This is a genomic window from Pyxidicoccus fallax (assembly GCF_012933655.1).
Classification (GTDB): Bacteria; Myxococcota; Myxococcia; order Myxococcales; family Myxococcaceae; genus Myxococcus; species Myxococcus fallax.
The window spans coordinates 1-54,933 of sequence record NZ_JABBJJ010000041.1 but is presented as its reverse complement, the minus strand read 5'-3'; the positions used below and the strand labels follow the sequence as shown (position 1 = coordinate 54,933).

At 70.5% G+C, this 54,933-nt stretch carries 52 protein-coding genes; 32 read left to right on the top strand and 20 right to left on the bottom strand.

Going from position 1 to position 54,933, the window contains the following annotated elements:
* Positions 1–385: 385 nt before the first annotated feature.
* Together rho and HG543_RS11890 are read left to right on the top strand one after the other, a co-directional pair.
* Positions 386–1,996, top strand: a complete 1,611-nt coding sequence (rho, locus tag HG543_RS11895; protein ID WP_211193873.1) for a transcription termination factor Rho — start codon at positions 386–388, stop codon at positions 1,994–1,996.
* 20 nt (positions 1,997–2,016) lie between these two features.
* The gene (locus tag HG543_RS11890) at positions 2,017–2,334 is read left to right on the top strand and encodes a hypothetical protein (RefSeq protein WP_169344838.1); all 318 of its coding nucleotides are present in this window, start codon (positions 2,017–2,019) and stop codon (positions 2,332–2,334) included.
* A gap of 15 nt (positions 2,335–2,349) precedes the next feature.
* On the opposite strand, the gene HG543_RS11885 is transcribed toward HG543_RS11890, so the two are convergent.
* The 5 genes from HG543_RS11885 to HG543_RS11865 all read right to left on the bottom strand — a co-directional run bounded on the left by HG543_RS11885 (position 2,350) and on the right by HG543_RS11865 (position 6,386).
* Positions 2,350–3,558: an AI-2E family transporter gene (locus HG543_RS11885; RefSeq protein WP_169344837.1), complete on the bottom strand. Its 1,209-nt coding sequence runs from the start codon at positions 3,556–3,558 to the stop codon at positions 2,350–2,352.
* A 135-nt stretch (positions 3,559–3,693) separates the two neighbouring features.
* A complete protein-coding gene (locus tag HG543_RS11880; RefSeq protein ID WP_169344836.1) occupies positions 3,694–4,152 on the bottom strand; it encodes a hypothetical protein in 459 nt (152 codons plus the stop codon).
* Positions 4,153–4,167: 15 nt separating this feature from the next.
* Complete coding sequence (locus HG543_RS11875; RefSeq protein ID WP_169344835.1) at positions 4,168–4,971, bottom strand: lipase family alpha/beta hydrolase; 804 nt, start codon at positions 4,969–4,971, stop codon at positions 4,168–4,170.
* Between the two features lie 102 nt (positions 4,972–5,073).
* Positions 5,074–5,613 carry a hypothetical protein gene (locus HG543_RS11870; RefSeq protein WP_211193872.1) on the bottom strand — a complete coding sequence of 180 codons (540 nt, stop codon included), beginning with the start codon at positions 5,611–5,613 and terminating at the stop codon, positions 5,074–5,076.
* Positions 5,614–5,630: 17 nt separating this feature from the next.
* Positions 5,631–6,386 (bottom strand): glutamine amidotransferase, encoded by a 756-nt coding sequence (locus tag HG543_RS11865; RefSeq protein WP_169344834.1) that lies wholly within the window; start codon positions 6,384–6,386, stop codon positions 5,631–5,633.
* Positions 6,387–6,507: 121 nt separating this feature from the next.
* Between HG543_RS11865 and HG543_RS11860 the strand changes: the two genes are divergently transcribed.
* Both HG543_RS11860 and HG543_RS11855 read left to right on the top strand, forming a co-directional pair.
* The gene (locus tag HG543_RS11860; protein ID WP_169344833.1) at positions 6,508–7,971 is read left to right on the top strand and encodes a glutamine synthetase family protein; all 1,464 of its coding nucleotides are present in this window, start codon (positions 6,508–6,510) and stop codon (positions 7,969–7,971) included.
* A gap of 23 nt (positions 7,972–7,994) precedes the next feature.
* A complete protein-coding gene (locus tag HG543_RS11855; RefSeq protein ID WP_169344841.1) occupies positions 7,995–9,179 on the top strand; it encodes an iron-containing alcohol dehydrogenase in 1,185 nt (394 codons plus the stop codon).
* A 48-nt stretch (positions 9,180–9,227) separates the two neighbouring features.
* Here the strand turns inward: HG543_RS11855 and HG543_RS11850 are convergent, their stop codons facing one another.
* A complete protein-coding gene (locus tag HG543_RS11850) occupies positions 9,228–9,839 on the bottom strand; it encodes a hypothetical protein (RefSeq protein ID WP_169344832.1) in 612 nt (203 codons plus the stop codon).
* A gap of 843 nt (positions 9,840–10,682) precedes the next feature.
* On the opposite strand from HG543_RS11850, the gene HG543_RS11845 reads away from it, so the two are divergent.
* Together HG543_RS11845 and HG543_RS11840 are read left to right on the top strand one after the other, a co-directional pair.
* Positions 10,683–11,531, top strand: a complete 849-nt coding sequence (locus tag HG543_RS11845) for a DUF6782 family putative metallopeptidase (protein WP_169344831.1) — start codon at positions 10,683–10,685, stop codon at positions 11,529–11,531.
* A 101-nt stretch (positions 11,532–11,632) separates the two neighbouring features.
* The gene (locus HG543_RS11840; protein WP_169344830.1) at positions 11,633–12,220 is read left to right on the top strand and encodes a hypothetical protein; all 588 of its coding nucleotides are present in this window, start codon (positions 11,633–11,635) and stop codon (positions 12,218–12,220) included.
* 86 nt (positions 12,221–12,306) lie between these two features.
* On the opposite strand, the gene HG543_RS11835 is transcribed toward HG543_RS11840, so the two are convergent.
* The gene (locus tag HG543_RS11835; RefSeq protein ID WP_169344829.1) at positions 12,307–13,500 is read right to left on the bottom strand and encodes a macrolide family glycosyltransferase; all 1,194 of its coding nucleotides are present in this window, start codon (positions 13,498–13,500) and stop codon (positions 12,307–12,309) included.
* A 260-nt stretch (positions 13,501–13,760) separates the two neighbouring features.
* On the opposite strand from HG543_RS11835, the gene HG543_RS11830 reads away from it, so the two are divergent.
* The 3 genes from HG543_RS11830 (at position 13,761) to HG543_RS11820 (ending at position 15,793) form a co-directional block, all read left to right on the top strand.
* Positions 13,761–14,471: an AHH domain-containing protein gene (locus HG543_RS11830; protein ID WP_246356944.1), complete on the top strand. Its 711-nt coding sequence runs from the start codon at positions 13,761–13,763 to the stop codon at positions 14,469–14,471.
* Positions 14,472–14,473: 2 nt separating this feature from the next.
* Positions 14,474–15,055: an imm11 family protein gene (locus tag HG543_RS11825; RefSeq protein ID WP_169344828.1), complete on the top strand. Its 582-nt coding sequence runs from the start codon at positions 14,474–14,476 to the stop codon at positions 15,053–15,055.
* Positions 15,056–15,121: 66 nt separating this feature from the next.
* The gene (locus HG543_RS11820; protein WP_171817828.1) at positions 15,122–15,793 is read left to right on the top strand and encodes a TetR/AcrR family transcriptional regulator; all 672 of its coding nucleotides are present in this window, start codon (positions 15,122–15,124) and stop codon (positions 15,791–15,793) included.
* 25 nt (positions 15,794–15,818) lie between these two features.
* Here HG543_RS11820 and HG543_RS11815 read toward each other — a convergent pair whose 3' ends face one another.
* From HG543_RS11815 to HG543_RS11805, 3 genes are all read right to left on the bottom strand, one after another.
* The gene (locus HG543_RS11815; RefSeq protein WP_169344826.1) at positions 15,819–16,346 is read right to left on the bottom strand and encodes an ankyrin repeat domain-containing protein; all 528 of its coding nucleotides are present in this window, start codon (positions 16,344–16,346) and stop codon (positions 15,819–15,821) included.
* Between the two features lie 92 nt (positions 16,347–16,438).
* A complete protein-coding gene (locus tag HG543_RS11810) occupies positions 16,439–18,469 on the bottom strand; it encodes a methyl-accepting chemotaxis protein (RefSeq protein WP_169344825.1) in 2,031 nt (676 codons plus the stop codon).
* Between the two features lie 231 nt (positions 18,470–18,700).
* Positions 18,701–19,864, bottom strand: a complete 1,164-nt coding sequence (locus tag HG543_RS11805; RefSeq protein ID WP_246356943.1) for a winged helix DNA-binding domain-containing protein — start codon at positions 19,862–19,864, stop codon at positions 18,701–18,703.
* Between the two features lie 330 nt (positions 19,865–20,194).
* Between HG543_RS11805 and HG543_RS11800 the strand changes: the two genes are divergently transcribed.
* Complete coding sequence (locus HG543_RS11800) at positions 20,195–20,830, top strand: DUF2239 family protein (RefSeq protein WP_211193871.1); 636 nt, start codon at positions 20,195–20,197, stop codon at positions 20,828–20,830.
* 47 nt (positions 20,831–20,877) lie between these two features.
* Positions 20,878–21,066, top strand: a complete 189-nt coding sequence (locus HG543_RS11795; RefSeq protein ID WP_169344823.1) for a hypothetical protein — start codon at positions 20,878–20,880, stop codon at positions 21,064–21,066.
* 33 nt (positions 21,067–21,099) lie between these two features.
* On the opposite strand, the gene HG543_RS11790 is transcribed toward HG543_RS11795, so the two are convergent.
* Both HG543_RS11790 and HG543_RS11785 read right to left on the bottom strand, forming a co-directional pair.
* Entirely contained in the window at positions 21,100–21,513 is a 414-nt protein-coding gene (locus tag HG543_RS11790; RefSeq protein WP_169344822.1) for a GFA family protein, read from the bottom strand.
* A gap of 19 nt (positions 21,514–21,532) precedes the next feature.
* Complete coding sequence (locus HG543_RS11785) at positions 21,533–22,504, bottom strand: phosphodiester glycosidase family protein (protein ID WP_169344821.1); 972 nt, start codon at positions 22,502–22,504, stop codon at positions 21,533–21,535.
* A 291-nt stretch (positions 22,505–22,795) separates the two neighbouring features.
* Here HG543_RS11785 and HG543_RS11780 point away from each other — a divergent pair, with 291 nt between their 5' ends.
* Both HG543_RS11780 and HG543_RS11775 read left to right on the top strand, forming a co-directional pair.
* Positions 22,796–23,329, top strand: coding sequence for a MarR family winged helix-turn-helix transcriptional regulator (locus HG543_RS11780; protein WP_211193870.1), 534 nt, complete (start codon positions 22,796–22,798; stop codon positions 23,327–23,329).
* A gap of 59 nt (positions 23,330–23,388) precedes the next feature.
* Positions 23,389–24,258, top strand: a complete 870-nt coding sequence (locus HG543_RS11775; RefSeq protein ID WP_169344819.1) for a CPBP family intramembrane glutamic endopeptidase — start codon at positions 23,389–23,391, stop codon at positions 24,256–24,258.
* Here the strand turns inward: HG543_RS11775 and HG543_RS11770 are convergent, their stop codons facing one another.
* From HG543_RS11770 to HG543_RS11745, 6 genes are all read right to left on the bottom strand, one after another.
* Entirely contained in the window at positions 24,259–26,106 is a 1,848-nt protein-coding gene (locus HG543_RS11770) for an ArnT family glycosyltransferase (protein ID WP_169344818.1), read from the bottom strand. It lies immediately after the preceding gene.
* The gene (locus HG543_RS11765) at positions 26,103–27,053 is read right to left on the bottom strand and encodes a hypothetical protein (RefSeq protein ID WP_169344817.1); all 951 of its coding nucleotides are present in this window, start codon (positions 27,051–27,053) and stop codon (positions 26,103–26,105) included. The genes HG543_RS11770 and HG543_RS11765 overlap by 4 nt, the downstream gene beginning before the upstream one ends.
* On the bottom strand, positions 27,040–27,552 hold the full coding sequence (locus HG543_RS11760) for a hypothetical protein (protein ID WP_169344816.1): 513 nt from the start codon (positions 27,550–27,552) through the stop codon (positions 27,040–27,042). The genes HG543_RS11765 and HG543_RS11760 overlap by 14 nt, the downstream gene beginning before the upstream one ends.
* 89 nt (positions 27,553–27,641) lie before the next feature.
* Positions 27,642–28,607, bottom strand: coding sequence for a CarD family transcriptional regulator (locus HG543_RS11755; RefSeq protein ID WP_169344815.1), 966 nt, complete (start codon positions 28,605–28,607; stop codon positions 27,642–27,644).
* Positions 28,608–28,680: 73 nt separating this feature from the next.
* Entirely contained in the window at positions 28,681–28,896 is a 216-nt protein-coding gene (locus HG543_RS11750; protein WP_169344814.1) for a hypothetical protein, read from the bottom strand.
* Between the two features lie 88 nt (positions 28,897–28,984).
* A complete protein-coding gene (locus HG543_RS11745) occupies positions 28,985–31,483 on the bottom strand; it encodes a protein kinase domain-containing protein (RefSeq protein WP_169344813.1) in 2,499 nt (832 codons plus the stop codon).
* Positions 31,484–31,671: 188 nt separating this feature from the next.
* On the opposite strand from HG543_RS11745, the gene HG543_RS11740 reads away from it, so the two are divergent.
* Both HG543_RS11740 and HG543_RS11735 read left to right on the top strand, forming a co-directional pair.
* Positions 31,672–32,595 (top strand): phosphatase domain-containing protein, encoded by a 924-nt coding sequence (locus HG543_RS11740; protein WP_343073330.1) that lies wholly within the window; start codon positions 31,672–31,674, stop codon positions 32,593–32,595.
* A 68-nt stretch (positions 32,596–32,663) separates the two neighbouring features.
* Positions 32,664–33,512 carry a hypothetical protein gene (locus tag HG543_RS11735; protein ID WP_343073329.1) on the top strand — a complete coding sequence of 283 codons (849 nt, stop codon included), beginning with the start codon at positions 32,664–32,666 and terminating at the stop codon, positions 33,510–33,512.
* Positions 33,513–33,521: 9 nt separating this feature from the next.
* Here HG543_RS11735 and HG543_RS11730 read toward each other — a convergent pair whose 3' ends face one another.
* A complete protein-coding gene (locus tag HG543_RS11730) occupies positions 33,522–34,892 on the bottom strand; it encodes a tetratricopeptide repeat protein (protein ID WP_169344810.1) in 1,371 nt (456 codons plus the stop codon).
* Positions 34,893–34,997: 105 nt separating this feature from the next.
* On the opposite strand from HG543_RS11730, the gene HG543_RS11725 reads away from it, so the two are divergent.
* The 3 genes from HG543_RS11725 (at position 34,998) to HG543_RS11715 (ending at position 38,708) form a co-directional block, all read left to right on the top strand.
* Positions 34,998–35,846, top strand: coding sequence for a hypothetical protein (locus HG543_RS11725; protein WP_169344809.1), 849 nt, complete (start codon positions 34,998–35,000; stop codon positions 35,844–35,846).
* Positions 35,846–36,745, top strand: a complete 900-nt coding sequence (locus HG543_RS11720) for a type VI immunity family protein (protein ID WP_169344808.1) — start codon at positions 35,846–35,848, stop codon at positions 36,743–36,745. The genes HG543_RS11725 and HG543_RS11720 overlap by 1 nt, the downstream gene beginning before the upstream one ends.
* 157 nt (positions 36,746–36,902) lie before the next feature.
* Entirely contained in the window at positions 36,903–38,708 is a 1,806-nt protein-coding gene (locus HG543_RS11715; protein WP_169344807.1) for an acyl-CoA dehydrogenase FadE, read from the top strand.
* A 3-nt stretch (positions 38,709–38,711) separates the two neighbouring features.
* Here HG543_RS11715 and HG543_RS11710 read toward each other — a convergent pair whose 3' ends face one another.
* Positions 38,712–39,419, bottom strand: a complete 708-nt coding sequence (locus tag HG543_RS11710) for a PilZ domain-containing protein (protein WP_169344806.1) — start codon at positions 39,417–39,419, stop codon at positions 38,712–38,714.
* A gap of 298 nt (positions 39,420–39,717) precedes the next feature.
* Here HG543_RS11710 and mraZ point away from each other — a divergent pair, with 298 nt between their 5' ends.
* The 14 genes from mraZ to HG543_RS11640 all read left to right on the top strand — a co-directional run.
* Positions 39,718–40,167 (top strand): division/cell wall cluster transcriptional repressor MraZ, encoded by a 450-nt coding sequence (gene mraZ, locus HG543_RS11705; RefSeq protein WP_169344805.1) that lies wholly within the window; start codon positions 39,718–39,720, stop codon positions 40,165–40,167.
* Between the two features lie 49 nt (positions 40,168–40,216).
* Positions 40,217–40,603, top strand: a complete 387-nt coding sequence (locus HG543_RS11700) for an STAS domain-containing protein (protein WP_169344804.1) — start codon at positions 40,217–40,219, stop codon at positions 40,601–40,603.
* A 6-nt stretch (positions 40,604–40,609) separates the two neighbouring features.
* Entirely contained in the window at positions 40,610–41,524 is a 915-nt protein-coding gene (rsmH, locus tag HG543_RS11695) for a 16S rRNA (cytosine(1402)-N(4))-methyltransferase RsmH (protein WP_169344803.1), read from the top strand.
* Positions 41,521–41,937, top strand: a complete 417-nt coding sequence (gene ftsL, locus HG543_RS11690) for a cell division protein FtsL (protein WP_169344802.1) — start codon at positions 41,521–41,523, stop codon at positions 41,935–41,937. Before rsmH ends, ftsL begins: the two co-directional genes overlap by 4 nt.
* Positions 41,934–43,955, top strand: coding sequence for a penicillin-binding transpeptidase domain-containing protein (locus tag HG543_RS11685; RefSeq protein WP_169344801.1), 2,022 nt, complete (start codon positions 41,934–41,936; stop codon positions 43,953–43,955). The genes ftsL and HG543_RS11685 overlap by 4 nt, the downstream gene beginning before the upstream one ends.
* Positions 43,956–44,006: 51 nt before the next feature.
* Positions 44,007–45,527, top strand: a complete 1,521-nt coding sequence (locus HG543_RS11680; RefSeq protein WP_169344800.1) for a UDP-N-acetylmuramoyl-L-alanyl-D-glutamate--2,6-diaminopimelate ligase — start codon at positions 44,007–44,009, stop codon at positions 45,525–45,527.
* A gap of 51 nt (positions 45,528–45,578) precedes the next feature.
* A complete protein-coding gene (locus tag HG543_RS11675; RefSeq protein WP_169344799.1) occupies positions 45,579–46,979 on the top strand; it encodes a UDP-N-acetylmuramoyl-tripeptide--D-alanyl-D-alanine ligase in 1,401 nt (466 codons plus the stop codon).
* Positions 46,979–48,160, top strand: a complete 1,182-nt coding sequence (mraY, locus tag HG543_RS11670; RefSeq protein WP_169344798.1) for a phospho-N-acetylmuramoyl-pentapeptide-transferase — start codon at positions 46,979–46,981, stop codon at positions 48,158–48,160. Before HG543_RS11675 ends, mraY begins: the two co-directional genes overlap by 1 nt.
* Positions 48,161–48,182: 22 nt before the next feature.
* Positions 48,183–49,550 (top strand): UDP-N-acetylmuramoyl-L-alanine--D-glutamate ligase, encoded by a 1,368-nt coding sequence (gene murD / locus HG543_RS11665; protein WP_169344797.1) that lies wholly within the window; start codon positions 48,183–48,185, stop codon positions 49,548–49,550.
* 5 nt (positions 49,551–49,555) lie between these two features.
* The gene (ftsW, locus tag HG543_RS11660; RefSeq protein WP_169344796.1) at positions 49,556–50,734 is read left to right on the top strand and encodes a putative lipid II flippase FtsW; all 1,179 of its coding nucleotides are present in this window, start codon (positions 49,556–49,558) and stop codon (positions 50,732–50,734) included.
* Positions 50,731–51,876: an undecaprenyldiphospho-muramoylpentapeptide beta-N-acetylglucosaminyltransferase gene (murG, locus tag HG543_RS11655; protein ID WP_169344795.1), complete on the top strand. Its 1,146-nt coding sequence runs from the start codon at positions 50,731–50,733 to the stop codon at positions 51,874–51,876. The genes ftsW and murG overlap by 4 nt, the downstream gene beginning before the upstream one ends.
* Positions 51,873–53,291, top strand: coding sequence for a UDP-N-acetylmuramate--L-alanine ligase (gene murC, locus HG543_RS11650; protein WP_169344794.1), 1,419 nt, complete (start codon positions 51,873–51,875; stop codon positions 53,289–53,291). Before murG ends, murC begins: the two co-directional genes overlap by 4 nt.
* A gap of 4 nt (positions 53,292–53,295) precedes the next feature.
* The gene (murB, locus tag HG543_RS11645; RefSeq protein WP_169344793.1) at positions 53,296–54,231 is read left to right on the top strand and encodes a UDP-N-acetylmuramate dehydrogenase; all 936 of its coding nucleotides are present in this window, start codon (positions 53,296–53,298) and stop codon (positions 54,229–54,231) included.
* On the top strand, positions 54,228–54,933 hold a 706-nt coding region (locus HG543_RS11640; protein WP_169344792.1), incomplete at its 3' end, for a D-alanine--D-alanine ligase. The genes murB and HG543_RS11640, both read left to right, overlap by 4 nt.

Sequence of the window (54,933 nt, the reverse complement as noted above, 5' to 3'; positions counted from 1 at the left end):
GGGGCAGGCCGGTGGGGAAGAGGAGCGGGGGTTGGCGTGTTGGAGCCGCGCGCGATGACCCGGCGGGTCGCGCAAGGGTGCCGGGAGCCTGGGGAAATGTGTGGCCCCGGCTCCCTTGTTGCCCATCAGAAGTGACCGGACCCCGGACGCAAGGATGCCTTGACACGCCCGGAGGGGGTCAATAACGTCCCCCGCGGTTCATGGCGCAGGTCTTCCTCCGGCGCCAACGCTTCCCAACCAACCGGCTCGCGCTCGCGCAGTCCCGTTCAGGGATTCCGGCGAAGCCGTCCTCCTGGAAGGTGCTTCCGAGGACCCCGCGGACATTTCCCCCGCCTGACCCCCGTCCGACGCCTCGGTCGCTCCGTTCCTCCCCAAGCGTTACAACATGCGCAAAGCCCGTACTTCGAGAGAGAAGGTTGCCGCCCCCGAAATCGTCGAGGTCGACGAGAAGCCTCGCCGCAAGCGCGCGGCGAAGACGGCCGACCGCGATGAAACGGAGAAGCCCGCCCGCGCCCGTCGCGCGCGCCGCGAGGAGGACGTCAGCGAGGCCCCCGAGGCGCCCGCCGAGCCGCCCCGTCCGGTGCTCACGCCCATCTCCCGCCCCGTGCGCGACGATGACCTCCAGGAGGCGCGCATCTCCGGCGAGGAGGAGCAGCCGGCCGCCACCCTGACGCCCGCGCCCGAGGCCCCCGAGGCCCCCGCCATCACGGAAGTCACCCGCGACGGCGCCCCGATGCAGGTCATCAAGCTGAACGACCTGAAGCGGATGAAGATCACCGACCTGGCCCGCATGGCCCACGACGTGGGCATCGAGGGTTACCAGGGTCTCAAGAAGCAAGACCTCATCTTCGCGCTGCTGGGTGGCATCGCCGACAAGCGCTTCGAGGTCCACGCCGAGGGCGTGATGGAGCTCTTGAGCGACGGCTTCGGCTTCCTGCGCAGCGCGGACAGCGACTACCAGCCCAGCCCGGACGACATCTACGTGTCCCCGTCGCAGGTGCGCCGCTTCAACCTGCGCCCCGGCGACACGGTGACGGGCCCCATCCGCCAGCCCCGCGAGGGCGAGCGCTTCTTCGCGCTGCAGAAGGTGGACAAGGTCAACTTCGCGGACCCCATGTCGGACGCGGCGCGTGAGCGCATCCTGTTCGACAACCTCACGCCGCTCTATCCGACGCGCAAGCTCAAGCTGGAGCACGAGTCGTCGGAGATGACCACGCGCATCATCGACATGTTCTGCCCCATCGGCCTGGGCCAGCGCTGCCTCATCGTGGCGCCGCCGAAGGCCGGCAAGACGGTGCTCCTGCAGAACATCGCGCACGCCATCAGCCGCAACCACCCGGACGTCTACCTCATCGTGCTGCTCGTGGACGAGCGCCCCGAGGAAGTCACGGACATGGAGCGCAACGTGCGCGGCGAGGTGGTGTCCTCCACCTTCGACGAGCCCGCCACCCGCCACGTGCAGGTGGCCGAGATGGTCATCGACAAGGCCAAGCGCCTCGTCGAGCAGAAGTACGACGTCTGCATCCTCCTGGACTCCATCACCCGTCTGGCGCGCGCCTACAACACGGTGGTGCCCGCCTCCGGCAAGATTCTGTCCGGTGGCGTGGACGCCAACGCGCTCCACAAGCCCAAGCGCTTCTTCGGCGCCGCGCGCAACATCGAGGAGGGTGGCTCGCTGACCATCATCGGCACCGCGCTCATCGATACCGGCAGCCGCATGGACGAGGTCATCTTCGAGGAGTTCAAGGGCACCGGTAACTCCGAAATCGTCCTCGACCGGAAGCTGATGGAGAAGCGCATCTTCCCGACGTTGGACATCAACAAGTCCGGCACGCGCAAGGAGGAGCTGCTCTTGACGCCGGCCGACCTCGTGCGCATCACCGCCCTTCGTCAGGTGCTGCACCCGTTCACGCCGATTGACGCGATGGAATTTGTGCTCAAGCACATGCGTCCGACGCCTTCGAACGCCGACTTCCTCGGCTCGATGAACCGGTAGGCACCGGGAAAGGAGCGCCCATGCGCCGACCCAGCTTCGTCCGTCTGCTGTCCCTTGTCGTCGGGATGACATTCGGAGGATTGGCGGGATGCGACGTGGGCGCCCTGGAGCCACCGGTGGACGAACAGCCACCGGTGCTCTCCCAGCGGACCTGTTACGTGGATGACGACTGCGTGGCCGACGCCTGCTGTGGCCTCGGCACCGCCGTCACCCACGAGGCGGATGGCCCGCGCTGCGGAGGCGTCAGCTGCACCGGGAGCTGCCCCGCGGGCTCCATCGAGTGCGGCCGCTGCATCCCCATCTGCCGCGACTCGCGCTGCGCCGCTGCCTGTCAGTGACGGCGGCTTCAGTCCTCAGCGCGCCGTCTCGGGCGCCGCGGCCTCCACGGGCCGTGGCTGCGCCTTGAGGCGCGCGTAGTCGAAGCACGCCACGAGGATGGCGGCGACGGGGACGGCGAAGAGCGCGCCCACCAGTCCGTAGAGCCGCTCCCCGGCGATGAGGGAGAAGGCGACGATGACGGGGTGCAGGTGCGCCGCCTGTCCCATGATTTTGGGATTGAGGAAGTACGCCTCCACCGCGTGGATGCCGATAATCCACGCGAGGATGGCCAGCGCCTTCTGGAAGCCGTCCGCCAGCGCGATGAGGACGATGGGCACCGAGCTGAGGATGGTGCCGAAGATGGGGATGAGGCTGAAGAGCGTGGCGATGGTGGCCAGCAGGAAGGCGAACTTCACGCCGAACAGCATCAGCCCGAGGAAGGTGAGCCCCCCGTTGACGATGCAGATGGTGACCTGGCCGCGCACGACGCCGGACAGCGAGCGGTCGATGCGCTCGACGAGCTGGCGCGCGTCGTGGGCGTACTCGGGGGGAACCAGCGTGCCGAAGTAGCGGCGGATGGCCTGCGCGTCGATGGAGAAGAACGCGCCCACCATCAGCACGAAGAAGAGCATGAAGACGCCGGCGGCCACCCCGGCGACGATGCGGCGCGACACGTTGACGATGTCGCCCAGGTTCTCCTGCACCAGCGACGAGGCGCGCTTCGCCGCGTCACCCAGCAGCTGCTCCAGGTCCACGGCGAGGCTGAACTGCCCGTTCTGGGCCGCGGCGTCGGCGCCTTCCAGCGCGCGGTTGGACAGGGCCACGGGGATGCCGCGCGTGCTGAGCCACGTCTCCGCGCGCTGCGCCAGTTCCTGCACGTGCTCCGGGGTGAGCGTGTTGGCGAAGGCCACCGCGTCCCGGCTGACGCGCGCCATCTCCCGGTAGAGCTGCGGCACCAGCGCGACGAAGAAGAGGTACACGCCCACGAAGAAGCCGGCGTAGATGAGGAGGATGGCCACCCAGCGCGGCACGGGCCGGCCGGCCACCTTCACGCGGGTGATGCGCGCCACCAGCGGCTGCACGAGGTAGGCGATGAGCGCGGCCCCCGCGAAGGGCATCACCACCGAGCGGAGGGCGATCAGCGCCACCACGATGGACAGCCACAGTCCCCCCAGCAGGAGCAGGCGCCTGCGTCGTTCGGCCGGGGTGGAGGTCGCGGAGGAGGAGTCCAGGGGCTGCAGCATGGTGGCGTGTGGCTTATGGCAGTGCCCACGCCGTGACAAGTGCGGGCGGGCGGGCCCGCGCGGCCCGCCATCATCCGGTGGTGGCTGGACGATAATCGTCCGCTGGGACAGCGCCGGGCCGCCAGGCGGGCAGGCTCAGGCGCCGGGCACCACGAAGAGGCGCAGCTTCGACTCCAGCCGGTCCAGGCACTCGCGCATGTGCTTGCGCTTGACGCGCCCCTCGGTGGCCTCGCCCAGGCCCGTCATCTGCTCGGTGAGCCAGCGGCTGAGGAACAGCAGCGGCATCCGGTCCTCCGGGGCCAGGCCGCGCTCCAGGTAGCGCTTGTTGCGCATGTAGTCGTCGTACGCGTCCGTGTCGTGCTCCAGCTCCCAGCGCGTCAGCCGCAGCGCCTCGGTGTAGACGGCGGGGGAGGGGCGGGGGCGCGGCTCCGTGAAGAGGGGCGCGAAGGCGCCACCGGTGTCCAGGTCCAGCTCCTGCACCGGCGGCGGCCACTGCTGGAGGTCCTTGGCCAAGAGCTTCGCCACCTCCTCCAGGAGGTGGTCCAGCAGGGTGACGGGCTTGAGGTCGAAGAGGTGGTCCCAGCGCGACGGCATGGCCTTCTCTCTATCTCAAGGCGAGGCGCCGGGCAGCGACAGCGCGCGCAGCACCGGCGGGGGCGCGGGCTCGCCGTAGCCCAGGGCCAGCTCGCGGCGGACGACCTCGTAGACCGCCCGGCGGGTGAGCAGCTCGCCGTGCCCCACGCCGGACACCTCGACGTTGAAGACGTTGGGCTGGCCCTCCACCTCCACCCGGGCGGAGGGGAAGGGCGTCACCCCGTCGTCCCGCGAGTAGATGGACACCAGGCGCACGTCGCGCGGGAAGGCCCCGGTGCGCAGTGACTTGATGAAGGGGGACATGGGCGTCAATTGCCACATGCTGCGGCTGAACCAGCCCAGCGTCGCGCACCCCAGGTACGCCATCCGCGAGCCCCGGTGCGGCGTGCCCAGCGTCACCAGGCTGCGCACCCGCTGGTCCCCGCCCAGGCGCTTCACGTAGTAGCTGCCGATGAGGCCGCCCTTCGAGTGGCCGATGATGGTGAGCGGCCCCATGCCGGGGTAGCGCGCGTAGAGTCGCTCCACCTTCTCGCGCACCTTCTGGGCCAGCACGTCGATGCCGTAGGTGTTGAAGCGGTCCAGCGTCCCGCCCAGGTGGATGGACCAGACGCAGTACCCGTCACGCCGCAGCCGGTGCTCCAGCACCTCGAAGACGCGCCGGGTGCTGAAGAAGCCGTACAGCAGCAGCACCGGCTTGGGGCAGTTCGTGAAGTCCGTCCGCCGGACGATGCTGTTGGCGTTCGGGTCCAGGTGCACGTAGCCGGCGAGGTCGCGGAGCTGCCGCTTCCACCGGCGGTAACGCAGGACGAGAGGATTCATGTCGCACCCCGGCGCTCGTGGCGCCCCATGCGACCAGGATAGGGAGCGCGCCGCTCGCCCGCTGGCCTGCCCTCGACGGTGGCCGGGCCCAACGCGGATTGCTCAACGTCCCGCGTCGGCTCGGGTGCCGCCAGCGTCGGGAATCCCACCATCTCCCGTCCCCGCGTCCGGGGTGCCTGCATCCGAGCCACCATCCGCCGTGCCCGCGTCCGCGCCGCCATCCGCCGCGCCGCCCCGGCAGCACGCCGGCACCTGGGCGAAGTACAGCCCCGCCTGGGAGCACGGGACGCGGATGTCGCGGCGGTAGGCGCTGCAGCCGGTGACGAAGCGCTCGCCCTCGCACACGGGCGGGGGCGCGGCCGCGGGGTCGCAGGCGCTCAGCGACTTCGCGCACACCGCGCGGGAGCGGTAGAAGCGCGCGTCCTCGCGGTCTCCCGGGATGACGGTGCAGGAGGTGCCCTCGTTGCACTCCTGCACGGTGGGGCCGGTGGAGCAGGGGCCCACGGTGCAGCCCGTCTCGCAGTTGATGGCCTCCGAGTCATCGCAGCGCGGGGCCTGGGCGCACAGGTCTCCATCCGAGCAGGCGGAGGCGAGGAGGACGAAGCTGGCGAGGAAGAGAATCGACGGTGCGGGACGCGGCAAGTGGGGCCTCGGGCGGGTCAGGTGAAGCGCTCGAGGAAGTTCACCAGGATTCGCGGGCCGGCGGGAGTGGGCAACAAGCCCGCGAGCAGCCGGGGCACGCGCTCACCCGGAGCGACACCGCGCGCGACGGCGTCCTGCTCCAGCCCCTCCTGGCGCGCGAGGATGAGGGCGCGCATGGCGTCCGGAGTCACCTCGGGGTGGAACTGCACGCCGCGCACGTTCGGCCGGAAGGCCAGCGCCTGGGCGGACGTGTTGGCGTTTCCGGCCAGCACGCGCGCGCCCTCGGGGACCTGGGAGACGATGTCCTCGTGGGTGGCCTGTACGGCGAAGCGCTCGGACAGCCCGTCGAAGAGCGGGTCCTCGCGGCCCTCGTTGGTGAGCGCCACCTCCACGGTGCCTATCTCCCGGCCCTGGGGGTTGCGTGTCACACGGCCCCCGTACGCATGGGCCAATAGCTGCTGGCCGAAGCACACGCCGAGCACGGGTGTGCCCCGCTCGCCCGCCTCCACCATGAAGTCCGCGGCGCGCTCCATCCACGGCGCCGGCTGCGTCACCGAGGCGGGCGAGCCCGTCATCATCACCGCGTCGTACCCGTCCGCGCTGGCCGGCAGCGGGGCGTCGCGGTGCACGTGGAGGATGTCGAATCGGTAGTTGGACAGTCCAATGGTTTGCAGAAACCACGACTCGTAGTCGCCCACGGAGAGGCGCACCGGGAGGGCCGCGTCGCCGGCTTTCAGCAAGAGGACGTTCTTCACCGCCGCAGGTTGCCGCATCCGTGCCTCGTTCCTAACGTCTCGTGCCACGCGTGTCCGCTCCTGACCACTCACCGAGTGGGCTCAAGCTGCGCATCGATGGCACGTCCGCCACCCTCGGCGGCCAGCAAGGAAGGAACCCATGCCGACCCGTTCCAAGGCGAAGGTCCTCACCCATCCCGCCATGGCCCGCAGGGCTCGAGCCAAGGAGCGCGAGACCACGCGGGGTGGTGCCTCTCCTCGCGACTCCGATGGGTCGGACACCCTGCGCCGGTGGCTGGACGAGAAGGGTGTGAAGAAGGTGAAGGTGGCCGCGATGGACGTCGATGGCGTCTGGCGTGGCAAGTACATCTCCCTCGACAAGTTCCTCAGCGCGGCCAAGGGCGGCCTCGGCTTCTGTGACGTCGTCTTCGGGTGGGACCTCGGCGACGAGCTCCTGGACAACACGAAGGTGACGGGCTGGCACACGGGCTACCCGGACGCGCACGCGAAGGTGGACACGTCCACCGGGCGCATCATTCCCTGGGAGCCGGACACGGCGGCCTTCATCCTGGACTTCGTCAACCCGGACGGCACGCCCTACGAGGCCAGCCCCCGGCAGCTGCTCCAGAAGGTGGGCGCGCGCGCGCGTGAGCTGGGCTACCTGCCGCGCTTCGGCGCGGAGTACGAGTTCTTCATCTTCAAGGAGCAGCCGCACAGCCTGAAGGAGAAGGGCTTCCAGGAGCTGACGCCGCTGACGCCGGGCATGTTCGGCTACTCGTGGCTGCGCACCTCGCTCAACGCGCCGCTGGTGCACGCGCTCATCGACGGGTGCAACGGCATGGGGCTGAACATCGAGGGCTTCCACACGGAGACGGGCCCCGGTGTCTTCGAGGCCGCCATCCGCTACGACGACCTCGAGAAGGCGGCGGACAAGGCGGCGCTCTTCAAGACGGTGGTGAAGGAGATCTGCGCGCGTCACGGCCTCACCGCGTGCTTCATGGCCAAGGTGAACGCGAAGCTGCCGGGCTGCTCGGGGCACGTGCACCAGTCGCTGTGGGACCTGAAGGGCGAGCACAACCTCTTCCACGAGGAGGGCGAGCCCCACGGCATGAGCCGGCTCATGCGCCACTACATCGGCGGGCAGCTCGAGCTGATGCCGGAGCTGACGGCGCTCTACTGGCCCACCATCAACAGCTACAAGCGCAGCGTGGAGAACACCTGGGCGCCCACCACCGCGACGTGGGGCCTGGAGAACCGCACCACCGCCATCCGCGTCATCGGCGAGAACGCCAAGGCGATGCGCATCGAATACCGGCAGCTCGCCGCGGACATGAACGCGTACATCGGCATGGCGGTGAGCCTGGCCGCGGGCCTGTGGGGCATCGAGAACGAGGTGGAGCCGCCCGCGCCCTGCAACGCCAACGCGTACGCGCAGGCCCAGGCCCGGCCGCTGCCGCGCAACCTGAAGGAAGCGGTGGCGCTGCTCAAGAACAGCGAGCGCGCGCGGGAGCTGCTGGGCGAGGGCTTCGTGGACCACTTCGTGCGCACGCGCGAGTGGGAGGTGCGCCAGTACGAGCGCGCCGTCACCAACTGGGAGCTGGAGCGCTACCTGGAGCTCATCTGATGAGCCCGACAGAGGAGTCCGAGATGAAGCCGTTCGACATCCCCACCGAGCCGCGTGTCACCGAGATGGCCTGGCCCACGCGCATCGTCTTCGGCGCCGGGGCCCTGCAGCGGCTGCCCGCGCAGGCGCAGCGCCTGAACATGAAGCGCCCGCTGCTGGTGACGGACGCGGGCGTGGTGAAGGCGGGACTGGCCTCGCGGGTGCTGGAGGTGATGAAGGCCGCCGGCCTGGAGTGCGCCGTCTTCGACCGCGTGGAGCCCAACCCCACCGAGCGCGACGTCTTCGCCGGCCTGGAGGCGTACCGGAAGGCGAACTGCGACGGCATCGTCGCCCTGGGCGGCGGCAGCGCGCTGGACGCGGGCAAGCTGGTGCAGTTGCTCACCACGCACGAGCCGCCGCTCAGCCACTATGACGACGCGAAGGGCGGCGACCAGTACGTGCGCGACGACCTGCCGCCGCTCATCGCCATTCCCACCACCGCCGGCACCGGCTCCGAGGTGGGGCGCTCGGGCGTGGTGACGCTGGAGGACACGGGCCGCAAGACGGTCATCTTCAGCCCGTACCTGCTGCCGAAGGCGGCCATCTGCGACCCGGAGCTGACGCTGGGGCTGCCTCCCGGCGTCACCGCCGCCACGGGCATGGATGCCTTCACGCACTGCCTGGAGGCGTACCTGGCCAATGGCTTCCACCCGCTGGCGGACGCGGTGGCCATCGACGGCATCCACCGCGTGGGACGCTCGCTGGTGACGGCGGTGCGCGAGGGGACGAACCTGGCCGCGCGCACGGACATGATGGTGGCGGCCATGGAGGGCGCCATGGCCTTCCAGAAGGGACTGGGGGCCTGTCACGCGCTGGCGCACGCGCTCACGCCGGTCTCCAACGTGCACCACGGCCTGTCCAACGCCATCGTCCTGCCGGTGGTGATGGAGTTCAACCGCGCGGTCTGCACGGCGCGGCTGGCCCGCGTGGCCGTGGCCATGGGTGACACGTCCAACGCGCGTGAGGAGGTGCTCGCGAGCAACGCCATCGACCGCGTGCGCCGGCTCAACGCCGCCATCGGCATCCCCGCGCGCCTGCGCGACGCGGGCGTGCAGGAGAAGGACCTGCCCAGGATTGCCGACAAGGCCTTCCAGGACGCCTCGCACCTGAGCAACCCGCGCAAGGTGACCGAGGCCGACCTGCTGGCCATGGTCCGCGAGGCCTTCTGACGACGCGGACCGGTGCTCGGGGGAGGTGAGTGCCTCCCCCGGCGTGCTTCAGGGCGCCTCTTCGGTGGCGGCCGGACCGCCCAGGGTTCCACCATCCGCGAGCACCGGGACGCCCGTGCCGGGCGCCGCGTTGCCATTGCCGTTGGCGCCGCCGCTGGTGCCGCCGTCGACGAGCTCGCCTCCCGCGCCGACCACGCCACCCGTCACGGGCGGAGAGGACTCCTCGGGGGTGAACTCCAGCGTCTCCACGAACACGCGTCCGGGCAGGCGCAGGTCCATGGCGTTGATGCGGTCCTGGCCGCGCAAGTCGTAGAGCTGCTGTGCCACCGGACCCGCGGGGATGCGGTCGTCGGAGAAGAAGATGTACATCCGCACCTTCCCCTCCTGGACGGGGATGCGGAAGCTCGTGTTGGCCACGGGCTTTTTGGGGTCGCACCGGATGGAGCGGTTCTCCCGCGTCAGCGTGAGCTGCCGGATGACGCCCTTCTCGGACACCGTGTAGAGCATGCAGTAGGGGAGCTGTCCGTCCGTGGGGACGACCTCCACCGTGGCCGGCCCCGTCCTGCGCAGCTGCGCACGCGTGGGCCGGTCCTCCTTCTTGTTGCCTTCACAGCCCGCACACAGCGCGACCGCTGCCATCACCACACTCCAGCGCTTCATGTGTCCCTCCCGAGGGGCGTGGAAGAACCACCGTCTGCGTGGCCAGCGTACTTCGGAGCCCTGGACCTCTGGGAGGTCAGCGCTCCTCCAATGGCAGCATTCGCGTCGTGCAACGCCCGCCAGTGCACATCGCCACGGGACGGGTGCGCGGCCGCGCGCAGACAGGGTCCGGACAGGCCCTGCCGCGCTCCTCGCATGCGCGCTGGCGCGCGTCGAGCTTCAAATGCTCCGCGACGGGCACCGCGCGCCCCACGCACAGGCGCGGGCAACAGTCCCCTTCCGGCACGAGCGTGAGAGTACAGTCATTGTCGCTCCGGCACTCCGCGGCGGCCTCGTCCTGACGCCCCGCGTCGCGCACTTCCACGCGGGGGGAGGCTTCCGCCCGAGGCCCCGCATCGCGTGATTCGGAGCGCGGAGGGGCCTCCGGCGCGTCGTGCCGTGACGGGGCTCCGTCGGGACGCTCCGGCTCCGTCGCTCCGGCGTGCCGTGTCGCGTCAGCGGTGGCCGCATCGTGCGTCGACCCGGCCCCGGACGTGCCGCGCTCCGCTTCTGGCGCCGCGTCCGGTGTCCGTCCGGTGGGCTCCAGGGAGCGGGCGCAGCCAAGGGACAACAGGAGGGTGCAGAGCAGGAGGGATGATCGCATGGCGCTTGGGGTTTCCCACGTTCCACGGGGTGTCCGCGAGGGCCTTTCCGGCGCGGGGGCCCCGCAAAGCCCCTGAGAAGGCTGGGCTTTTCCCTCACGGCCGCGTCTCCCACCTGGGGGCAGGTAGGCGCGGACGCAACCCCGGGGAGGCCTTCGACGAAAATAGGACGTGGAGTTGATTCTTTTTGGGGAGAGCAACCATGGGCATTGACGGAATTGGCCGCGGCGGTCGCCCGGCGCAGACGACCGAGACGCGGGCTCCGCAGGCGCCCGTGAGCCCCCGCCCCGCGGCGGCCGAGAGCACCAACAAGGCCAGCCAGCCCGGACCGGTGGGCGACTTCTTCAAGGACGCCTTCGAGAAGGTGAAGGACGGCATCGAGGGCATCTTCGGTGGTGGTGGCGGCGGCGCGGGGGGCGTCGGTGGAGGCGTGGGCGAGGTCGTCCAGAAGGTCGTCCAGGCGGCGAAGGACGCGCAGAAGCTCAAGGACGTGAAGGACATCCTCGCGGACTCGCCGACGGGCGCGGCGGCCGTGAAGTACCTCGAGGACAAGAAGATTCCGGTGGAGTTCGCCGACGGCGGTGGCTCGTATTGGGACGGCAACAAGATCGTCATCGACCGCAGCCAGGACCCCCAGGAAGCGGCGCTCACGCTCGTCCACGAAGTCAACCACGCCAAGGCGAGCATCGACGGCCCGAAGGCCGACATCGTCAACGACACGCGCGGCGACTACGTCCAGAAGATGCTGGACGAGGAAGTGCGCGGCACCGTCGACAGCATCAAGGCCAAGAACGAGCTGGTGGCCAACGGCAAGAACGTGACCGCCTCCTTCCCGCTGGAGAAGGAGTACAACGACGCCTACAAGCAGGCCGTGAAGGACGCGAAGAAGAAGGACCCCGACCTGACGGACGAGCAGCTGCGTGCCATTGGTGAGAAGGCGGGGTACGATGCCGTCCTGGATGGCTTCAAGACGGGCAAGGTGGTGACCAGCACCAACGGCCAGACCTACCCCGAGTATTACGGCTCGGCATGGGACAGCGCCCATCCGTAGCCCTGATGCGCCGGGTGCTTCTGACCGCCGCGCTGGCACTGACCACGCTCCACTGTGATAGTGCCCGGCCCCCGAAGGCCGGGCCCCAGGAGGAATCGAAGGTGAATGCCGACGCCCAGACGCTGCAGCGCATCGCCCAGGTCGACCCGGTGCATGCGGACACGATGAGCCGGCAACCGACGACCTTCACCTCGCAGCCGCTGAGCTTCTACAAGCGGTTCAAGCTGCTGAGGGCGGAGGTGCGGCTGCCGCACCGGGCGCTCCAGTTCCGGTACGCGGATGACGGCACGCACGTCGTCAACCTCACGGCGGGCGACCCGCAGTCCATCTACAAGATCAACCAGGACGAGGGGCTCGCGCTGGAGGCCTCGCAGGTCGCCGAGTACGTGAAGTTCTTCGTGGCGAATACCGAGGGCGGCAAGCACAAGGTGGTGGAGGGCGCGGGGGACCTCGTCTGGCTGCCGGCGACGAACACCGACGCGGCGCTCGGCGCGAAGAAGGCGGACGCCGTCGCGAAGCTCCACCCCGTCAAGGTCTCCCAGGGCGCCGAGGGCTTCGAGGCCGTGGCCACCGTGCTGATGGGCAGCCAGCTCGTGGAGACCACGTTCCAGGTGCGCAAGAGCGGCCGCGTGCAGCCGCTCAAGCAGCAGGTCGTGGTCGAGGGGATGCCGGTTCCCGTCGTGCGCTGACGGCGTTCTGGCTGTCGCACGGGCGGCTCGGCTTCGCGTCGGCGAGGTCGGCCGCCCGAGTGATTTCTGCTGCTTCTCGTTGATCTCTACCGAGGCGGTGGCAGCTCGGCCTCGATGAGGTCGGCGGCCCGCGCGGCGCCTCCTTCTTCGCGTACCTCCTTGCGGATGGCGGCGAGCTTCGCCGCCACGCTGGCGTCGGTGGTGAGTCTCAGCAGGGCGGAGCGAAGTGCTTCGGGCGTGGCCTGCTCGGTGTCGAGGCGGATGCCGATGCCCAGCTCGACGAGGCGGTCCGCGTTGGCGTACTGGTCGGCGGCCTGCGGCACGGCAATCATGGGCAGGCCGCAGTAGAGGCCCTCCTGCGTGCCACCCATGCCCGCATGGGTGATGAAGGCGTTGGCCTGCTCCAGCACGGAGAGCTGCGGCACCCACGGGTGCACCTCGACGTTGCGCGGTAGCGGGCCGAGCTCCTCGGGAGCCACGTGCTTGCCGATCTGCAGCACCACGTGCCAGCCCGGCAGGTCGCCGAAAGCGGCCAGACAGGCGCGGTAGAAGGCGGGCTGCTTGGTGAACGCTGAGCCGAGGGAGATGAGCAGCACCTTCTCCGCGCCAGCGGGGCGCTTCCAGGTGCCCTGGTGCGAGCGGTCTCCGAAGCAGGGCCCGACGAAGGTGAAGCGCGAGCGGTCCACGCGGTCCGCATTGGGTTGCAGGGCGCGCGGGATGAGCACGAGCGAGCGGCGGGGTAGCCCGACGAAGAGCATGGAGTCCGTCTCGGAGACGCGGTTGTCGGCGAGCCAGGCGGAGAAGCGCCGGTAGTGCTCGACGCCGCGTGGGTCTGCTTTCAGGGCGTCCACCATGGGGGCCATGTCCTGGGCGTAGCCCTCCCAGGCGACGAAGGTGGGGGAGAGCTGGATGGCGGGCCGCTCCCAGTTCTCCGCGAGGATGCGCGCCGCGTAGCCGGCGATGTCGTAGAGGAAGAGGTCGGGGCGGTCCTTCTCATAGGCGGCGCGGAGCTGCGGCAGCATCGCGCGCGAGTCGTCGAGGAACACGTCGAGCTGGGAGATGGTGTCCTCGGGCCAGGCCTCGACGCCCTCTCGCGGAAGGGTGGAGGTGTACGGCACCAGCTCGGCGCCCGTGTCGCGGATGACGTCGGCGAACGCGGCGTCATTGGCGTAGGTGACGCGATGGCCGCGGGCGACCAGCTCCCGGATGACCTCCAGGTTCGGGTTCACGTGACCGTGGGCGGGAATGCTGACCATGGCGATATGGGCGCGTCGGGGCATGGGGTTCTCCTATGGGTTGGTAGGAGACGAGACGTTCCGTCTCGCCATGTCCTGACATTGGCTTCCTGCGCCCGGGGAGTCAAGACGAGACGCACCGCGCGCCCAATGCACCCGGGCTGCCTCCGGACCAGGGACTGAGCAGGGCCTGAAACCGTCCCTGTCGGGAATCCCATTGTTGAGCGCCCTATCGGACGGTTCAGGGGGCCGCGGGCATGGGCTCTGCTTCCTCCATGCCCGTCATCATCCGCGGTCGCCGCGTCATGTTCCTCCAGTCCGGACCGGGAGACGGGCCCAAGCCCCCGAAGAAGCCTCCCTGTGAGTACTGCGGGAAGCAGGCGCATCCGTTCGCGGCTGAGTGGGGGAGTCACAACGGCAACTCGGTCTGGCTCAGCGAGGCCATCCTGGAGGGGCGAGAGCCGGAGTCGCACGACTGGTACACGGGACGCTGGTCCATCGCCGCGCACCATCTCATCTGCTCCGAGGCCATGGCGGACGACGAGGACTGGGCGAAGTACTGCCGTGAGTTCGGCTACGACATCAACCGCCGGGAGAATGGTGTCATGCTGCCATCCCGGATGGAGGTCGCTTGCGAGCTCCACGTCCCCGTCCATCGTGGCAACCACGCTGGAGGCTGGGCCCACGACGTGAACATGGCGTATCCGAAAGCGGTCATGGCCGTGCTGGATGAAGTGAAGGCGCGGGTGGAGAGGGGCGCTTTCTGCACTGAGCCAACGTCGCTGACGGAACAGCTGGACGCAGTCAGTGAGCGGATTCTCCGGAAGGTAGAGCGCTTCGTATGGACACTCTCCAGGGATGGGCTCGACTACCGGGAGGGAGGTGCCGGCTGCGGAGGTGAGCAGCACATCCCCGAGAAGTCCTCACGTGACTGTCCACGTGGACGCAGGCACGGCGTGAGGCACGCAACCACCCGAAAGCCGCTGGAGCGAAAGGCGCTCCAGGTAGGGAGGTAGCCATGCAGCGAGAGTACTTCGTCCTGGAGCGCGAGCTGTCGAACGAGCATCCGCTGCTGGGGTGGGACCAAAGGAGTGGCGCCTACTACAAGGGACGGGCCGTCGAGGTGGCGGAGCCGGTACGGCTTCGCCTCGGGGATCCAGTCCCTCCGAAGCCGGTGATGGTGGACCACCACTGTCTTCCGAAGCCGGTCGTTTCCATGCGGGTGAAGGAGGTGCTGGAGCCCCTCCAGCTCCACCGCGTGCAGTTCGTCCCTGCGGACGTGAAGGTGGGCGAAGATGACGTGAGGCGGTACTGGCTGCTCCATGTCTTCAACGAGATTCCCGCGCTCGACATGCAGCGCTCCGAATGCGAGTTCCTCGGGGAGGGCGCCATCTTCTCCATCGAGCGCATGGTGCTCAGCGAGAAGGTGCTGAGCCAGGTGCCTCTGCACGAGCGGCGGGTGTTCGTGCTCGCGGAGTCGCTCTCGATGTGTCTCGTGCACCAGTCGGTGGTGGACCAGGTGATGGCGCTGCGGCCGGCGGTGCAGGGGTTCCGGTTCGTTCCGGTGGAGCAATGGAACCCAGCCGCCCCGTTCAAGTGAGCACCGCCGAAATCCGGGGTTGGGTCGACGAGACGTTCCGTTCCGTCAGCTGGTACGTTGGGGACGATGCGTGATGCCAAGACTCCGGACCCCGCCCGCCGCAACGAGCGCTCCCGGGAAGCCATCCTGAATGCCGCCGTCGAGTTGGTGGGGGAAGTGGGCTACGCCCGGCTGACCGTCGAGGCGATTGCCGCTCGGGCGGGCGTGGGCAAGCAGACCATCTACCGCTGGTGGTCCTCCAAGGGCGCGGTGGTGCTCGATGCCTTCATCGCGTGGAGCGGCGCGGGCGGAGACACCTCCCTGCCCGATACGGGGGACATCGAGAAGGACCTGAGAGCAGTGCTGCGCGCCACGGTGGCGGAGCTGCGCGAGCCACGCTTCGACCTGCCGTCACGCGCCCTCACGGCGGAGTCGCAGATGGACCCGGAGCTGGCGAAGCAGTTCGTGGACGCCGTGCTCCGTCCGCACCTGGAGGCCACGAAGGAGCGGCTGCGCGGCGCCCAGAAGGCGGGACAGGTCGCGAAGGGCATCGACCTGGATGTCGCCGTGGAGCTGCTCTTCGGGCCGCTGTACCACCGCTGGCTGCTGCGCACCGCCCCGCTGACCGAGGCGTACGCGGACACGGTGGTGGACTACGCCCTTCGCGCGCTCGGTCCGTCAGAGCCAGCGGGCGCACGGACTCCGAATGCGCCTGGCAAGAGGGCTCCCAAGGGCGCACGGAAGGGTGGGGCGGCGTAGAGCGCCACCCCGGAGGAGTCGCGGGCTAGCTCCGCCCTTCCAGCTCCTGGAGCCGCGCGGCCGTGCGAGGCGCGCCCATCATGCGCGCCGCCGTCAGCGCGGTGCCGCCGCTGGCGTCCTTCCGCGAGGCATCCGCGCCGCGCGACAGCAGCAACTCCAGCACCTCCAGCTTGTCGAACATCGCCGCGAACATGAGCGCGGTGCGCCCGTCCGGCCCGGCGCCGTCCACCGGCGCGCCGCCGTCGAGCAGCAGCTCCACCATGCGCAGGTCGCCCTTGAACGCGGCCCCGGCCAGCGGCGTCTGACCGTTGTCATTGGCCCGATTGGGGTCCGCCCCGCGCGACAGGAGCAGCTTCGCCACCTCGGCCTGCCCCGAGTACGCGGCCAGCATCAGCAGCGTGTTGCCGGCCTCGTTGGAGAGGTTCACCGGCAGCCCGGCGTCCAGCATCTGGCGCAGCTTCTCGGCGTTGCCCTGGCGGGCGAGGGAGAAGGACTCCCGGGCGGCCTCGAGTGCCCTGGGGTCGATTCCATCGGGAGGGTCGGAAGGGGACATGGACGAACTCCTGCGTGGGGAAGACGAATGTACACGCCCTCACCTCGATGCCACGAGCGCGCGTCACGCAGGGTTCACCTTCGCGCAGATGCTCAACCGGCGCGCAGGCGCTCCTCGCCGGCCGCGTCCGCGCGCGGAAGCGGGCGGGAGAACTGCGCGTGCCCCGGCGAGGCCCGTGGCCGCCCGGCGAGGTGCGGCAGCGCGACGCCCGGACCGGCGTGCCCCTCCGTGTCATCCACCCGGAAGAAGTTCACGCGCTGCAGGAGGCTCTCGGCCTGGCTGGCCAGCTCCTCCGCGGTGCTGGAGAGCTCCTCCGCCGCCGAGGCGTTCTGCTGCGTCACCTCGTTGAGGCCCAGCATGGCCTTGTTGATTTGATCCACGCCGACGGCCTGCTCACCCGACGTGGTGGCCACGCCCTTCACCAGCTCCGCCGTGCTCTGGATGGAGGGGACGAGCGCTCGCAGCATGTCCCCGGAGCGCTCGGCCCTGGCCACGCCCTCGCGCGCGAGCGCGACAATCTGCTGCGCGGACGCCTGGCTGCTCTCGGCGAGCTTGCGAATCTCGGAGGCCACCACGGCGAATCCCCGCCCGTACTGGCCCGCGCGCGCGGCCTCGATGCCCGCGTTGAGGGCCAGCAGGTTCGTCTGGTAGGCGATTTCGTCGATGACGGAGATGCGCGAGGCAATCTGCTTCATCGCCTCCAGGGTGGTGTCCACCGCGTGGCTGCTCTGGGTGGCGGCGGCGGCGCCCTTCAGCGCGAGGCCCTCCACGCGCCGGCTGCCCTCCGCGTTCTGGCCGATGGTCTGGCTCAGCTGCGCGAGGTTCGTCGTCACCTCCTCGGTGGTGGCCGCCTGCTCGGAGGTGCCGCTGGAGAGCGACTGGGACGTCTGGGAGAGCTGCGAGGCCGCCGAGGAGAGGGTGAGCGCGCCGGAGCGCACCTCGCCGAGCGTCTCCGCCAGCCGCTCGCGCATGGAGCGGAAGGCGTCCGCCAGCACGCCAATCTCATCCGAGGAGCGGTGGGCAATCCGGCCCGTCAGGTCTCCCGCGGCAATCCGGGTGGCCACCTGGGAGAGCGCCTCCAGCGGCCGGGTGATGCCGCGGATGACGACGAGCACGGCGATGCTGAGCGCCAGCAGGGCGAGGACCCCCAGGCCCATCGTGAAGGCGCGCAGCTCCGAGGACGGGGCGAGCACCCGCTCCAGCGGCGCGAAGATGGCCAGCACCCAGGGCGTGCTCGTCTTGCCCACCCGGAAGGGCACCGCCACCGCGAGCGCGTCACCGTGCAGCACGTCCGAGTGCACGCGGGCGCTCACCGCGCGACCCCCGGTGAGCGCCTTGCTCACCAGCGCGTCCGCGGGAGTCTCCTCCAGGGCCTGTCCCCGGCGCTCGTGGGTGGGGTGGGCCACGTAGGTGGCGCCATGGGAGGCGAGCACCGCATGGCCTGTGTCGAAGGGCGTGATGCGGCCCACCATGGACTGGGCCTGTTCGAGCGAGATGTCGGCGCCCACCACGCCCACGAAACGGTCGCCCACGAGGATGGGAACGACGACGCTGGCCAGCAGCATCTGCCGGCCCGCCACGGAGTAGGCCGTCGGCTTGATGATGGTCTCACTCCGGCTCTGGCGCACGCCCCGGTAGAACTCGCCCGCGTCGCCCTCGGACTCGTAGTCGGTGACGGGCTCGAGGTGGACGAGGCCGGTGACACGGTTCCAGTACGGGATGAAGCGCCCGCTGCGGTCCGTCCCCGGGGTGTCCACGAACTTCGCGTCCTGTCCGTCGAAGGCGTTCGGCTCCCAGACCGTCCAGACGCCCATCAGGTTCGGAGACTCCTCGAGCACCCGCTTGAGGATGGCCTCCGCGTTGCCACGGTGGGTCGCGCCCGTCTCCTTCAGCGTCGCGAACGTCTGGGCCAGCGTGCGCACCGGGAGGATGGCGGCGTCGAGCTGGGCGTTGATGGCCTTCGCGTAGCGCTCGGCCATCTGCGTGGTGAGCTCCGTGGCCTGCGCCTCGGCGACGCTGGAGGACTGCCTGCTGACCACCAGGACGAGGACGCCCAGGGCGAGGGTGATGACGCTGCAGAGCGCGAGGAGGAGCCTGGTCGAGAGGCGATTGACGACGGACATGTGTGGGCTTTCCGTCAGCAAACCGCGGGCCAGTTCCTCGATGCGCGCAGGTGCTGCTCGCAGAGCAGGCGGCGCTCCGGCTTCGAGAGGCGCGGACGCGGGCCGGCCCGGGTGCGTGTGTCTCCTTCCCGCTCCAGCCGTATGGGGACCGCGTGGCTGGCTGGTGCCGTTTTTCGTCGGTACCGACGGGCGAGCGGGCGCGGGGAGACCCACCCCGCGCGCGCGTGTCGCTCACTTCGACTTCGGCCGGACGAACTCGATGTCGCGCGCCTTCGCGGCGGCGGCGAAGTCGAGCAGCCGCTGCCCCTCCTCCTCGACGGCGGCGCGCTCCGGCGCGGACAGCCGCTTGTAGGGCTCGATGACGAGCGTGGTGGTGCTTCGGCCCCGGCGGAGCTTCCAGGTGCCGCGGAAGAAGCCGTCCACGAGCAGGCCACCGGGCACCATGCCGTTGCGGGTGGCGATGCGCTTGCGGTCCTCCTCGGAGATGACGCGCCCACGGTCGTCATGGGAGAGGAGGATGTTGTCGAACTCGGGGAGGAAGCGCACCGGCGCGGGCGTGTCCGCGTCGGGACGAGGCGCGTCGGGCAGGTCGAACAGCTCGCGGCCCTGCTCGTCGCGGAACGTCCGGAGCCGGGGGCGGAGCCCCTCCACGACCTGTCCCAGGCGGGTGAGCCCCGACCAGGTCTGCACGTCCATGACCGAGGCCGGACCGAACGCCGCGAGGTAGCGCAGCACCAGGTCCTCCAGCGTCAGGCTCGTGTCGAGGGGACGGCCGAGCCAGGACTCCAGCGTCGTGCAGCGCGGCTGCCCGCCGACGCCCCAGACACCGCGAGGCGGCACCTGCACCAGCGGCGCGAAGGCGCCCAGGGTCTGCGCGAGTGATTTCGCATCGCGCCCGGGCCAGCGCTCGGCGAGCAGCGCCCCGAGCTCCGCCAGGGTGCGCGGCTCCTCCTCCATCAGCGCCCGGCCCTCGGCCACGAGCGCATCCCGGTCCAGGCCCGCGATGTTCCGGCCGTACGTCGCATGGGTGAGCATGAAGCGCTCCAGCAGGGGCTGCACCCGTGGCCGAAGCCTTCGCGCGTCATCCGCGGTGACCAGGTGGATGGTGCCCCGCATCAGCGTGATGCGCACCACCTGCCGGTCGAGGAGCAGCGTGGACAGTTCCTCCTGCCGGAAGCCCACCAGCCGCGTCCACAGACCGAAGTAGGGCGGGTTTGGCGACTGCGCCTGCAGGCCCACCAGATGCTCCAGCGCTTCCGGCACGGTCCGCTTCACGCGGCGGAGCAGCCACTGGCGTTCGAGCAGCGCGCGATTGAGGTCGCGCTGGGTGAGTACCCGGGCCGGACGGCTCCCGGCTCGGGGCGTCCTGACGGTCGGGGTCTTCCGAGCAGGCATCATCTTCCTCGCGCGTCCGGGCAAGGATACCGCCCTCGATGAGACCTCGGTCGGTGCCGTGCGGCGACCAGCGGCGGGGATGGCAAGCGGCACGAGCGGGAAGAAGAAGAACGGGAGCATGACGGCCTGTCTCCGGACACGTGGGGCGCGCCCGGGCAGGGGGCGCGTCGGGGAAGCGCTGCGATGGCGCTACCCTGGGCTCCGGGGATGACAGCCTTCTGTCAGGTATGTGTGCCCTCTGGGCCGTGGGCTTGCGGGGATTTTTACCCGGGTGATATTGACCGCCGAATATTACCCGGGTAATAAGCCCGGCCCGAGCCAGGAGGGCACTTGAGTCAGGACAGCCAGGAGGTGCGAGCCGGGTACACGGCGTTCGCGGGGGCGCGCTGCATCGCCTCGGGAGGGTTGGAGGAGGTCGCGCTGAAGGTGAAGGCGTGGGTCGACGGGGGCGAGGTGGCTCCGGTCGTCATCTACGAGGATGCCTCGGGCCATCCCGTCCACCCGGACCTGCGGGGGACGCGTGAGGACGTCCTGCGCGGGCTGGCGGAGCGGCGCGCGCGGGGCGCTGGCGAGGAGGCGGATGAGCCTCGGAGGAGCGGTCCGGGGCGGCCGAAGCTCGGCGTGGTCTCCCGTGAGGTCTCCCTCCTGCCGCGGCACTGGGAGTGGCTCAACGCACAGCCGAGCGGCGCTTCCGCGGCGCTGCGCGGGCTCGTCGAGGCGGCGATGCGCGAAGCGCGGGGCCGCGAGCGGGCACGGCGCTCCGAGGAGGCGGCGGACCGGTTCATGCTCGCCGTGGCCGGAGACCTGCCCGGCTTCGAGGAGGCCTCCCGGGCCTTCTATGCGAGAGACACCTCGCGCTTCGAGCGGCTCACCCAGTCGTGGCCCGCCGACATCCGGAAGCACGTCAGGAGGCTGGTCGACATCGTCATTCGCGACGAGGCCGAAGTGACACGGGCGACGCCATAGCGGTGTTGAACGTCAGCCCTTCCCACATCCCATCGAAGGACTTCGTCGTGGACATCTTCCTGCTGTACTTCCTGCCCGTGCCGCTGGCGTGGGCGTGTCCCCCTGGCAAGCCGAAGCGCATCCGGGCCGTGGCCTCCGAGGCGCACGAGCCGGACCCCGCTCGCCGGAAGAAGGACCGGCTGCGGGGGCCGCGTCGCGTTGCGAAGGCGGTGAGTGCCAGACCGAAGCCCCGGTGAAGGGGCTCGGGAACACGAGTCCAGGCCGGCGCGTCACCAGGACATCAGGTCGTCGGCGCCACCGAACATCGCCGGAAAGCCCTTGTAGTGGGGCAGGGCGTCTCGCGCGGGCAGCAGGGCGTGCTGGCATTGCATGTGGAACGTCGGCTGGAACATGCCCTCCGGCAGCAGGGAGGCGGGAAGCGAACGGACTCCCATGCCGGGAGGCTCGGCGTAGACGCGGGTGCCGCACTCACGGCAGGTCGCGCGCACCGTGGTCTTCAGCGCCCAGAGGACGGGCTCTCCGGCGATGAGGCGCACCTGCGAAGCGCGGTACATCACGGCGGGGACGTAGGCGGTGCCGTGGACTCGCTGGCAGTCGTCGCAGTGGCAATAGAAGTGCGCCACCGGAGCTCCGCTGAGCTCCAATTTCACCGCGCCACACAGACATCCGACGGTCGTTGTCATGTGCTCCTCCGGGTTCGATTCAAGGCCCGAGCGGCCGGGCGATGACACCGAGGTGATTGGCGACGGGCCGCTCCCACCAGGGCAGGCGGAAGTTGCTCGTGGCGTTGATGCGCTCGACGCGTCCCGGGACGAGGCTCCTCACGAGCGTGGACGAACCACCCCCATCCAACTGGATGGCCGTGTGCGCACCGTGCGCCAGCATCAGGTCCGCGACCTCCGTCAGCGTGGCGCCCTGGCTGTAGCCGCGCTGCTTGCCATCCACCACCACGAGCAGCAGGTAGCGTCCGGAGGCATCGACGCCGACCGCCGTGCGAGGGTAGGGCGCGTTCCCGATGGGTGTGTCCCCGAGCGGTGCTCGCGCCCCGTCACGCACGACGTAGCCCAGTCCGGAGATGGCGTGCCACACGCCGGTGGCCGGTGGCTCGAATCCGGCGCGGTGCTCGGCTGAGAGGTAGAGCGTGGTGGTGCCCTCCTGGCTCCCGCCGTAGCGCACCCCGCGCGAGGCCGCGGGGCCGACGACGTGGACCGGCTCGCCCACCCGTGGCGCGTAGTCGAGCGGATGGTTCGCGCTGAACGGGAAGAAGAAGTTGGCGTTGATCGCGACCTGCACGTCATGCCGTGCCGCGAACCCGCTCACCGTGTCGGCGCGTACGTCGCCCTGCGCGGAGGGCTCGGCCGGCGTCACCACGAAGTCGATACCCGGGGCCTCCAGGTCCACGCGCACGACGTGGGCCACCATGGGGCGCGGCTGGCGGCGCACCTCGCGCGTGTACTCCACGCCCTCGAACCACCTCTCCCGCGCGGGCTCCGGCGGGCCCCTCAGGAGCGTGAACCACGTCCAGTACCCACCGCCGACGCAGCCGGCGCTGGCCGGAAGTGTCAGCAACAGTCCGCACGTCCACCGGAGCCACGGGCGGGCTCGCCAGCGGCGCATCACCCAGAGGCCCAGGACCAGGAGGCCACAGGCGCAGACGAGGATGAGCGGACCCATGAGGGAAGCGTACCGTGTCCGCTGGTCCCGGCCAGGCCGCTCCAGGGAGCCAGGCGCCGCGAGCGGCCGCGAACGGTTCCAACAGATGCCGCCTCACGGGCCTGTCCTGCACCCGGGGCGGGGGCCCGCAGCGTCGAGAGCTCCCGGAGCGCAGGTGGCGCTTCACGGGCCCGTCCCGCACCTGGAGCGGGGGAGAGCCCGCGGCGTCCCGAGCCTTCCGAGGGGAGATGCTTTACTGCTTATATAAGTGCTTATATACATGTCTCCATGAAGCCCGGCCTGGGAACGCAATTGCGACATCTGCTCGAGCTCCTCGATGGGGCGGTCAGTGATGTCTACGAGAAGGAAGGCCTCGCCTACCGGCCTCGCTACACGCCGGTGATGCGCGCCCTGATTGCACGGGAGCCGTCGACCGTCAGCCATATTGCCGAGGCCGCGGGCATCACCCAGCCGGCGGTGACGCAGACGGTGGCGCTCATGGTCAAGGAGGGGCTGGTTTCCGTGCGGCCGGAGCCAGGGGACAAGCGCCAGCGGCGGGTCCAGCTCACGGATGCGGGGCGCGAGATGCTCCCCCGGCTGCAGGCGTGCTGGAATGCCACGGCGGGCGCGGCGGCGGAGCTGGATGCCGAGCTGCCCACGCCCCTCTCGCTGACGCTGGAGAAGGCCATCGCCGCGCTCGAGACGAGACCGTTCGGCGTCCGCATCGCCGAAGCGCGTGCACGGCTCCCAGTCCCTGCCGCGCCCATGCCCACCGTCGGCAAGAAGACGCCCACGAAGCCGGAAGCCACCCGCCGCCGTTCCACCCCGAAGCCGAAGGGCCGCTGAGCCCCGGTCGACCTCGGACCCACCGCGACACAGCCGAACCACCCCGCACTGGAGCCGCCATGAAGTCCCTCTTCATCAACGCCGAGAACACCTTGCGAAGCGGCTGGAAGATCCTGGGCTATTTCCTCCTGACGGCCGCCTTCGGGGCGGGCCTCATCTTCGCTCGCAGGATGCTGCCGGACGCCGTGCGGCCCCTCGTGTCCGAGCCGCTGCTCGTGTTCCTGGCGGCGCTCGCCGCGTCCTGGCTCTGCGCGCGCCTGGAGCGCACGGCCTTGCGCGACCAGGGCTTCGTCCTCAATCAGCGCGCGGTCCGTGAGTTCGGCCTCGGAATCGCCGGTGGGGCGGGGCTCGTGTGCCTCGTGGCCGCGGGCGCGTGGCTGCTCGACGGCTTCCACTGGGTGCGGAACCCGGACGGTAAGGCCTCGGTGCTCCTGAAGAGCGCGGGGACGATGCTCGCCGTCGCGCTCTTCGAGGAGATGCTCTTCCACGGCTACGCCTTCCAGCGCGCGCTCCAGGGAATGAGGCCTCGCCGGGCGCTCATCCTGTTCTCCGTCCTCTTCGCCATCGCGCACCCCTACATGGAGGGCCTGCCGGGAAGCGTCATCCTCGTGGCGATGCTCAACACCTTCCTCGCGGGCTGCCTGCTGGGCCTCTGCTACCTGCGCACGCGCGGCCTGGCGCTTCCCGTGGGCGTGCACCTCGGGTGGAACCACGTGCTCGGGAGCCTGGGCTTCGGCGTGAGTGGCAACGCGTCGAAGGGGCTGTGGACCCCGGTGTTCCATGACGCGCCCATGTGGCTCACCGGAGGCGCCTACGGCCTGGAGGCCTCCGTGGTCACCCTGGGAGTGTTCAGCCTGGCGGTGTTCGCGCTGTCGCGCTGGAAGGGCACGGGGGCGCGCGTGTCGCTGCCCACCGTGGCGCCCGCGTAGCTACCGCGGCTCGGGCCGGACGTAGACGACGACCTGCGGCGTCTCGTCCAGGTACAGGCCCGTTACCGGCGTGCGCGTGCCGAAGGCCTGCCACGTGAGGAACTCGTGCTCGCGGAACTCCTGGTGGTACTGGTACGCGACGATGTCCGCGTCGAGGGGGCTGCCCACCGGACGCAAGTCGTTCCGCAGCATGCCGTTGCGCTGGTAGTCGCGGAACGAGCCGCCGTGCACCTCGTGCAGGAACAACCGCGCGCCCTGCTTCGCGTGCTCGTTGATCCACGGCAGCACGCCCGTCACGTGGCTGGACCAGAACTGCCGCTGCAGACCCAGCGTGGCCGCGCCCGGCAGTCCACCCGCCAGCTCCGAGTACGCCGCCGTCCCGTAGGGGAACACCCGCGCCGAGTACACCGCCGCCGGCGCCAGCAGCACCGCGAACACCGGCACCGCCACCGCCGCGAAGTGCAGGCCGGGCCGCTTCACCTTCAGCCGCTCCCACAACGCCGCGCAGCCCCGCGACACCGCGGCGCCCGCGAGGATGCCGAGGAACACCATGGACGGGAACCAGTGCTTCACCCCGCCGAAGTGCGGCACCTGCGGGTGGCTGATGATGAGGATGGACGTCACCGCGTTCACCCCCACCAGTGCCTCCGCCAGCGTCACCGGCCGCTCCACCCACGGGCGCGTGCGCTCGAACAGCCCCAGCACCGCCCGCGCCGCCAGCGCGAGGAAGCCCGTCACCATGGGGACGAAGAGGCTGGTGGGCACCGTCAGCGCCGTCTTCACCACCACGTACGCGAGCGGGAAGGGCGGCTCGCGCAGGAGCGTGTTCAGGTAGAACCAAGCGTAGTGGTTGTGCTTCGCGTGGAAGGCCAGGTACCAGGCCGTGCGCTCCACCGGCTCGTGCCAGAGGTAGGGCCAGTGCAGGTAGAAGATGACGGGCCCCAGCACCGCCATGGCGAGAATGGGCGCCATCGCCCGCGTCACCGGCGCGCTGACCTTCCCCACGCCCTTGAGCACCCACGCGCCGCCCACCGCCAGCCCCACGAAGAGCAGCGTGTGCGGGCTGAGCAGCAGGAACTTCCGCTGGAAGCCCTCGCCTCCGCCCAGCGACACCACGAGCAGGCCGTAGAACACGGCCACCGCGGCGAACAGGCCCACTCCCCGCAGGAGCCACGTGCGCGCTTCCGCCTGGCCCTCGCTCGCCGTCCACGCGCGCCACAGCGCGAAGGGCGTCAGCACGAAGGGCAGGAAGAGCGCGTTGTGCTTGCTGGCCAGCGCCAGGCCGAAGGCCACGCCGCACCACAGCCCCCACTTCGCGTCCTCCAGCGCGCGCCAGAAGCAATACACGACGAGCAGCCACATGGCCGCCACCGGCACGTCGAAGCACGCCAGCTCCGCGTTGAAGTACTGCCGCGGCACCAGCAGGAAGGCGAGCGCGGCGAACAGCCCCGCGGCGCGCCCGTACAGCGCGCTGCCCAACAGGAAGCTCAGCGACGGCACCAGCGCCGCCACCGCGAAGGCCGGCAGCCGGAACGCCGTGGCCGAGCGCATCCATCCCAGCGCGTCGTGGAAGAGCAGGTGGCTCAGCCCGAACAGCGTCTTCATCAGCACCGGGTGCTCGTGGTTGTAGTCCCACGCGCGGACGATGGCCGCGTCCGTCAGCGCCCGTGCCGGCGACTGGAAGAGCTGCCGGAACCAGCTCGCGTAGGCCTCGCCCGCGGCGAAGTAGACGCTCTCGTCGCGCGTGTAGCCCACCGCGGCTTCCGTCAGCCACAGCGCCACGAAGCCCAGCACCCACAGCGCCCAGGCCAGCCGCTTCTCGTCCCGAGTGGGAGCCCGGCCCATCATCCCCGCACCCCCACCGCGGGCTCCACCGCGAGCACGTCCAGGCACACCTGCCGCCGGTCCGCATTCTCCGAGCGAACCCAGACCTTCACCGTGCGCGCTTCGCCCTCGGGCAGCCGCACCTCGGCCTTCTGCACGCCTTCGAGGCCCGGTGGCACCGCGACCTCCAACAGCTGAGAGCCGCTCGCCTCATCGTCCACGCCCATATACGTCGTGGTGAAGCGCGCGTCCTTCGGCCACGCGTGCTCCCAGATGATGCCGCCCTCCAGACGCAGGCCCAGCCCGCCGGGCACGCCGTCGAACTCCGCCACCAGCCGCTGCGGTCCGCCGGGCGCGTGCATCCACAGGCAGCGGCGCGGCTCGTAGAGGATTTCGTGCCACTCCGGCGCGACGTACAGGTGGCTGGGGCCGGGGCAGCGGTGCGCCCGCCCGTCGAAGGGACAGTCGCGGCGCGTGCCGTCCGGAGACTCCAGGTACACCCGCGCCTTCGCGTACGCGTCCGTGGCCACGAAGCGCCGGGGCCGGTGGCGGCCATTCTCGTAGAGCGCCAGCGACAGCGGGCCCTCCCGCGTGGGCGTGCCCACCGCGCGGCGCTCGGGCAGGAAGCTCGCGAGGAAGCCGTCCTCGTCCGAGCGCGGCAGCTCCGGCTGGCCCAGCACCCACACGCGCGGGTGCGCGGTCAGGTCATCCCGGTCCGAGCCGAGATAGCCGTACACCGGGACGTCGGGCGGGACGAAGAGGCGGGCGCGCTCGGCCCACCAGGGGAAGAGGAGCACCGCGTCGCCGGGACGGGCCTCGGCCTTCAGCCGCTCCGCGACGGCGCGGTAGTCGCCCTCGGAGGGAAGGCGCCCCGGCAGGCGCAGGTGGAACACGAGGCACAGGAGCGCGACGAGGACGAGGCCCCCCAGCTCCACGAGGGGCAACGCACGCAGGACACTAGGACTTCGCAAGGCGGATCTTCTGCTCGCTCTTTTCCCGGCAGAAGGTGCAGAAGATGGGCTCGCCCTGGGAGAACGACGGCGTCCAGGGCGGGTACATCGAGCACCGCGGGTCCAGGCAGTGGTGCAGCTCCCAGAGGTGGCCGAGCTGGTGCAGCGCGTGCCGGGCAATGGCCTTGTACCCGGACTCCAAATCCTTGTGCGGGCTGATGCTGAGCACCGCGCGGTCCTTGCCGAAGCGCGAGAAGCCCTGCGTGGGCGCCATGCCGCTGGGCAGCTCGCGCTCCTTCAGCTTGCGCGTGGTCAGCAGCAGCACCTTGTCGTCCTGGTAGGAGCGGATGCCCTTCACCTGCTCCAGCAGCTTCTCCGCGTCCAGCGGGTCGGACATGCCGGCGGGCACGTCGGCGGTGCCGGAGTGCTCGCTGCCCACGCCGAACGCCGTGTAGAGCGTGCGGTTGAACTTCGCGAGCTGCTTTTCGTCGAAGGAATCCAGCGTCACGACGCGAATCACGGGGCGTCACCTCGGCGGGAGGGCCCTTCCACTCTCACTGGGGCGGCACGGTGGCCGCCCCGGAAAGGCCCGTCGGTCCAATGCTGCTGTCACTCGCTCTCGGGCGGCTTCGCCTTGGGCGGACGGCCGCGCTTCTTGGGCGCGGCGGGCGCGGCGCCCTCGACCTCGGGCGGCTTGGGCTTGGGCGGGCGGCCACGCTTCTTGGGCGCGGGAGGCTCGCCCCCTGCCTCGGCGGCGGAGACCTCCGGCTTGGGCTTGGGCGGACGGCCGCGCTTCTTCGGAGCGGGCGCCTCGCCACCGGCGGGAGCCTCGGCCTTCGCCTTGGGCGGGCGGCCGCGCTTCTTGGGGGCTGCTTCCTCGCCCGCCTCGGCCTCGGACTCGGCCTCCTCGCCACCCTCCTCGGAGGATTCCTCTTCGGAGGACTCGGCCGGGGCCTCCTCGTCCGGAGGCAGGTCCAGGTCGCCGTCCAGACCCATCAGGTCGCCGTCCAGACCCAGGTCGTCGTCGTCGCGCTGGAACTCGGCGGCGGTGCGCTTGGGGCGCTCGCGGCCGGGCGGGAAGAGGACGATGTCGATGGCGTCCTCGGCGTTGACCTCGGCGGTGCCCAGCGCGGCGGCCACCTCCATCACCAAGAGGTGCCGGGCATTGTCGTAAAGCTCACGTTCCTTGGTCGGCAGGGGGCGCAGCTCGCTGAGGACCTGGAGGCCCTTCACCACCTCGGCGAGGCCGAGGATGCCACCCTGGGTCATCCGGTCCAGGTTGGTGCGAGCGCGCTGCTTCCAGTCGAGGTCCGCCTTGTCGCTGTCCGAGCGGAGGAACTCGAAGATGCGCTCCACGTCCTCGGCGGTGGCGACCTTGCGCACGCCGATGGAGAGCACCTTTCCCTGTGGCACCATCACCACGGCGCCGTCTTCTTCGCGGCGCATCGTGACGAAGGTGAGCTTCTGGCCCGCCACCTCCTTCACGTCGATGGCGGAGACGCGGCAGACCCCCTGGTTCGGATAGACGACCCGGTCGCCGACCGCGAGCTGGAGTGACGCGGACCCTTCTGGCATGTCCCCCTCACGGGCGAGGTAAACGTCAGGAGAAACCCGGGCTTAGCACCGAGCCGCGCCGGACGCTACGAGATTACCGGTGGAATGCCGCCGTACGTGCGTCCGCCGCTCGACTCTTCAGGAGGGTGCCGAGCAGTTCCTTCTGCCGCGCGTCCAGCGCGGCCTCGACCTGGGCCTGCGTCGGCTCCAGTTCCTCCCGGACTCCCGGCTGCGCGTCCACGCGCGCGGACCCACCCAACGTCCCCATCAGCGCCACCCCGAACACGAGCACTGCCACCAGTTTCTTCATGGTGATGCCTCCAGGGGCCCCAGGGTAGGGGGCGCGCCCGGGTGATCAACTTTTCGGCAACAGGTCGCTGCACCGCTGTAGCGCCCGGCTAGGGGCCGTTGATGAGCCGGCTCGGTGCGCGCGGAGCGGCCGGGCCAGCGGGCGGCGTCACGGGCGCCACCTCGAGGAGCAGGGTGCCCGTGTTGTCCGCCAGGTGGTCGTCCGGGAAGGCGAGCTGCAGCCAGGAAGCCCCCCTCAGGCGCACCGGCTGCCCCACCTCCAGCAGCTCCAGCACGCCCGCGGCGTCATCGGGGCCCTCGCCGGTGCCGTGGAGGCCGAGCACCCGGCCCACGGGCCCTCCTTCGAAGCCGCGCGTGCGCGCGGGCTCGGGGCTGTCGCGCAGCACCACCTCGTAGGTGGTGGCCGGGTCCAGCCCGCGCAGGAGGAAGCGGTCCGAGCGCGACAGCTTCAGCGCGTGCTCGCGCGCGTCGAGCCGCAGGGTGGTGACGGTGCCGCTGTCGCGCTCGCGCACCCGCACCTGCAGCGCGCCCTGGTTGTCGTCGCGCCGGGCGTCCACCAGGAAGACGTAGAGGCGCGTGGCGTTGCGCACCAGCCGCTCCTCGGCGCCGAGCAGGCCGAAGGACTCGTGCGCCGGCAGCCGCTCGCCGCCCTCCAGGTAGTAGCCGGCCTGCTCCACCTGCGCGGGGCCGCCCACCGAGGCCCGTCCCTCCACGCGCACCGCGTACGTGCGCGACGGGTCCAGCTTCAGCTCCGCGGCGGACAGGACGGGGACGCGGAAGGAGTGGCTCACGGCGGACAGGAGGACACGCCCGGCGGGCATGACGGCCTCCTGGAGCGGCGGTGACCGGCCCTGCTTCGACGCGAGCACGCCCGGCGGCGAGGCCCCCGCCGCCCTCGGGCGCAGACGGGCATGGACGGCCAGGGTGGTGCCGCGCTCGGCGCGCACCATCTGGCTCCACGGCACCATGCCCGTCACGTGCACCTCCAGCAGGTGCTCGGTGTCGGCGGGCAGGTGGGTGATGAGCGCGGGCGTGCGGGACGGCAGCGGCCGGCCATCCACGCGGATGGTGGCGCCCGGCGGCGTGGAGCTCAGCTCCACGGAGAAGGTGCCCGTGTTGCCCATCACCAGCATCGCCGCCATGGCCATCAGCGCCACCAGCACCGGCGCGCCCAGCATCACCCGGCGCGGCAGGCGGGCCCGCGCCTCGGGGGCGGAGGGCTCGGCGAGGTCCTCGAACGGGGTGACGTCCCGCTCCAGCGCGGCGGGCATGGCGACGTTCGCGGGCGGCGCCATGGGCGGGGGCGCGCTTCGCGGTGGCGCGGAGGGCGCGGTGAGTTCCTGGGGCAGGTCCACGGGCTGCGTGGTGCCCCGGTCCGGGTCCTCGGACGCGGTGAGCTCCCGCGGCAGGTCGATGGGCTGCGTGGTGACGCGCTCCGAGGCGGGCGCCTCGGAGGAGGGGGACACCACGGGAATGGGCTGGGTGGTGCGCTCGCGGCGGCCTTCGACGGGCACGGAGGGAGGTGGGGGCGGCAGGTCGCGCAGCGCGGGCAGCTCGCGAGGCGTGCGCCGCTCCGCGGGGCCGTTCGTCCAGCGCGCCATCTGCGCCAGGAACTCGCGTGGCAGCAGCACCGGGCGCCCGTCCCCCACCAGCTCCGCCTCGAAGAGGTAGCTCATGAAGTGGGCGCGGGCCCGGGGAGACACGTCCGGAGCGGCCGTGTGGAGGTAGCGGGCGAGTGCCTCCGCGAATGCCTCCGACGAGCGGAAGCGCTGCTCCCGCTCCACCGCCAGGGCGGTGAGGAGGATGCGCTCCAGCGCGGGGGGGATGTCCTTGTTGAGGTCCCGGGGGCGCGGGAAGTCGCCCAGGGCGACCTTGCGCAGCACGTCCTCCATGCGCCCTTCGAAGGGCAGCCGCCCGCACAGCATCTCGTAGAGGACGACGCCCGCGGCGAAGACGTCCGTGCGCGCGTCCAGCTCGCGCCCGCGGGCCTGCTCCGGCGCGAAGTAGGCGTACTTGCCCTTCACGTCGGTGTCCTCCGCCTCGCCGCCGCCGGCCAGCCGGGCCTTGGCGATGCCAAAGTCCACCAGCTTCACCTGGCCCTCGTAGCTGACGAGCACGTTCTGCGGGCTGACGTCGCGGTGGACGATGTGCATCGGCCGCCCGCGCTCATCCAGCCGGGTGTGCGCGTACGCCAGCCCCTCCAGCACCTCCACCGCGATGAGCAGCGCCAGGGGCTGGGGAAGCGTGTACAGCCCCTTCTCCCGCGCGCGCCGCAGCACGCGAGACAGCGGGTGGCCGTCCACCCACTCCATGGCGATGAAGTACTGCCCGTCCACCTCGCCGAAGTCGAAGACCTGGGCGATGTTGCCGTGGCTCAGCCCCGCGGCGATGCGCGCCTCGTTGACGAACATGGACACGAAGGCGCTGTTGTCCGCGTAGCCGGGCAGGATTTTCTTGATGACGACGGGCTTGGTGACCCCCGCGGCCGCCGTCATCCGGGCGCGGTAGATCTCCGCCATCCCGCCCGTCGCGATGCGCTCGAGCAGCTTGTACTTCCCGAAATGGAGCCCTTCGGAAGGCTGCTGCACGTTCGTTCCGGCTCCTTCGCGCGTACCGGGCTGCCGCACCTGGCCCTCCACGCTGCCGCCGCGGGGTGGGGCAGGCTATCATGGGGTATGCTAACCGCTGCCATAGGAAAATTCCGTTGATAGCGCTCGCTCGCCCTTTGGGTATCGTTCTACTCCTCTGCACACATGTCGCGTCCGCGGAGCCAGCCGTGCTGCTGGCCCCCGCATTGGGAAGGCCGGAGGGCGTACTCCTCCAGGGACGCGTGCTCAAGGACGCCCCTTCCGGAGGCAGCTCGGCGCTGACCCGCAATGTCCGGAGGCTGACGGCGGCCAACTGGGAGGGGGCCTCGGTGGAGGTGTCCTTCCAGGGCGTGGTGGCGAAGGTGAAGAGCGGCCACGACGGCAACTTCGAGGTGAACCTGCGTCCGCCCGAGGGCCAGCGCTTCCCGCAGGGGACGGCGGAGGCGGAGGCGAAGGTGCAGGGCGCCTCGGCGCGCGCGCCGGTGGAGGTCATCCCGGACACGGCGCCGCTGCTGGTGGTGTCGGACTTCGACGACACGGTGGCGGTGACGAACGTGACGAACCCCGTGAAGCTGGTGGAGTCGGCGCTGCTGAAGGACGGGGACACGCAGGCGGTGGTGCCGGGCATGGCGGCGTTCTACGGGTGCCTGCGCAAGCCCGCGTCGCCGGCGTTCGCGCTGGTGAGCGGGTCGCCCATCCAGTACCTGTCGCGCATCCGCACGTTCCTGGACCGCCACGGCTTCCCTGCGGGCTTCGGGCTGTACCTGCGGGACCTCGGCCCGGGGACGCTGTCCGGCTACAAGCAGCCCGCCATCCGCCGCCTGCTCCATCAGTTCTCCCAGCCGGTGGTGCTGGTGGGGGACTCGGGGGAGAAGGACCCGGAGGTGTACGCGCAGATTCGCGACGAGTTCCCCGGACGCGTGAAGGCCATCTACATCCGCGACGCGGGGCGCACGGAGGACAAGACCCGCTTCGAGGGCATGGTGCTGTTCAAGGACTCGGGTGACGCGGCGGCGCACGCCGCGGCCCAGGGGCTGGCGGACGCGGCCTGCGTGGCCACCGCGTTCGCGAAGCCTGCACCCGCGGCCACGGCGGGGCAGACAGCGCCGTGAGCGGGCGCGCTCGGAGGAGGGTCCCCGGGGCATCGCGGCTGGACGCTGGCGCCCGGTGGATGTGGCCGGTGGCTCGGGGCCTCCGCGCGGGAGGGCTCGCGGCGCGCGGGCTCGTCGCCGTGCTCCTCGTGGTGCTGACGGGCTGTCGCGAGGAGAAGCCGGCCGAGCCGCTCCAATCCCTGAAGCCCGAGCCGCTGCCGTCGCTCGCGTCGGGCGGGGGCGCAGCGCCCCGGGACGCGGGCGCGGTGGCCGAGGCCGAGCCGCCCGAGGTGGAAACGGCGCTGGTGTTCGGCGAGGAGCTTCCCAAGGAGGCCCTCCGCCTGGAGCTGGCGGGGGAGCGGGTGCGGCTGGGGCAGGAGTCCTTCGAGGCCACGCGTTCGGCGGAGGCGGCGCGCCTGGCGGAGCGGGTGAAGGGGCGCGAGGTGCTGCTGGTGCCGGACGCGGACACGTTCCTGGTGCAGGTGTCCGAGCTGCTGGTGGTGTTGCGGGACTCGGCGGAGAAGGTGTGGTTGAAGCACCCGGACGCGCCGGTGGCGTACCCGCTGGTGCTGCGTGACGAGGCGGGCTTCCGCGCGTGGCTCGAGGAGGTGGCGCCCGGCAAGCTGCGCATCATCATGCGCGCGGATGGTTTCGAGCTGACCACCAGCGTGGGCAAGCTGCCGGGGCCGGACCCGAATGGCCCGTCGGTTCCGGTGCGCGGAGGACGGCAGGACCTCGCCACGCTGCGCCGCGGGCTGGGGCTGCTCAAGGGGCGCTTCAAGACGTCGGAGGACCTGTGCCTCGTGCCGTCGTTCGGCACCGAGGTGGCCCAGGCGGCGCGGGCGCTCAGTGGCACGTACTCGGCGCCGGGCGAGCCATGGTTCGACGAGCTGTGCTTCGTCTTCCCGACGCCCCGGGGAGCGAGGGACGGGGGCTGAGGCGGGCGGTCAGGGGAGCGTGCCCACGCCCGCGAAGGCCTTCATCCACGAGTCCTCGTCGCGAGCCCGGGCCGCGTAGAAATCCTCCTGGAGCGACGGCAGCGGCCAGCGGTAGCAGCCCGCGCGCGCCATGGCCTGCTCCCAGGAGACCAGCTCCATCCAACGGTCCACGACCTCTTCCTTGTCCGGAACGTGCCTCGACAGCTCGGAGCCGACCCTCTGGAGCCGGATGCCCAGGTCCAGCTCCACGTGGGAGCGCTCCTGGCTGACGCGCTTGCCATACTCCCAGAGCAGCCGTCCCAGCCACTGCTGCTCGTCGTCGGTCAGCTGGTCCTTGCTGGCCTGCGCGCGTCGCACGAGCTTCATGCCCAGTGACGGCCCCTGCGCCAGGAAGACCATCCGCCACGCGTGGTGGCCGGGGGCGTCCAGCAGGCCGTCGAAGAGGGCGCGCATCTCGCGGAAGTGCTGCTCGTTGGAGACCGGCTTCCACTCCGGAATCGAGAGGAGCTTCTCGAGCGTGGCCAGGTCGCCCCGGTTGAAGAGGGCCGAGGGCCGCCGCTCGTCCAGTGCATGGAAGAAGAACAGCAGCGCGACCTGGAGGCTCCGCGGCGAGGGGCCGGTGAGCTCCCGGAGCCGGTAGAGCACGGAAGGCAGCATGAGCTCCCGGAGGTTCCACTCCGACCCACGGTTGACCTGCTCGTGGCTGCTCACGAGCAGGGGCACCGAGGTGGTCTTCATGAACTGCCCATCGATTTCGAAGAGGCACTTCTTATGGCAGCTGTCCAGCGTGAGCACATTCAGGGCGAAGCGCTGGGCCTCGTTGGCCCGCTCGTAGCTGGCTTCCGGATCGGCGAGCAGGATGTCCTGCTCCAGCGGTTCGGGGAGCAGGGCGCTCTTCGTGAAGTCGGGATGTCCGAGCGCCTTCCAGGCATCGAAGAAGGCCTGCCGCACGCTCGGCGAGTCCGGGCGTCGCGTGGCGAGCTCGAGCAGCAGCTTCGCCTCCGGAGTGTCGCGCAGGGAGGTATGCGCGAGGGTGCTCCGCGCCGCGGCTTCGTTGCCGGCTTCCAGTTCGGCGCAGGCGCGCAGCAGGAGGGCTGGCGCGTAGGTGCTCGATTCGCGCAGCGCCTTCTCGATATGAATCCCCGCCTCGGGATGGTTCGCGAACAGGTAGTAGGCGGCGGCCTGGGTGAGTGGCGCGGCCCGGGCCTCCTCCTCCGCCTTGCGCTTCCACCGGAAGGTGGTGAGGCCACCTCCCGCGAGGATGGGCGTGAGCCCCAGGGCCCAGAGCAGGAGCTGTCGTCGGGTGCGGCGCCGCTGTGGACCTGATGATGGCTCCACCTCCGGCGTCGCCGGTTCGCTGCGGATGGGGTCGTTGCTCACTGGGGCCTCACCGCTCTCGCGATTCAGGGGGCGTGGACTTCATCAGGACCAGGCGTTCCACGCGGCGATGTTACCTTTGACTCGATGAGCCCAGGCGAGAGACACGTGGCCGCTCGGTTGCTGTTGCTCCTGGTCCTGCTCCAGTGCGGGTGCCTGGCGGAGTCCGCGTTGAATGAGGCGGACCTTCAGTGTGGCCCCCGGGACCTCACGGTGGAATGTTGTCTCAAGAAGAACCCGGGCCAGTGGGAGAAGTGCACGGGGACGCCCAACCCCGGCGAATCGGGTGTGTCGGAGGAGGTGAAGCGGAAGCTGATGCAGGGCGCTGCCGCTGGCACGGCGGTGGCTGTCGCGCTGCAACCCAGGTTCAACTCCGCCGAGCAACGGGGCGTGGAACTGGCCGCGGACCTGCACGCGACGGTCGAGAAGGCCATCTGGCGGTGTGTGCGCGGGGCGGAGCAGGAGGCCCGTGACGCCTTCTTCGGTGGCCGGAGCCCTACGGCGGAGCAATGCAGGCAGCTCACGATGCCAGGGCAGACGTGGGCCATGTTCCTGGGGCGCCACAAGCACAAAGTGGTCAAGCCGTGCCTCCACGCGGCCTTGGGGAAGCTGCTGCCGGGGCGCTACCTGCTGGAGCCTCGCTTCCAGTTCAACGAGCGGACGGGGCAGTGGGAGTACCTGGACAAGAAGACGGAAGACCAGCTCGTGTCGAACTTGGGCGTGATTGCCCTGGAGGGCAGCATCGCGCCGGACATTGTCCTCATGGATGGCGAGGGCGTCATCATCCACGTGTACGACATGAAGTTCCCGTGCCCCGATAGCAATCCAGCAGGCTGGAGCATCTATAGAAGTGGCCGCTGGACAGGCGACAGACAGGACGAACTCTATCTGGCGGCGCTCCACGTCAGACCCAGGATTGTCTCTCCCAGAGACGGAGTGGAGAGGCCCAAGCGGTGATGAGAGTCATGCAATATCCCAGGTTGCGGTACTCCAGCGTGCTTCGTGCGCAGGCTGCAAGCGATGCAGTGCTCATCTGCTTCTACATGCAGTTCCCCCACAAGCAGATTGCGCCGGCCGTCATGAGGTCGCTCGAGAAGTTCCGTGAACGAATTCGCCCTCTGACCCTGGATTGGTACATCGATCACGATGCCCAGACCCACTCGCTAGATGACAGTGCATGGGAGAACATCAGGAAGGAGATGTTCGGCCCTGACGAGGGGTTCTATCCCCGGTTCGCGGGAACGCCCGAATGCGCTGGGGGGCTCTACGTCGAATACCGAGGGCTGCCGATTCCTTCTCCTTGGCCCGGACGGGAGCATGACGTCAGCGGGTTGTATTTGCGGTTGCCGACCGAGTTCCTGGAGGAGCATGGCCCCAGTCGGGTGCGTGAGCTGGCCCTCGACGTCGCGGAAGGACTGCCTATCAACTCGGGATATGTCGACCTGGGGCTCGTTGAGGTGGACCGAGCCGACGAGGGCGTTGACCTCGTCCGCAGGCGTTATCACGGAGTTCATCTGGCATGGGAAGGCCCCGACATCCACATGGACACCCACGTCGACGGCGTCCACTGGATGAACTTCCTCGGCCCGCCCGTGCTCGGCCAGCTCGGTGGAGTCTCCGCCCTTCGCGAGCGCCTCTCCCTCCCCGGCATCTCCATCCAGGAACTCAGCGGGGACCGCGTGCTCGTCACGCTCGGCGACGCGCCGAACCCGGGGGACGTGGAAGCAGGCGAGACGCTGCCCCTGCACCGTGCGCTCGCCCGGGTCCTCGAACCCCATCTCTACCGTCGCGGCAGACCGCTCGGCCGCATGAGCCCCGAGGACATGCGCCGCTGGGAGCGCCGCTTCCTCGACTGAGCGTCATGCCCGCTGCCCGGCCGGGCCTTCTCCTTTGAAGCCGCCCGCCCCGATTGCTACTACCTCCCTGACACACCCAACCCTAGATTGCTCCCCCGCGCGGGCGCCTGCCCGCCCGCTGAAGGGACGCTCCCTTCCGCGAACCTGGAGGTCGTTGATGGCCGCTGTACTCGAGCCCGCCCAGTCGAAGGAGATTCCCGCTGGCGGCGCGTTCCTCTTCCAGGAGGTTGGCGCCACTCGCATCGTCACCCCGGAGACACTCGCCGAGGACCAGCGCCTCTTCTTCAAGACGGCGCTCCAGTTCTCCCGCGAGAAGGTGCTCCCCCAGGCCGAGCGCATCGAAGCCAAGGACAACGCCCTCCTGCGCGACCTCCTCCGTCAGGCCGGTGAGCTGGGCCTGCTCAGCGTGGACATCCCCGAGGCCTACGGCGGCACCGGACTCGACAAGACGACGTCCCTGCTGCTCGCCGAGGCCATGAGCCTCAACGGCTCCTGGTCCGTGACGTTCGGCGCGCACACCGGCATCGGCACGCTGCCCATCGTCTGGTTCGGCAACGCGGCCCAGAAGGAGAAGTACCTCCCCAAGCTCGCCACCGGCGAGTGGGTGGCCGCCTACGCCCTCACGGAGCAGGGCAGTGGCAGCGACGCGCTCGGCGCGAAGACGAAGGCGGTGCGCTCGCCGGACGGCAAGCACTGGATTCTCAACGGCTCCAAGCTCTACATCACCAACGCCGCCTTCGCGGACGTGTTCGTCGTCTTCGCCAAGGTGGACGGCGACAAGTTCACCGGCTTCATCGTGGAGAAGGACACCCCGGGCCTCACCGTGGGCCCGGAGGAGCACAAGATGGGCATCCGCGGCTCGTCCACGTGCCCCCTCTATTTCGAGGACGCGCGCGTGCCGGCGGAGAACCTGCTCGGCGAAATCGGCAAGGGCCACAAGATTGCCTTCAACATCCTCAACTACGGCCGCCTGAAGCTGGGCGCGGGCGTGCTGGGCGGCATGAAGCTCCAGCTGCAGAACGCGCTGCACTTCACCCAGGAGCGCAAGCAGTTCGGCACCCCCATCGTCCAATTCCCCCTGTCGCGCGAGAAGCTGGCCCGCATGGCCGCGCTCATCCACGCGGTGGAGAGCATGACGTACCGCACCGCGGGCCTCGTGGACGGGCGCCTCTTCGGGCGTGACAAGTCCGCTCCGGACTACGAGGCGAACCTGCTCGCCGCCGTCGAGGAGTACGCCATCGAGTCGTCCATCATGAAGGTGCACGGCTCCGAGTCGCTCAACGCGCTCGTCGACGACGCCGTGCAGCTCCACGGCGGCGCCGGCTACATCGAGGAGTATCCGGTGGAGCGCGCGTACCGCGACGCGCGCATCAACCGCATCTTCGAGGGCACCAACGAAATCAACCGCATGCTCATCGCCGGCATGCTCCTCAAGCGCGCGGTGAAGGGCGACCTGCCGCTGTTCGCCATGGCCGGCAACGTGGCCGAGGAGCTGTCCCGCGGCGAGCGGCCCCGCGCGCGCGGCGAGGACGCGCTGGCCCCGCAGGAGGTCGCCGCCGAGTCCGCCAAGCGGCTCGCGCTGCACGGCCTGCGCGTGGCCGCGGAGACGTTCGGCACGGACCTGGAGAAGCACCAGGAGGTGCTCGCCGCGCTGTCCGACGTGGTGATGGACGCCTTCGCCCTGGACTCCATGGTGACGCGCACCCGCCAGGCCGCGAGCCAGGGGAAGCTGGACCCGGTGCGCGTGGCCCTCACGCAGCTCTACGCGCTGGACGCCGTCCCCCGCGCCTACGACAGGACGCGCCGCGCGCTGTGCGCCACCCTCCAGGGGGACGCGCTCGACAAGGAGCTGAAGCGCCTGGCCACGCTGGACGTCTTCACCCCGTACAACCCCGCCGAGCTGCGCGAGACGGTGGTGAAGGCCCTGGAGCAGGCCAACGGCTACCCGCTGTCGCAGGAGTAGGGCTCAGGGCATCCGCGTCACGGCGTCCATGCCGAAGCTCACCCGCGCCTTCCAGGGCGCGGGGGGCAGCGACGCCAGGGAGAGCAGCGCCTCCAGGCGCTTCTGCATCTCCGGACGGAGCCGCCCGAAGGTGGCGCCGAAGCCCGGCGTCACCGTCTCCGAGTGCTTGCGCGGCACCGAGGACGTCCACACCACCTCGCCGTGCAGCATCAGCGGCCCTTCCTTGAGGTCCATCTCCAGGAGGAAGGGCGTGCCCACGCGGACATGGCGGGGCAGCGCCGGGGCCTGCACCTCCAGGCCCACCCCGCCGCGGGAGATGTCTCGCACCAGGAAAGTGGGGGAGAAGGGCGCCGCCTCCACCGCGCGCAGGTGCAGGGGCAGCCGCGGGAAGCGGCGCAGCCCGTCGTGCTCCTGCGCGGAGTAGATGCGCTGGAGCATCGCGTCCAGCGCGGTGCGGTCCTCGCCCACGCCGTAGCGCACGGTGAGCAGGAAGCGCTGCGCCTCGCGCGGCTCCACCTGCACCACCTCGCCCAGCACCTCCACGGGCCTGGGCACGCCCCCCGCGTGCAGCTCGAAGGTGAAGCGAGTACCCAGCGGAAGGCTGCGGCGCGTCTCCAGCGTGACGCCCCCCTGCCCGACGCTGCGCGTGTACTCCCCCACCAATGACTGCGGGGTCTTGTAGGCCACCTTCAGTCGAACGTTCGTGTTCACGCAACCGACACTCTGCGCCTGTCCCCGGGCGGAACTCAAGTTCGGCCCCTCTCCACAGGTAGGGCGGCGCACCGCGCCAAACACCGGACCTCGCAGGTGTGGCGGGGCTTGCGGGACTCGGGCCACGGCAGCGCGGTGCCAGGGGCCAGATGTCGGGCGCCAACGAACCGTTGTTTCAACCTGTTGCGGTTTCTTGACCCCCCCCAGGGGGACGCGTATGTATGCCGCGCGTAGTGGCAAGGAGTGGGAAGGAGTGGAGGTTAGTCCCCTGGCGGGTTGAAAAGGTGGATCGTCCCGCGTGTTCCGAGGCGTCTATGAGCACCAGATCGACGCGAAGGGGCGGACGAGCCTCCCGGCGAAGCTTCGGGACACGCTGGTGGGCGCCTACGACGAGAGGCTCATCCTCACGACGGCGCTGGACAGGTGCCTCCACGCGTACCCGGTGCGGGAGTGGGAGGCGCTGGAGGCCTCGCTGGCGAAGCGCAACCCGATGGAGCCAGGGGTGAAGACGCTGATGCGCCTGTACGTGGCCAGCGCGCAGGAGTGCCCGCTGGACAAGCTGGGGCGCCTGCTCATCCCACCCTCGCTGCGCTCCTACGCGGGACTGGAGAAGGACGTGGTGTGGGCGGGGATGGTGAAGGTCATCGAGCTGTGGAGCCGGGAGGGCTGGGCGAAGGCGCAGGAGGAGGCCCGCCAGGAGGCGACCTCGGCGGATGTCATGAAGGTGCTCGCGGAGCTGCGCCAGTAGCGGACGGAAAGTCGACAGGACTCGGAAGTCCCGAGAGGGTGGAGAGCGTATGAACCAGGTTCTGGAGGTGCGGCGGCGGGCGGTGGGCGCGGCGGTGGGAACCGAGCGCGTGGAGACGCTCATGCTCGAGGGTGAGCTGAGCGAGCAGGACCTGCTCCAGCTCTGTGAGGAGCTCACCCTGAAGATGCAGCGCGGCCTGCGCCAGGTGGTGCTGGACTTCGCGGACGTGGGGCACCTGAACTACCGGGGCGTCAAGCCGCTCATGGCGCGCGCGGAGGCCTTCCGCCGCACCGGTGGGGACTTGAAGCTGTCCGGCCTGTCGCCGTACCTGGCCGCCATCTTCCGCGCGGCCGGCGCGCACGACGCGTTCGAAATCTACCCCCACATGAATGACGCCCGGGCGGCCTTCGCGCTCTCGCGGGCTCCCTTCGTCTGACGGCCCGTGGCGGCCCTGGACTTCCAGCACCAGACCGTCCTCCTGCGGGAAGCAGTGGACTTGCTCCAACCGGGAGTGGGGAAGGTGATCATCGACGGCACACTGGGCGGCGGTGGCCACACGGAGGCGCTCCTCGCCCGGGGCGCCACCGTGGTGGGCGTGGACCGCGACCCGGTGGCGCTCGCCGCGGCCACCACCCGTCTGGGCGGCAACCCGCGCTTCCAGGCCCGGCAGGGCAACTTCGAGGACCTGCTCCGCGTGGCCGCGGACGTGCTCCCGGTGGACGGCGTGCTGGTGGACCTGGGCGTCTCCTCCCCGCAGCTGGACGTGGCCGAGCGCGGCTTCTCCTTCGCCAAGGAGGGCCCGCTGGACATGCGCATGGGCGTGGACGGCCCCACCGCCGCGGAGCTCATCGCCTCCATGGATGAGCGCGAGCTGGCCCACATCCTCAAGGAGTATGGCGAGGAGCCCTTCGCGCGCCCCATCGCCCGCGAGCTGAAGAAGGCGCTGCCCACGCACACGCTGGAGGCCGCGGAAGTCGTGAAGCGGGCGGTGCCGCGCAAGGCGTGGCCCAACCGCATCCACGTGGCCACCCGTACCTTCCAGGCGCTGCGCATGGCCGTCAACCGCGAGCTGGAGGCGCTGGACGCGCTCCTGGCCGCCATCCCCCAGTTGCTCAAGGTGGGCGGGCGCGCCGGCGTCATCGCCTTCCACTCGCTGGAGGACCGGAAGGTGAAGGAGGCCTTCCGGGACCTCGTGGGCCGCTGCACGTGCCCGCCGGGGCTGCCGGTGTGCGCCTGTGGCTACTCGGGCAGCTTCGCCCTGGTGACGAAGAAGGCCGTGGCCGCCTCGGAGGAAGAGGTGGCGGCCAACCCCCGCTCTCGCAGCGCGCACCTGCGCGTGGTGGAGAAGCTCCGATGAGCAAGTCCTCGATTGGCAGGTCCTCCCCGAATCGTGGCTCGGTCTCCGTGGCGGGCGTGCTGCTGCACCTCTTGCCCGCGGTCCTCTTCTTCGCCCTCTTCGCGGCGGTGGGCATCCTCCACGTCACCAGCCGCGTACTGGTGGTGGACATGGGCTACCGCCTGTCGCGCGAGGAGGCGGAGAGCCGCACCCTCACGCGGGAGAACGACCGGCTGAAGCTGGAGCTGGCCACCCTCAAGGCCCCGGCGCGGCTGGAGCGCGTGGCGCGCGAGCAGCTCGGCATGGCCATGCCCAAGGGCGGCGCCGTGGTGTCCGTGGCGGCGGAGAAGCCGTCCCGCCCCAGCGCCCAGGCGGACGTGGCCCGGCCCGCGGTGCGCGTGGCGGGCCGTGACGCGGCGGGGGCGGCGCGGTGAGGGACTTCAAGGCGACGCGGGCTCCCGAGCCCAACGCGAAGTGGCTGAAGCTGCGCGTGCAGCTGCTGTTCGGTCTCTTCCTGACGCTTCTGGGCGTCGCCTTCGGCCGTGCGGTGCAGCTGCAGGTCTTCGAGCAGGAGAAGCTGCGCGGCCTGGCGCAGGACCAGTACGTCCGCCAGATTGAAATCCCCGCCCGCCGCGGCGACATCTTCGACCGGCGCGGCACGCCGCTGGCCCAGAGCGTGGAGGTGGACTCCATCTGGGTGGACCCCTCCATGCTGCCGGACGTGCGCGCCGCGTCGCGCCAGCTGGCCAAGGCGCTGAAGCTGGACGCGGACGAGCTGGCCGCGCGCCTGGGCCGGGCCAAGCGCTTCGCGTGGGTGAAGCGCCAGGCGAAGCCGCAGGAGGTGGCCGCGGTGAAGGCGCTGGGCCTGCCGGGCTTCGGCTTCAGCAAGGAGCCCAAGCGCTTCTACCCGCAGCGCGAGCTGGGCGCGCACGTGGTGGGCACGGTGGGCCTGGACGGGCGCGGCCTGGAGGGGCTGGAGCTGGCCTTCCAGGACGAGCTGTCCGGGCAGAACTCGCGCATGTCCGGCTTCCGCGACGCCAAGGGCCGCAAGCTGCTGGTGCAGGGCACCCTGGACCCGCTGGAGCGCCAGGGCGCCGCGGTGACGCTCACCATCGACCGGCACCTCCAGTACGTGACGGAGAAGGCGCTGGCCAAGGCGGTGGAGGACGCCAAGGCCGTGGCCGGCATGGTGGTGGTGCTGGACCCGAAGACGGGCGAAATCCTGGCCATCGCCAACCACCCGCGCTTCAACCCCAACACCCCCGAGTCCAGCAGCCGCACGGCCATGCGCAACCGCGCCGCGCTGGACACCTTCGAGCCCGGCTCCACGATGAAGCCCTTCGTGGTGGCCGCCGCCATGGACCAGGGGGCGATTACCCCCGACAGCGTCTTCTTCTGCGAGAACGGCGCCTGGCCGGTGGGCCGCCACACCATCAACGACACCCACCAGTACGGCTGGCTCGCCCCGCGCGGCATCCTCCAGGTGTCGTCCAACATCTGCATGGCCAAGATTGCCCAGCAGATGGGGCGCGAGAAGCTGGTGGGGGGCTATCATGCCTTCGGCTTCGCCGAGCGCACCGGCCTCGCGCTGCCGGGCGAGGGGCGCGGCGTCATCCCCTTCCCGAAGGCGGAGGTGGCCCTGGCCACCCAGTCCTTCGGCCAGGGCCTGACGGCCACGGCGGTGCAGATTGCGGCCGCCTATGGTGCGCTGGCGAACGATGGCGTGCTCATGCGGCCCTACCTCGTGTCGAAGGTGGTGGACCCGGATGGGGTAGTGCTGCTGGAAAACCGTCCCACGGAGATTCGCCGGGCGGTGTCCGCGAAGGTGGCCCGGCAGGTGGTGGGTATGCTCGAAAGCGTGGTGACCAAGGAAGGAACCGCGCCCCGGGCCGCCATGGAGGACTACCGGGTGGCGGGCAAGACGGGCACGGCGCAGAAGGCAGACCCGGTGGCGCGAGGGTACTCGGACAAGCGAATCGCCTCCTTCGCTGGCATGGTGCCAGCCGAGTCACCTCGCGCCGTCATTCTCGTCGTAGTGGACGAACCCAAGACGGACGTATACGGGGGGCTCGTGGCTGCCCCTGCTTTCAAGGAGATTGCGACCGCCGCCATGGCCCACCTGGCCGTGCCCCCGTCCCGGACGGTGGCACCCGAGGTGGCCGTGGCCGCCGTGTCCCCCGCGCCCGGCGCGGCGAAGCCGGTGGCCGCCAAGGCCGCCGTGCCCGCCCGGCCGGCGCTGGCGGAAGCGGTGACGGAGACTCCGGAGCCCGGCACCGTCCGGGTTCCGGACGTCCAGGGGCAGGTCGGACGGGAGGCCGTGGTGAAGCTGCTCGCCGCGGCCCTCGAGCCACAAGTAATGGGCAGTGGACGAGTGGTGTCTCAAACCCCCGCCGCCGGCTCACTGGTGGAGAAGGGGGCCCGGGTGACGCTGGAGCTCGCGACGCGGCAATGAGGCCGCGCTCGCTCCAGGCCCCGCGCTTGCAAGACGTGTGAAGGGGAAGAGATGAAGCTGACGGATGTCCTCGCAGGATGTGGTGCCGAGCAGACCTCGGGCGGCCGTTCCGCGGTTGACGTCACCGGTGTGACGCAGGACTCGCGGCGCGTGAAGCCGGGGGACCTCTTCGTCGCCGTTCCTGGTACGAAGGAGGATGGGGCCCAGTTCATCGGTGAGGCCGTGTCCCGCGGTGCCGTGGCGGTGGTTTCCGAGAAGCCGGTGCCGTCCTCGCAGGTGCCCTTCTTCAAGGTGGGCAACGCGCGCAAGGCGCTGGCCCTCATCGCCGCCAACTTCTACGGCCGTCCCGCCGACCAGCTCACGCTGCTGGGAGTCACCGGGACGAACGGGAAGACCACGACGACCTACCTCTTGGAGGCCATGAGCACGGCTGCCTACGCCTCCACGGGCGTCATCGGCACGCTGGGCTACAAGTACGCCGGCAAGACGGTGGAGACGGCCAACACCACCCCGGATGCGCTGGAGCTGCACCGCATCTTCCGGGAGATGGTGGACGCGGGCGTGGAGACGGTGGTGATGGAGGTGTCCAGCCACGCGCTCGCGCAGGAGCGCGTGCACGGGCTCACCTTCAAGGCCGCGGGCTTCGCCAACCTGAGCCGCGACCACCTCGACTACCACAAGGACATGGAGGAGTACTTCCAGGCGAAGCGCAAGCTCTTCGCGGAGAACCTGTCCGCCACCGGCGTGGCCGTGGTCAACGGCGACGACACCTACGCCAGCCGCATCTACAACGAGCTGCGCGGCCAGAAGCGCATGGCGTGGAAGTTCAGCCGCCTGGGCAACGGGGAGATCTCCGCCGCCGACGTGAGCTTCACGCTCAACGGCATCAAGGGCACGCTGAAGACGCCCGCGGGTGACATCCCCCTGAAGAGCAAGCTCCTGGGCCCCCACAACCTGGAGAACATCCTCCTGGCGGCGGGCATCGGCCTGGGCGCGGGCTTCGCCCGGCGCGACGTGCAGGAGGGCATCGAGCGCATGACGCCGGTGGCCGGCCGCATGGAGCGCGTGGAGAACTACGGCCCGGGCGGCGCGCCCGCGGTGCTGGTGGACTACGCGCACACCGACGACGCGCTCAAGCGCGCGCTGGAGGCCGCGCGCGCGCTGGCCAAGGGCCGCGTCATCACCGTCTTCGGCTGCGGTGGAGACCGCGACAAGGGCAAGCGTCCGCTGATGGGCGCGGTGGCGGCCGAGGCCGCGGACCTGGCCATCGTCACCAGCGACAACCCCCGCACCGAGGACCCGGACAGCATCATCTCCGAGGTCACGCCGGGCCTGGAGAAGGGCGGCCTGCGCCGCATCTCCGCGGGCAAGGCCAAGTCCGGTGAGAAGGGCTACCTCGTGGACGCGGACCGCCGCGCCGCGATTGAGCTGGCCATCAGCCTGGCGAGCGCGGACGACGTCGTCCTCATCGCCGGCAAGGGCCACGAGACGTACCAGCAGGTGGGCAAGGAGAAGCACAACTTCGACGACCGCCAGGTGGCCGCCAAGGCGCTGGCGAACCGTACCCCCTGACACACCCGGGCGCGGCCCGGCCCGGCCGCGCCCTCCATACCCTTCACCCCGATGACAGCCCGATTCAACGACGATGAGGTGGTGCAGGCGACCGGGGCCACCCGGCGCGGTGGCCCGGCCCCGGCCACCTTCACGGCGGTCTGCACCGACACGCGGGCGCTCACTCCGGGGTGCCTCTTCGTGGCGCTCGTGGGCGAGCGCTTCGACGCGCACGCCTTCGTGGACGCGGCGGCGAAGGGTGGGGCGGCCGGCGCGGTGGTGGCGCGCGGCCGCACGCTGCCCGCGCTGCCCGACGGCTTCCCCCTCTACGAGGTGGAGGACACCCTGGCTGCGCTGGGCGGCCTGGGCCGGCACCACCGCATGCGCTTCACCATTCCGGTGTGCGCGGTGGGCGGCTCCAACGGGAAGACGACCACCAAGGAGATGGTGGGCGCCATCCTCGCCACGCGCGGCCCCGCGCTGAAGACGGAGGGCAACCTCAACAACGAGGTGGGCGTCCCGCTGACGCTGTTCCGGCTGGACTCCACCCACGTGGCCGCCGTCATCGAGGTGGGCATGAACCGCCCCGGTGAAATCGAGCGGCTCACCCGCGTGGTGCGGCCGGCCGCCGGGGTCATCACCGTGGTGCAGCCCGAGCACCTGGAGGGCCTGGGCAGCCTCGAGGGCGTGGCCGAGGCGGAAGGGGAGATGTTCCGCGAGCTGGGCCCGGACGCCACGGTGGTGGTGAACGTGGACGACCCGCTCATCCCCGCGCAGGCGGCGCGCAGCCGGGCGAAGCGGCTGACGTTCGGCCGGGCCGAGGGCGCGGACGTGCGCCTCGTCGGCGTGGAGACCAAGGGCCGCGACGGCATGGTGGCCACGGTGCGCCACGCGGGCCGCGACTGGCCGGTGCGGCTGCACTTCATCGGTCCGCACAACGCGCAGAACGCCACCGCGGCCTTCGCGCTGGCGCTGGCCCTGGGCTACTCCCCCGAGGAGTGCGTGCGCGGCCTGGAGCAGGCGCGGCCGTACTCGCGCCGCCTCAATGTGCTGGACGGCAAGGGCGGCGTGACGGTGGTGGACGACTGCTACAACGCGAACCCCGCCTCCATGGACGCGGCGCTGGCGACGCTGGCCACGCTGGTGCCCCAGGGCGGCCGGCCCGTGGTGGTGCTGGGGGACATGTTGGAGCTGGGCCCCGGTGAGCTGGAGGAGCACGCGCGGCTGGGCGCGCACGTGCCTGGCCACGCGAAGCTGGCGGCCTTCTTCGGTCCCCGCTCCGTGAAGGGGTGGGAGGCCGCTTCCATGGGAGATTCCGCCGCCCATTTCACCGAGGTGGAGCCGCTGGTGGCCTGGCTGTCGCCCCAGTTGCGCCCGGGTGACGTGGTGCTGGTGAAGGCCAGCCGCGGCATGCGGCTGGAGCGGGTGGTGGCGGCCCTGACGGGCACGGCCACGCCTGGAGGAAACCACTAGTGCTGTACCTCCTGTACGAGCTCATCCAGAACTCGGAAGCCGGGCGCGTCCTCAACTTCCTGCGCTACCCCACCTTCCGCATCATCGCCGCGGGTGTCTTCGCGCTGCTGCTCGGCATGCTCATCGGCCCGCGGCTCATCGCGCGCCTGCGGCTGAAGCAGCACGGCCAGAGCAACGTCCGCGAGGACACGCCGGACACGCACCAGAAGAAGAAGGGCACGCCCACCATGGGCGGCTCGCTCATCCTCATCTGCATTGGCGCCGGCACGCTCTTGTTCGCGGACCTGAAGAGCCGCGGCGTGTGGGTGATGCTGCTGCTCACCTTCGGCTACGGCTTCATCGGCTTCCTGGACGACTGGCTGAAGCTGTCCAAGCGCAACTCCAAGGGCCTGGCCGGGCGCAAGAAGATGGCGCTGCAGACGCTCTTCTTCGTCATCGCCGTGTTCGGCCTGCTCACCACGTGGACGCAGCCGGACGGCTCCTTCGGGCCCACGCTGCTCATCAACACGAAGCTGACGCTGCCCTTCATCCCCACGCGCTGGTTCAACCCGGACCTGGGCTGGTTCTACGTCCTCTTCGCGTGGATCGTCATCGTCGGCACGTCCAACGCCGTCAACCTCACGGACGGCCTGGACGGCCTCGCCATCGTCCCCACCATCGTGTCCTCCATCACCTTCGCGGTGCTCTGCTACGTGGCGGGCACCACGCTGAGCATCGCGGACTACGAGACGGTGGGCGGCGGCGCGCGGGAGCTGGTGGCCACGCCGCTGTACCAGTACCTCGGCATCCTCCAGGTGCCCGGCGGCGCGGAGCTGGCCGTCTTCTGCGCGGCGATTGTCGGCGCGGGCATCTCCTTCCTCTGGTTCAACACCTACCCGGCCTCCGTGTTCATGGGCGACATCGGCTCGCTGGCGCTGGGGGGCGCGCTGGGTGGGCTGGCGGTGCTGTCCAAGAACGAGGTGGTGTCCGCCATCATCCACGGCATCTTCTTCGCGGAGGCGCTGAGCGTGATGATTCAGGTGGCCTCCTTCAAGATGACGGGCAAGCGCGTCTTCAAGATGGCGCCGGTGCACCACCACTTCGAGCTGAAGGGGCTGGCCGAGCCGAAGATCATCGTCCGTTTCTGGATCGTCTCCATCCTCTGTGGTGGCGTGGCGCTCCTGTCGCTCAAGCTGCGCTGAAGGCCGCAAGGGGGCTCCCGCCATGTCGTTGGCGCTGTCCGGTCAGAAGGTGCTGGTGTTCGGGCTCGCGAAGAGCGGCGTGGCGGCGCTTCGCCTGCTGCGCCAGCACGGCGCGCAGGTGACGGCGCTGGACGCCCGCACCGAGGAGGCGCTGGGGGAGGTGGGCCGCGAGGTGAAGGCGCTGGGCGCCACGCTCGTCACCGGTCCCACGCCTCCGGGGCTGCTGGCGTCGCAGGATTTGGTGGTGGTGAGCCCCGGCGTGCCGCTGGCGCTGCCAGAAATCCAGGCCGCGCGCTCGGCGGGCGTCGCCGTCTGGGGCGAGGTGGAGTTGGCCTGGCGTTGCGTCTCCGACGTGCCGCTGTTCGGCATCACCGGCACCAACGGGAAGAGCACCACCACGGCGCTCACCGGTGAGCTCTTCATCCGCGGCGGCCGGCGCACCTTCGTGGGCGGCAACCTGGGCCGGCCCTTCTCCGAGGCCGCCATGGCCCCGAAGGACTGGGACGCGCTGGTGGTGGAGCTGTCCAGCTTCCAGCTCGAGGGCATCCGCACCCTGCGGCCCCGCGGCGCCGTCATCCTCAACCTCACGCCGGACCACCTGGACCGCTACGCGAGCCACGCCGAGTACGGCGCGGCCAAGGCGCGAATCTTCCAGAACCAGCAGGGCACGGACTTCGCGGTGGTGAACGCGGAGGACGCGGACGTGATGGGCCTCGCGCGCGAGGCGAAGGCGCCCGTGTACGGCTTCAGCGTCAGCGGGCGGCCGGTGGTGGACGCGCCGAAGCTGGCGGGCCTGGCCGTCGCGGAGGAGGGCGGCTTCCGGCTGGACTTCCTGGGCGAGCGCTACCGGCTGAACAACCGCGCGCTGCGCGGGGCGCACAACGCGCAGAACGCCATGGCGGCGGCGCTGCTGGCGCGGCTGGGCGGTGTGGCCGCGGACGCGGTGCAGGCGGGGCTGGACAGCTACCCCGGTCTGCCGCACCGGCTGGAGAGCGTGCGCGTGCTGGATGGCGTGGAGTGGGTGAACGACTCCAAGGCCACCAACGTGGATTCGGTGCTGGTGGCGCTGCGGGCCTTCAAGGGCGACCTGTGGCTGATTGCCGGCGGCAAGGGCAAGGGCGCGCCGTACGCGCCCATGGTGGACGAGGGGCGGGGCAAGGTGAAGGGCGTGCTCACCATCGGCCAGGACGCGGACACGCTCGCCAAGTCGTACGCGGGCCAGGCGCCGGTGCATGCGTGCGGCACGCTGGCCGCGGCGGTGGCGAAGGCTCGCGAGCTGGCGCGGGCGGGGGACACGGTGCTGCTGTCGCCCGCGTGCGCGTCGTATGACCAGTTCAAGAACTTCGAGGACCGGGGCGACACGTTCAAGCGCCTCGTCGGGGCGCTCTGACGGCCATGAAGACCTCTCCTCCCGCTCCCGCGTCCGCGTCCGCGGCTCCCGTGCGGTTCGACCCGCTGCTGCTGTGCGCCGTGTTCGGGCTCGTGACGCTCGGACTGGTGATGGTGTACTCGGCCAGCGCGGTGCTGGCGCAGGACAAGCTGGGTGACAGCCTGTACTTCTTCAAGCGGCAGCTCGCCGCGGCCGGCATGGGGCTCGTCGCCATGGCCGTGGCCATGAAGGTGGGCTGGCGCAAGCTGGCGCGCTGGGCGTACCCGCTGCTGCTGACGGCCATCGTCCTGCTGGTGCTGGTGGCCATTCCCGGCATCGGCCACGCGGCGGGCGGCGCGCGCCGGTGGATTCGCCTGCCGGGCTTCGGCCTGCAGCCGGCCGAGGTGGCGAAGTTCGCCTGGGTCGTCTACCTGTCCTACTCGCTGGCGAAGAAGCGCGAGAAGGTGGCCACCTTCTCCGTGGGCTTCGTGCCGCACCTCGCGCTGTGTGGCCTGCTCGTCGGCCTGTGCATGCTCCAGCCGGACTTCGGCAGCAGCGTGCTCCTGGTGTTCATGCTCTTCGTGCTGCTCTTCGCGGCCGGGGCGAAGCTGAGCTACCTCGTGGGCTCGGTGCTGCTGGCGCTGCCGCTGGCGTACGTGGCCATCGCCTCCAGCCCCTACCGCATGAAGCGCATCCTCGCGTTCATGGACCCGTGGGCGCACCGGCACGACGTGGGCTACCAGGTGGCCGAGTCGCTCATGTCCATCGGCTCGGGCGGCGTGTCGGGGCTGGGGCTGGGGGACGGGCGGCAGAAGCTCTTCTTCCTGCCGGAGGCCCACACCGACTTCATCTTCTCCATCCTCGCCGAGGAGACGGGATTGGTGGGCGTGGGACTGCTGGTGGTGCTTTACGGCGTGGTGCTGTGGCGCGGGGTGAGGGCGAGCCTGGCGGCGGGTGAGACGTTCGGCACCTACCTGGGGCTGGGCATCACCTCCATCATCGCCTTCCAGGCCACGGTGAACATGTGCGTGGCCATGGGGTTGCTGCCCACCAAGGGACTGACGCTGCCCTTCGTTTCCTACGGAGGCACGTCGCTGGTGGTGCTGATGGGCGCGGCGGGGGTGCTGCTGTCGCTGAGCGCGAACACCCAGCCGGCCACTCGCCCCGCGCGCGCGGGCACGGACATGCGGGAGGTGACGGCGTGAAGGTCCTCATCGCGGGCGGCGGCACCGGTGGCCACCTCTTCCCGGGCATCGCCCTGGCGGAGGAGGTGACGACGCGCCACCACGGCAACGAGGTGGTCTTCGTGGGCACGGAGCGCGGCCTGGAGGCGCGCGTGGTGCCGAAGGAGGGCTACCCGCTGGAGCTGGTGAAGGTCCAGGGCCTCAAGGGCAAGAGCTTCATCGCCTTCCTCAAGGCGCTCTTCGCGCTGCCACTGGCCTTCATCGAGTCCTTCCGCATCCTCGCCCGGCAGAAGCCGGACGTGGTGGTGGGCGTGGGCGGCTACGCCAGCGGGCCGGTGGTGCTGGCCGCGTGGCTGATGGGCATCCCCACCGCCATCCAGGAGCAGAACGCGCTGCCGGGCCTCACCAACAAGGTGCTGGGCCGCGTGGTGCGCGTCGTCTTCATCGCCTTCGACGAGGCGCGCCGCTTCTTCCCCGAGAAGAAGGTGCAGATGATTGGCAACCCCATCCGCCGCAAGCTGATGGACAACTACCTGCGCAGCCACGTGGCGCACGAGCGCTTCTCGCTGCTCGTCTTCGGCGGCAGCCTGGGCGCGCGCGGCATCAACCAGCGGATGATTGAGGCGCTGGATTCCCTCGGTGATTTGAAGGACGGGCTGCACTTCGTCCACCAGACGGGGAAGAACGACCTGGAGCAGGTGCGCAAGGGCTACGCGGAGAAGGGCTTCCAGGCGGACGTGGTGGAGTTCATCGACGACATGTCCAGCGCCTACGCCCGGGCGGACCTCGTGGTGTGTCGCGCGGGCGCCACCACGCTGGCGGAGCTGACGGTGTGCAAGAAGGCCAGCATCCTCATTCCCTTCCCGCACGCCACGGACAACCACCAGGAGGTCAACGCGCGCGCCCTCGTCGACGCGGGCGCGGCGCTGATGTTCCGCGAGGCGGAGCTGACCGGGCAGAAGCTGGCGGAGACCATCCGCCAGCTCAAGGGCGAGCCCTCGCGGCTCAAGAGCATGGAGAAGAAGGCGGGCCTGCTGGGGCGCCCCGAGGCCGCGAAGGAGCTGGCCGACGTGTGCGTGGACCTGATGGTGCAGCAGTGGGGTCCCAACGGGCGTGAGCGCGCCCCCAGCGAGGCGAAGAAGGCGCCGAGGAGCCACTCGTGACGAAGAACAAGCCCCCCAGCCTCTTCAAGACGCGCCACGCCGCGCAGGTGCACTTCGTGGGCATCGGCGGCATCGGCATGAGCGGCATCGCCGAGGTGCTGCTCAACCTGGGCTACCGGGTGTCCGGCTCCGACTTGAAGGAGAGCGAAATCACGAAGCGCCTGGCGCGCATGGGCGCCACCATCTTCGAGGGCCACAAGGCGCAGAACCTCGTGCAGGCGGACGTGGTGGTCATCTCGTCCGCGGTGCGCAAGGACAACCCCGAGGTCGTCACCGCGCGCCAGCGGAAGATTCCCGTCATCCCCCGCGCGGAGATGCTCGCGGAGCTGATGCGCCTGAAGTACTCCGTCGCGGTGGCGGGCAGCCACGGCAAGACGACGACGACGTCCATGGCGACCACCGTGCTGAGCGCCGCGGGGCTGGACCCCACGGCGGTGGTGGGCGGCAAGGTGAACGTGCTCGACTCCAACGCCAAGCTGGGCAAGAGCGAGCTGATGGTGGTGGAGGCCGACGAGAGCGACGGCAGCTTCCTCAAGCTGCACCCGTCCATCTCCATCGTCACCAACATCGACCCGGAGCACATGGACCACTACGGCACGCTGGAGTCGCTCCAGTCCGCCTTCGTGGAGTTCTGCAACCGGGTGCCCTTCTACGGCCTCAACGTCCTCTGCCTGGACAACCCCAACGTCCAGGCGCTGCTGCCGCGCATCGAGAAGCGCTACGTCACCTACGGCAGCTCGCACATGGCGGACTACCGGCTGGAGAACATCCAGCTGGACGGCTTCACCACCACCTTCAACGCCTTCCGCCGGGACGAGCCCCTGGGCGAGTTCCGCGTGCGCATGGTGGGCGCGCACAACGCCTTCAACGCGCTGGCCGTCATCGCCGTGGCGGAGGAGATGGACATCCCGCTGGAGACGGTGCGCGGCGCGCTGGCCGAGTTCGGCGGCGTGCAGCGGCGCTTCACCGTGAAGGGCGAGGCGCAGGGTATCACCGTGGTGGACGACTACGGGCACCACCCCACGGAGGTCATGGCCACGCTGGCCGGCGCCCGGCGCGCCTTCGGCCGGCGCGTGGTGGTGGCCTTCCAGCCGCACCGCTACACGCGCACGCATGACCTGATGAAGGAGTTCGCCACCGCCTTCAACGACGCGGACCTGCTCTTCGTCACCAGCGTCTACGCGGCGGGCGAGGAGAAGATTCCGGGCGCCACCGGCGACGCGCTCGCGGACGCCATCCGCGCGCACGGCCACCGCGACGTCACCTTCGTGGAGAAGCGCACGGACCTGCCGGCGGCGCTGCTGCCCCGGCTGCGCGAGGGCGACCTCGTGCTCACGCTGGGCGCGGGCGACATCACCCAGGTGGGGCCGGACCTGCTCCAGCAGTTGGGCACCACGTCCCTTTCGAAGGGCTAGCGCCATGGTGGAAGCGGGCGTGAGGACGGCGCTGGCCGAGCGCGTGGAGCGGCTGTCCGGCTGCGAGGTGAAGGCGGGCGAACCCCTGGCCCCGCTCACCAGCGTCCGGGTGGGCGGTGCCGCGGAGGCCCTCATCCGCCCGCGCTCGCCGGATGCATTGGTGGCCCTGCTGAAGCTGGCGCGCGACGAGGGCATCCCCGTCACCGTCCTCGGCGGCGGCGCCAACACCCTGGTGGGCGACGGCGGCGTTCCCGGCTTCACCGTGAAGCTGCCGTCGGACCTCTTCCCGGAAGTGGCCGACATGGGCCCGGAGGAGGGCCGCCTCACGCTGGGCGCGGGCTCGGCCATCGTCCGGCTCGTCAACCTCATGCGAGGCAACGGGCTGGTGGGCGCCGAGTTCCTCGCGGGCATCCCTGGCACGCTGGGCGGCGCGGTGGCGATGAACGCCGGCACCAAGAATGGCGAGGCCTTCCGCGTCATCGAAGCGGTGGAGGTGGCCACCGCGGACGGGGTGGGGTGGCTGACGAAGGCGCAGGTGCCGCACGCCTACCGGCACTCGGAGCTGCCGCCGGGCGGCGTCGTCACGCGGGTGCGCTTCCATCTGCGCAAGGGGGACGTGGTGGCCTCCAAGGCGGCCATGGACGCGGACCTCGGCTACCGCAAGCGCACACAGCCCCTGAGCCAGCCCAACTTCGGCAGTGTCTTCACCAACCCGCCGGGCGACCACGCCGGCAGGCTGATTGAAGCCGTGGGCCTCAAGGGGCATACGTTGGGCCGCGCGCAGGTGTCCACGCTGCACGCCAACTGGATTGTGAACCTGGGCGGCGCCACCGCCCGCGACGTGCTGGGCCTCGTCACCCTCATGCAGCAGCGGGTGCGCGAGGAGACCGGCGTCGAGATGAAACCCGAAGTCAAGCGCGTCGGAGACTTCCTGCCATGACCACGATTCGCAGCGCCTTCACCCCGGACGAGCTCAAGAAGAAGCGCGTGGGTGTGCTGTACGGCGGCCTGTCCGCCGAGCGCGAGGTGTCCCTGCGCACCGGCGCCGCCGTGGCCGAGGCCCTGCGCTCCAAGGGCTATGACGTGGTGGACATCGACGTGGGCAAGGACCTGCCCGCGCGCCTGGCCGCGGAGAAGGTGGAGGTGGCGTGGCTCGCCGTGCATGGCCGCTACGGCGAGGACGGCTGCCTCCAGGGGCTCCTGGAGTCCCTCTTCATCCCCTACACCGGCAGCGGCGTGCTCGCGTCCGCGCTGGGCATGGACAAGGTGTACGCCAAGCAGGTCTTCGTCGCGCACGGCATTCCCACGCCGGCCTACCGGGCCTTCAAGGACGCGGCGTCCGCGCTGGCGGAAGCCGGCTCGCTGCCGTTCCCCTTCCCGGTGGTGGTGAAGCCCAGCCGCGAGGGCAGCAGCGTGGGCGTGCACATCTGCAAGACGCGCGAGGACTACGAGGCCGCCGTCAAGGACGCCGCGAAGTACGCCGGCTTCCTCCTGGTGGAGCAGTTCGTCAAGGGACGCGAAGTGCAGGGTGGAGTGCTGGACGATGAGGCCCTCGGCGTCATCGAGGTCCGCGCCGCGCGCGAGTTCTACGACTACGAGGCCAAGTACAAGTCCGGCTCCGGCACGCAGTACCTCTTCCCCG

Excerpts from the sequence above, each read along its gene's own strand:
- HG543_RS11855 (WP_169344841.1), top strand. The coding sequence starts at position 7,995 with ATGAAGCCGTTCGACATCCCCACCGAGCCGCGTGTCACCGAGATGGCC.
- HG543_RS11675 (WP_169344799.1), top strand. The coding sequence starts at position 45,579 with ATGACAGCCCGATTCAACGACGATGAGGTGGTGCAGGCGACCGGGGCC.
- HG543_RS11875 (WP_169344835.1), bottom strand. The coding sequence starts at position 4,971 with ATGAATCCTCTCGTCCTGCGTTACCGCCGGTGGAAGCGGCAGCTCCGC.
- HG543_RS11775 (WP_169344819.1), top strand. The coding sequence starts at position 23,389 with ATGAAGTCCCTCTTCATCAACGCCGAGAACACCTTGCGAAGCGGCTGG.
- ftsL (WP_169344802.1), top strand. The coding sequence starts at position 41,521 with ATGAGCAAGTCCTCGATTGGCAGGTCCTCCCCGAATCGTGGCTCGGTC.
- HG543_RS11755 (WP_169344815.1), bottom strand. The coding sequence starts at position 28,607 with ATGCCAGAAGGGTCCGCGTCACTCCAGCTCGCGGTCGGCGACCGGGTC.
- HG543_RS11885 (WP_169344837.1), bottom strand. The coding sequence starts at position 3,558 with ATGCTGCAGCCCCTGGACTCCTCCTCCGCGACCTCCACCCCGGCCGAA.
- HG543_RS11820 (WP_171817828.1), top strand. The coding sequence starts at position 15,122 with ATGCGTGATGCCAAGACTCCGGACCCCGCCCGCCGCAACGAGCGCTCC.
- HG543_RS11770 (WP_169344818.1), bottom strand. The coding sequence starts at position 26,106 with ATGATGGGCCGGGCTCCCACTCGGGACGAGAAGCGGCTGGCCTGGGCG.
- HG543_RS11850 (WP_169344832.1), bottom strand. The coding sequence starts at position 9,839 with ATGAAGCGCTGGAGTGTGGTGATGGCAGCGGTCGCGCTGTGTGCGGGC.
- HG543_RS11750 (WP_169344814.1), bottom strand. The coding sequence starts at position 28,896 with ATGAAGAAACTGGTGGCAGTGCTCGTGTTCGGGGTGGCGCTGATGGGG.
- HG543_RS11815 (WP_169344826.1), bottom strand. The coding sequence starts at position 16,346 with ATGTCCCCTTCCGACCCTCCCGATGGAATCGACCCCAGGGCACTCGAG.
- HG543_RS11865 (WP_169344834.1), bottom strand. The coding sequence starts at position 6,386 with ATGCGGCAACCTGCGGCGGTGAAGAACGTCCTCTTGCTGAAAGCCGGC.
- HG543_RS11845 (WP_169344831.1), top strand. The coding sequence starts at position 10,683 with ATGGGCATTGACGGAATTGGCCGCGGCGGTCGCCCGGCGCAGACGACC.
- HG543_RS11790 (WP_169344822.1), bottom strand. The coding sequence starts at position 21,513 with ATGACAACGACCGTCGGATGTCTGTGTGGCGCGGTGAAATTGGAGCTC.
- HG543_RS11835 (WP_169344829.1), bottom strand. The coding sequence starts at position 13,500 with ATGCCCCGACGCGCCCATATCGCCATGGTCAGCATTCCCGCCCACGGT.
- ftsW (WP_169344796.1), top strand. The coding sequence starts at position 49,556 with ATGAAGACCTCTCCTCCCGCTCCCGCGTCCGCGTCCGCGGCTCCCGTG.
- HG543_RS11680 (WP_169344800.1), top strand. The coding sequence starts at position 44,007 with ATGAAGCTGACGGATGTCCTCGCAGGATGTGGTGCCGAGCAGACCTCG.
- murD (WP_169344797.1), top strand. The coding sequence starts at position 48,183 with ATGTCGTTGGCGCTGTCCGGTCAGAAGGTGCTGGTGTTCGGGCTCGCG.
- HG543_RS11810 (WP_169344825.1), bottom strand. The coding sequence starts at position 18,469 with ATGTCCGTCGTCAATCGCCTCTCGACCAGGCTCCTCCTCGCGCTCTGC.
- HG543_RS11860 (WP_169344833.1), top strand. The coding sequence starts at position 6,508 with ATGCCGACCCGTTCCAAGGCGAAGGTCCTCACCCATCCCGCCATGGCC.
- HG543_RS11700 (WP_169344804.1), top strand. The coding sequence starts at position 40,217 with ATGAACCAGGTTCTGGAGGTGCGGCGGCGGGCGGTGGGCGCGGCGGTG.
- HG543_RS11830 (WP_246356944.1), top strand. The coding sequence starts at position 13,761 with ATGTTCCTCCAGTCCGGACCGGGAGACGGGCCCAAGCCCCCGAAGAAG.
- rho (WP_211193873.1), top strand. The coding sequence starts at position 386 with ATGCGCAAAGCCCGTACTTCGAGAGAGAAGGTTGCCGCCCCCGAAATC.
- HG543_RS11890 (WP_169344838.1), top strand. The coding sequence starts at position 2,017 with ATGCGCCGACCCAGCTTCGTCCGTCTGCTGTCCCTTGTCGTCGGGATG.
- HG543_RS11715 (WP_169344807.1), top strand. The coding sequence starts at position 36,903 with ATGGCCGCTGTACTCGAGCCCGCCCAGTCGAAGGAGATTCCCGCTGGC.
- HG543_RS11720 (WP_169344808.1), top strand. The coding sequence starts at position 35,846 with ATGAGAGTCATGCAATATCCCAGGTTGCGGTACTCCAGCGTGCTTCGT.
- murB (WP_169344793.1), top strand. The coding sequence starts at position 53,296 with ATGGTGGAAGCGGGCGTGAGGACGGCGCTGGCCGAGCGCGTGGAGCGG.
- HG543_RS11785 (WP_169344821.1), bottom strand. The coding sequence starts at position 22,504 with ATGGGTCCGCTCATCCTCGTCTGCGCCTGTGGCCTCCTGGTCCTGGGC.
- HG543_RS11880 (WP_169344836.1), bottom strand. The coding sequence starts at position 4,152 with ATGCCGTCGCGCTGGGACCACCTCTTCGACCTCAAGCCCGTCACCCTG.
- HG543_RS11825 (WP_169344828.1), top strand. The coding sequence starts at position 14,474 with ATGCAGCGAGAGTACTTCGTCCTGGAGCGCGAGCTGTCGAACGAGCAT.
- HG543_RS11805 (WP_246356943.1), bottom strand. The coding sequence starts at position 19,864 with ATGCCTGCTCGGAAGACCCCGACCGTCAGGACGCCCCGAGCCGGGAGC.